General features: G+C 71.8%; 36 protein-coding genes and 1 other RNA gene. 25 read left to right on the top strand and 12 right to left on the bottom strand.

Annotated elements, in window-relative coordinates; translation table 11 throughout:
- Positions 1–344 precede the first annotated feature (344 nt).
- Positions 345–1,817 (top strand): rifampin monooxygenase, encoded by a 1,473-nt coding sequence (rox, locus tag ACFXPL_RS30375; protein ID WP_384925613.1) that lies wholly within the window; start codon positions 345–347, stop codon positions 1,815–1,817.
- A gap of 36 nt (positions 1,818–1,853) precedes the next feature.
- On the opposite strand, the gene ACFXPL_RS30370 is transcribed toward rox, so the two are convergent.
- The 3 genes from ACFXPL_RS30370 to ACFXPL_RS30360 all read right to left on the bottom strand — a co-directional run bounded on the left by ACFXPL_RS30370 (position 1,854) and on the right by ACFXPL_RS30360 (position 4,333).
- Positions 1,854–2,444 (bottom strand): TetR/AcrR family transcriptional regulator, encoded by a 591-nt coding sequence (locus tag ACFXPL_RS30370; protein ID WP_384925617.1) that lies wholly within the window; start codon positions 2,442–2,444, stop codon positions 1,854–1,856.
- A 148-nt stretch (positions 2,445–2,592) separates the two neighbouring features.
- Positions 2,593–3,417 carry an ABC transporter ATP-binding protein gene (locus ACFXPL_RS30365; protein WP_384925611.1) on the bottom strand — a complete coding sequence of 275 codons (825 nt, stop codon included), beginning with the start codon at positions 3,415–3,417 and terminating at the stop codon, positions 2,593–2,595.
- A complete protein-coding gene (locus ACFXPL_RS30360) occupies positions 3,410–4,333 on the bottom strand; it encodes an ABC transporter permease (RefSeq protein WP_384925609.1) in 924 nt (307 codons plus the stop codon). Before ACFXPL_RS30360 ends, ACFXPL_RS30365 begins: the two co-directional genes overlap by 8 nt.
- 211 nt (positions 4,334–4,544) lie before the next feature.
- On the opposite strand from ACFXPL_RS30360, the gene ACFXPL_RS30355 reads away from it, so the two are divergent.
- Positions 4,545–5,183: a TetR/AcrR family transcriptional regulator gene (locus tag ACFXPL_RS30355; RefSeq protein ID WP_384925607.1), complete on the top strand. Its 639-nt coding sequence runs from the start codon at positions 4,545–4,547 to the stop codon at positions 5,181–5,183.
- Here ACFXPL_RS30355 and ACFXPL_RS30350 read toward each other — a convergent pair.
- The 5 genes from ACFXPL_RS30350 to ACFXPL_RS30330 form a co-directional block, all read right to left on the bottom strand.
- A complete protein-coding gene (locus tag ACFXPL_RS30350; protein WP_384925605.1) occupies positions 5,090–7,507 on the bottom strand; it encodes a CDP-glycerol glycerophosphotransferase family protein in 2,418 nt (805 codons plus the stop codon). The genes ACFXPL_RS30355 and ACFXPL_RS30350 overlap by 94 nt on opposite strands.
- Before the next feature lie 187 nt (positions 7,508–7,694).
- Complete coding sequence (locus tag ACFXPL_RS30345) at positions 7,695–8,648, bottom strand: carbohydrate ABC transporter permease (protein WP_384925603.1); 954 nt, start codon at positions 8,646–8,648, stop codon at positions 7,695–7,697.
- On the bottom strand, positions 8,645–10,069 hold the full coding sequence (locus ACFXPL_RS30340; RefSeq protein ID WP_384925601.1) for a carbohydrate ABC transporter permease: 1,425 nt from the start codon (positions 10,067–10,069) through the stop codon (positions 8,645–8,647). Before ACFXPL_RS30340 ends, ACFXPL_RS30345 begins: the two co-directional genes overlap by 4 nt.
- A 4-nt stretch (positions 10,070–10,073) precedes the next feature.
- Complete coding sequence (locus ACFXPL_RS30335; protein ID WP_384925599.1) at positions 10,074–11,498, bottom strand: ABC transporter substrate-binding protein; 1,425 nt, start codon at positions 11,496–11,498, stop codon at positions 10,074–10,076.
- Positions 11,499–11,724: 226 nt separating this feature from the next.
- Complete coding sequence (locus tag ACFXPL_RS30330; RefSeq protein ID WP_384925596.1) at positions 11,725–15,402, bottom strand: FtsK/SpoIIIE domain-containing protein; 3,678 nt, start codon at positions 15,400–15,402, stop codon at positions 11,725–11,727.
- 516 nt (positions 15,403–15,918) lie between these two features.
- On the opposite strand from ACFXPL_RS30330, the gene ACFXPL_RS30325 reads away from it, so the two are divergent.
- The 4 genes from ACFXPL_RS30325 to ACFXPL_RS30310 all read left to right on the top strand — a co-directional run bounded on the left by ACFXPL_RS30325 (position 15,919) and on the right by ACFXPL_RS30310 (position 21,768).
- The gene (locus ACFXPL_RS30325; protein ID WP_384925594.1) at positions 15,919–17,613 is read left to right on the top strand and encodes a protein kinase; all 1,695 of its coding nucleotides are present in this window, start codon (positions 15,919–15,921) and stop codon (positions 17,611–17,613) included.
- A 325-nt stretch (positions 17,614–17,938) separates the two neighbouring features.
- A complete protein-coding gene (locus tag ACFXPL_RS30320) occupies positions 17,939–19,171 on the top strand; it encodes a serine/threonine-protein kinase (RefSeq protein WP_384925592.1) in 1,233 nt (410 codons plus the stop codon).
- A 287-nt stretch (positions 19,172–19,458) separates the two neighbouring features.
- Positions 19,459–20,565: a peptide chain release factor 2 gene (gene prfB, locus ACFXPL_RS30315; protein ID WP_384925590.1), complete on the top strand. Its 1,107-nt coding sequence runs from the start codon at positions 19,459–19,461 to the stop codon at positions 20,563–20,565.
- 270 nt (positions 20,566–20,835) lie between these two features.
- Positions 20,836–21,768, top strand: coding sequence for a hypothetical protein (locus ACFXPL_RS30310; RefSeq protein ID WP_384925588.1), 933 nt, complete (start codon positions 20,836–20,838; stop codon positions 21,766–21,768).
- Positions 21,769–21,937: 169 nt separating this feature from the next.
- Here the strand turns inward: ACFXPL_RS30310 and ACFXPL_RS30305 are convergent, their stop codons facing one another.
- Positions 21,938–22,132, bottom strand: coding sequence for a hypothetical protein (locus ACFXPL_RS30305; protein WP_384925586.1), 195 nt, complete (start codon positions 22,130–22,132; stop codon positions 21,938–21,940).
- 316 nt (positions 22,133–22,448) lie between these two features.
- On the opposite strand from ACFXPL_RS30305, the gene ftsE reads away from it, so the two are divergent.
- The 5 genes from ftsE (at position 22,449) to ssrA (ending at position 26,467) form a co-directional block, all read left to right on the top strand.
- Entirely contained in the window at positions 22,449–23,138 is a 690-nt protein-coding gene (gene ftsE / locus ACFXPL_RS30300) for a cell division ATP-binding protein FtsE (protein WP_384834494.1), read from the top strand.
- A 64-nt stretch (positions 23,139–23,202) separates the two neighbouring features.
- A complete protein-coding gene (gene ftsX / locus ACFXPL_RS30295; RefSeq protein ID WP_384925583.1) occupies positions 23,203–24,123 on the top strand; it encodes a permease-like cell division protein FtsX in 921 nt (306 codons plus the stop codon).
- 67 nt (positions 24,124–24,190) lie between these two features.
- On the top strand, positions 24,191–25,381 hold the full coding sequence (locus ACFXPL_RS30290) for a S41 family peptidase (protein WP_384925581.1): 1,191 nt from the start codon (positions 24,191–24,193) through the stop codon (positions 25,379–25,381).
- Between the two features lie 92 nt (positions 25,382–25,473).
- Complete coding sequence (gene smpB / locus ACFXPL_RS30285) at positions 25,474–25,953, top strand: SsrA-binding protein SmpB (protein ID WP_384925579.1); 480 nt, start codon at positions 25,474–25,476, stop codon at positions 25,951–25,953.
- 127 nt (positions 25,954–26,080) lie between these two features.
- Positions 26,081–26,467: a transfer-messenger RNA gene (ssrA, locus tag ACFXPL_RS30280) on the top strand.
- Between the two features lie 28 nt (positions 26,468–26,495).
- On the opposite strand, the gene ACFXPL_RS30275 is transcribed toward ssrA, so the two are convergent.
- Positions 26,496–27,995 (bottom strand): MFS transporter, encoded by a 1,500-nt coding sequence (locus tag ACFXPL_RS30275; RefSeq protein WP_384925577.1) that lies wholly within the window; start codon positions 27,993–27,995, stop codon positions 26,496–26,498.
- Between the two features lie 102 nt (positions 27,996–28,097).
- On the opposite strand from ACFXPL_RS30275, the gene ACFXPL_RS30270 reads away from it, so the two are divergent.
- The 4 genes from ACFXPL_RS30270 to ACFXPL_RS30255 all read left to right on the top strand — a co-directional run bounded on the left by ACFXPL_RS30270 (position 28,098) and on the right by ACFXPL_RS30255 (position 33,610).
- Positions 28,098–29,045, top strand: coding sequence for a LysR family transcriptional regulator (locus ACFXPL_RS30270; protein ID WP_384925575.1), 948 nt, complete (start codon positions 28,098–28,100; stop codon positions 29,043–29,045).
- A 204-nt stretch (positions 29,046–29,249) separates the two neighbouring features.
- Complete coding sequence (locus ACFXPL_RS30265; RefSeq protein WP_384925573.1) at positions 29,250–30,047, top strand: hypothetical protein; 798 nt, start codon at positions 29,250–29,252, stop codon at positions 30,045–30,047.
- A 162-nt stretch (positions 30,048–30,209) separates the two neighbouring features.
- Complete coding sequence (locus tag ACFXPL_RS30260; RefSeq protein WP_384925615.1) at positions 30,210–32,333, top strand: bifunctional polysaccharide deacetylase/glycosyltransferase family 2 protein; 2,124 nt, start codon at positions 30,210–30,212, stop codon at positions 32,331–32,333.
- The gene (locus ACFXPL_RS30255; protein WP_384925571.1) at positions 32,330–33,610 is read left to right on the top strand and encodes an acyltransferase; all 1,281 of its coding nucleotides are present in this window, start codon (positions 32,330–32,332) and stop codon (positions 33,608–33,610) included. Before ACFXPL_RS30260 ends, ACFXPL_RS30255 begins: the two co-directional genes overlap by 4 nt.
- Before the next feature lie 20 nt (positions 33,611–33,630).
- On the opposite strand, the gene ACFXPL_RS30250 is transcribed toward ACFXPL_RS30255, so the two are convergent.
- Both ACFXPL_RS30250 and ACFXPL_RS30245 read right to left on the bottom strand, forming a co-directional pair.
- On the bottom strand, positions 33,631–34,683 hold the full coding sequence (locus ACFXPL_RS30250) for a LacI family DNA-binding transcriptional regulator (RefSeq protein WP_384925569.1): 1,053 nt from the start codon (positions 34,681–34,683) through the stop codon (positions 33,631–33,633).
- 143 nt (positions 34,684–34,826) lie between these two features.
- Positions 34,827–35,564 (bottom strand): SDR family oxidoreductase, encoded by a 738-nt coding sequence (locus ACFXPL_RS30245; RefSeq protein WP_384925567.1) that lies wholly within the window; start codon positions 35,562–35,564, stop codon positions 34,827–34,829.
- A gap of 145 nt (positions 35,565–35,709) precedes the next feature.
- Between ACFXPL_RS30245 and ACFXPL_RS30240 the strand changes: the two genes are divergently transcribed.
- The 10 genes from ACFXPL_RS30240 to ACFXPL_RS30195 all read left to right on the top strand — a co-directional run bounded on the left by ACFXPL_RS30240 (position 35,710) and on the right by ACFXPL_RS30195 (position 48,002).
- The gene (locus ACFXPL_RS30240) at positions 35,710–36,282 is read left to right on the top strand and encodes a TetR/AcrR family transcriptional regulator (protein ID WP_384925565.1); all 573 of its coding nucleotides are present in this window, start codon (positions 35,710–35,712) and stop codon (positions 36,280–36,282) included.
- 455 nt (positions 36,283–36,737) lie between these two features.
- The gene (locus ACFXPL_RS30235) at positions 36,738–38,114 is read left to right on the top strand and encodes a nitrate/nitrite transporter (protein WP_384925563.1); all 1,377 of its coding nucleotides are present in this window, start codon (positions 36,738–36,740) and stop codon (positions 38,112–38,114) included.
- 202 nt (positions 38,115–38,316) lie between these two features.
- Entirely contained in the window at positions 38,317–39,456 is a 1,140-nt protein-coding gene (locus tag ACFXPL_RS30230) for a uroporphyrinogen-III synthase (RefSeq protein WP_384925561.1), read from the top strand.
- A gap of 215 nt (positions 39,457–39,671) precedes the next feature.
- Positions 39,672–40,202, top strand: coding sequence for a GNAT family N-acetyltransferase (locus ACFXPL_RS30225; RefSeq protein ID WP_384925559.1), 531 nt, complete (start codon positions 39,672–39,674; stop codon positions 40,200–40,202).
- A gap of 116 nt (positions 40,203–40,318) precedes the next feature.
- Positions 40,319–40,945: a CGNR zinc finger domain-containing protein gene (locus ACFXPL_RS30220; protein ID WP_384925557.1), complete on the top strand. Its 627-nt coding sequence runs from the start codon at positions 40,319–40,321 to the stop codon at positions 40,943–40,945.
- A 459-nt stretch (positions 40,946–41,404) separates the two neighbouring features.
- Entirely contained in the window at positions 41,405–41,992 is a 588-nt protein-coding gene (locus ACFXPL_RS30215; protein WP_114624088.1) for a sigma-70 family RNA polymerase sigma factor, read from the top strand.
- Positions 41,989–42,843 (top strand): anti-sigma factor family protein, encoded by an 855-nt coding sequence (locus ACFXPL_RS30210; protein WP_384925555.1) that lies wholly within the window; start codon positions 41,989–41,991, stop codon positions 42,841–42,843. The genes ACFXPL_RS30215 and ACFXPL_RS30210 overlap by 4 nt, the downstream gene beginning before the upstream one ends.
- 62 nt (positions 42,844–42,905) lie before the next feature.
- On the top strand, positions 42,906–45,359 hold the full coding sequence (locus ACFXPL_RS30205) for a HelD family protein (RefSeq protein ID WP_384925553.1): 2,454 nt from the start codon (positions 42,906–42,908) through the stop codon (positions 45,357–45,359).
- 522 nt (positions 45,360–45,881) lie between these two features.
- Positions 45,882–47,312 (top strand): NAD-dependent malic enzyme, encoded by a 1,431-nt coding sequence (locus tag ACFXPL_RS30200; RefSeq protein WP_384925549.1) that lies wholly within the window; start codon positions 45,882–45,884, stop codon positions 47,310–47,312.
- A gap of 408 nt (positions 47,313–47,720) precedes the next feature.
- Positions 47,721–48,002, top strand: a complete 282-nt coding sequence (locus ACFXPL_RS30195; protein ID WP_004571953.1) for an HU family DNA-binding protein — start codon at positions 47,721–47,723, stop codon at positions 48,000–48,002.
- The last annotated feature ends 166 nt before the right edge of the window (positions 48,003–48,168 follow it).

The raw sequence follows: 48,168 nt of genomic DNA, 5'->3' as shown, positions 1-48,168 counted from the left end.
CCTGGGCTCGGACATGTATATAATAGACAGGCTCATCGCGAGCCGGGCGCCCCTGGCGTTTGCGCGTGTGGACGGAAGGCGGCGGCCGGCGGGCGGCGGAGCCAAGGGAACCAGGGGAGCCGACGGAGCCAAGGGCAACGGAACCAGGGCTTCGGGGAGGGAGAGACGGGTGCACGCGCCGGTACCGGCAGAGGGTGCACCGCGGGGGAGTCGACGTCAGACCGGTGACGGACTCCTTTCCACTCTCAACGTATAGCGCACCGGGGGGCTTGCGGCAAGACCCCGGTCATGCCGCAGAATCACCAGCCGAAGCAACAGCGTGTGGAAGTAAATGGGGGTTTTTCGTGATCGACGTGATCATCGCCGGCGGTGGGCCGACCGGACTGATGCTGGCCGGCGAGTTGCGGCTGCACGGGGTGCGCGTGCTCGTGCTGGAGAAGGAGACGGAGCCGACCGGGCAGTCCCGCGCGCTCGGGATACACGTGCGCAGCATCGAGATGATGGACCAGCGCGGTCTGCTGGAGCGGTTCCTCCCCCTCGGCGAGCAGTTCGCGGTCGGCGGTTTCTTCGCCGGCCTCGGTACGACGTGGCCCGAGCGGCTGGACACCGCGCACTCGTACGTCCTCGCCATACCGCAGACCACCACCGAGCGCCTGCTGACCGAGCACGCCACCGGACTCGGCGCCGAGATCCGGCGCGGCTGCGAGCTGGTGGGGCTGAGCCAGGACGAGGACGGGGTGACCGCCGAACTGGCCGACGGTACGCGGGTACGGGCCCGTTACCTGGTCGGCTGCGACGGTGGCCGCAGCGCGGTGCGCAAGCTGCTCGGCGTCGGCTTCCCCGGTGAACCCAGCAGGGTCGAGACGCTGCTGGGCGAGATGGAGTTGACCGCGGAACCGGAGGAGATGGCCGCCGTGACGGCGGAAGTCCGCAAGACCCATTTCCGGTTCGGCGTCATGCCCCTCGGGGGCGGGACGTACCGCGTCATCGTGCCCGCCGAGGGGGTGGCCGAGGACCGTACGGTCGCGCCGACCCTTGAGGAGTTCAAGCAGCGGCTGCGGCACTTCGGTTCCACCGACTTCGGTGTGCACTCACCGCGCTGGCTGTCGCGGTTCGGTGACGCCACCCGGCTGGCCGAGCGCTACCGGACGGGCCGGGTGCTGCTGGCCGGCGACGCGGCGCACATCCACCCGCCGACCGGCGGACAGGGGCTCAACCTGGGGATCCAGGACGCGTACAACCTCGGCTGGAAACTGGCCGCCGAGGTCAACGGCTGGGCGCCGGAGGGGCTGCTGGACAGCTACCACACCGAACGGCACCCGGTGGCCGCCGCCGTACTGGACAACACCCGCGCGCAGATGCTGCTGCTGTCCCACGAGGCGGGTCCGCAGTCGGTGCGCCGGCTGGTGGCGGAGCTGATGAGGTTCGAGAACGTGAACGAGTACCTGATCGAGAAGATCACCGCGATCGGGGTCCGCTACGACCTCGGCGAGGGGCATGAACTGCTCGGCCGGCGGCTGCGGGACGTGGAGCTGAAGCGGGGGCGCCTCTACGGGCTGATGCACGGCGGCCGGGGGCTGCTGCTCGACCAGACCGGCCGGCTCTCGGCGGCGGGCTGGGGGGACCGGGTCGACCACGTCGTCGATGTCAGCGAGGAGCTGGACGCGCCCGCGGTGCTGCTGCGGCCGGACGGACATGTGGCGTGGGTCGGTGACGACCAGGCGGAGCTGCTCGGGAGCCTGTCACGGTGGTTCGGCGCCGCCACCGGAGACGCCGCCATTGGGGACGTCTCCACCGCAGGCGCCGTCGCCGGGTGAGTACGCGGCCGGCGCCCGGCCGGGCGAGAGCCGCGGTCAGCGGGGGAGGCGCAGCCCCGCGATGAGGAGTTCGACCAGGCGGCGGGCGTCGTAGCGGGGGTCGCTGTCCGCGCCGATGCAGAGGTTCCCGACGCCGCGCATCAGCTCCAGGGCCGTCAGGTCGGACCGGATCTCGCCGGAGGCGGCCGCGGCGTCGAGCAGCTGGGTGCACACGGGCACGAGGCGGTCGAGGAAGTAGGCGTGCAGCGCGTCGAAGCCGGTGTTGTCGGACCGCAGTACGGCGGCGAGTCCGTGTTTGGTGACCAGGAAATCGACGAAGAGGTTGATCCACTGTCCCAGTGCGGCGTGCGGGGTGGCGCCGGTCGACAGCAGGGCCGGGCCGGCCTCGGCGCAGGCCTCGACCTGGTGCCGGTAGACGGCGATGATGAGGTCGGCGCGGGTCGGGAAGTGGCGGTAGATCGTGCCCACGCCCACGCCGGCCTCGGCCGCGATGTCACGTACGGGCGCTTCCACGCCCGAGGTGACGAAGACCGCGGCGGCGGCGTCGAGCAGCGTCTCCTTGTTGCGCCGGGCGTCCGCCCGCTTGGAGGGGACCGCGTGCCCCGCGCCCTTGTCGCCGTCGCTCACCATGCCGCTCCCTCCGCCGCCGGTCCCGTCGAACGGAACAATGTCCCAAAAGGCACTTCCGGAACAAAGTTCCGTTTGTCCATCATGTCAGAGTGGGGCCCGGCGGCCAAGCCTCGCACCGCCGCCCGGTTGCTTCGGGGCGGGGCCTCTACTTCTTCTTGTTCCCGCCGGTGCTCGTGAACTCCTCGTACGCCGCCACGACCTCCTCGGCCGTGCCGTCCATCCGCAGCGTGCCCGACTCCAGCCACAGCGCCCGGTCGCAGGTCTCCAGGATGGACTTGTTGCTGTGGCTGACGAGGAAGACCGTGCCGGCCTCCTCGCGCAGCGCGGCGATCCGCTCCTGGCTGCGGCGCTGGAACCGCGCGTCGCCGGTGGAGAGCGCCTCGTCGATCAGCAGGACGTCATGGCTCTTGGCAGCGGCGATCGAGAAGCGGAGCCGGGCGCCCATGCCCGAGGAGTACGTCCGCATCGGCAGCGAGATGAAGTCGCCCTTCTCGTTGATCCCGGAGAAGTCCACGATGTCCTCGTAGCGCTCCCGCACCTGCTCGCGCGTCATGCCCATGGCCAGCCCGCCGAGGATGACGTTGCGCTCGCCGGTCAGGTCGTTCATCAGTGCCGCGTTGACGCCGAGCAGCGAGGGCTGGCCACGGGTGAAGACCCGGCCCCGGCTGGGCGGCAGCAGCCCCGCGACTGCCTTGAGCAGCGTCGACTTCCCGGAGCCGTTGGAGCCGATGAGGCCGATCGCCTCGCCCTTGTACGCGGCGAAGCTGACGCCCTTGACCGCGTGCACCTCGCGCGCCCCGGGGGTGGACCCGCGGGAGAGGATCCGGCTCAGCGCGGAGGTGGCGCTGCCCTTGCCGCCCTTGGTGCCGTGGACGGTGTAGGTGATGTGCACGCCGTCGACGACGACGGTGGGGACGGGCTCGGGGGCGGCGCCCGGCTCCGGGGTGCGTTCCGTGTACGTATCAGCCACGTCCGTACTCCTCCTCGGCCTTCCAGAAGAACAGGAAACCGCCGACACCGGCGACCAGCGCCCAGCCGACGGCGACGGCCCAGACGTGGGCGGGCAGTTGGGCGGCGGTGAAGCTGTCGACGAGCGCGAAGCGCATCAGGTCGATGTAGACGGCGGCGGGGTTGCACTGGAGCGCCACCGTGACGAGGTGCGGTACGTTCTCGCCCTTCGTCACCCGGTCCACGCTCCACATCACGCCGGAGACGTACATCCAGGTGCGCAGCAGGAACGGCATGAGCTGCGAGATGTCCGGGGTCCTGGCGGCCAGCCGTGCCAGCGCCATCGAGACGCCGGTGTTGAACACCGCCTGGAGCGCGAGGGCGGGCAGTGCCAGCAGCCAGCCGGGGTCCGGGAACTCGCCGAAGCAGGCCAGGATCACCACCAGCGCGCCCAGCGAGAACAGCAGTTGCTGGAGCTGCTGGAGGGCGAGTGCGATCGGCAGGGCGGCGCGCGGGAAGTGCAGGGCCCGTACGAGACCGAGGTTGCCGGAGATCGCGCGGGTGCCCGCCATGATCGAGTTCGAGGTGAAGGTCCAGATGAAGACGCCCGTCACCAGGAACGGGATGAAGTCAGGGATGTCGCGCTTGGTGTCGAGCAGCACCCCGAAGATGAAGTAGTAGACCGTCGCGTTGAGCAGCGGGGTCATGACCTGCCAGATCTGGCCGAGCTTGGCCTGGCTGTACTGGGCGGTCAGCCGCGCCGTCGCGAAGGCGGTGATGAAGTGGCGCCGCGACCAGAGCTGCCGCAGGTAGTCGGGGAGCGAGGGGCGGGCGCCGCTCACGGTCAGGCCGTGCCGGCGGGCGAGGGCCCCGAGGTCGGTCTCCCGTACGGAAGCCGCGGAGGTGACCGATGGTGGCGATGGGGTCGATGAGTCCAATGGGTCTGTTGGGTCCGGTGGTGTCGCTGTGATCGTCTGGCTCTGGCTCACAGGTGTCGCTTTCGACGCTGGCGGGGATGGTCGACTCCACCCCCGACGACGGAACGGGGCCGTATCGTCGCAACGCCAAAGGTAGGCCCGGTCACGTCGCAACGCAACCGTATCGTCGTTACGTGGTAGTAGCGCCGGGCCGCCGCTATGCTCGGTGGTGATGACTACGGACCCGCGCACGCGTCCCGGCACCACCACGGACCCCCGCGCCACCCGCCGTGTCCCGGCCGGCGCCGCCGTGCTCCGGGAGGACGTGACCGACGCCATCCGCGCCGCCGTCTTCGAGGAGCTGGCCGCGGTCGGGTTCGCCCGGATGTCCATCGAGGGCATCGCACGGCGCGCGGGCGTCGGCAAGACCGCCGTCTACCGCCGCTGGAAGTCCAAGCTGGAGCTGGTCCTCGACCTGGTCTCGGCCTTCGCCGCGCAGGGGCTGCCCGCTCCCTCGACCGGTTCGCTGTACGGAGATGTGCGCGCCCTGCTCGAAGTGGCCTCGCACGCCCTGCGTCACCCGGTCGCCTCGCAGGTCATCCCCGACCTGCTGGTGGAGGCGGCCCGTCACCCCGAGATCTCCGACGCGATCAGGACGGCACTGCTGGACGGCCAGCGGGGCATCGCCGCCGTGATCGTCCGCGAGGCCGTCGGGCGCGGCGAGCTGCCCGAGGGCGCGGACGCCGACCGGGCGCTGGACCTGATCGTCGGACCGCTCTACTGGCGGCTGGTCGTCGTCCGCTCCACCCTGCCCAAGGGGTATCTGGACGATCTGGCCGCCTCGGCGGTCGCCGCGCTCAGCCGGGCCTGACCCGCTTTTACGGCGGCACCGGCCGGGGCGGCACCGGCCGGGCCCGCGTCCCGCCGCGGGCCCGCGGTCTCCGGGGCGCGCCCGAGGAACACATGGCGTACGACCCGCTCCGCCGCCCGCCCGTCGTCGTACGGACAGAACCGCGCCCGGAACGCCGCCCGCAGCTCGGCGGAGCGCGAGCCGCGCCAGTGGCCCGAGGTGAAGATGTCGGTCAGCTCGTCCTGGGTGTGGGCGATCGCGCCCGGCGGGCAGGCCCGCAGGTCGAGACAGGTCCCCCTGGCCGCCTCGTACGCCTCAGGGTCGCCGTGATGGAGGACGACCGGCCGGTCGAGGCCCGCGTAGTCGACCATCAGCGACGAGTAGTCCGTGAGCAGCGCGTCGGAGGCGAGACACAGGGTCTCGACCGACGGATGGGCGGACACGTCGACGATCCGGGGGTGCGGCGGCCACGGCACCGGCGCACCGTACGCGGGGTGCGCGCGCACCAGCAGCACGAAGCTCGGGCCCAGCGACCGCACCAGCCGCTCCAGGTCGAAGGGGAGGCGCTGGGTGCGGCGGTAGTCGCGGTACGCGGGGGCGTACAGGACGGCCGTGCGCCCCTCGGGGACGGAGAGGGTCTCCCGCAGCCGTGCGACGTCGGCCGCCGTGGCCCGCCGGAAGGCGTCGGCGCGCGGGCTGCCGTACTCCAGCGTGGCGGCGGGCGAGGGGCAGGCCCGCTCCCGTACCAGCGTGGAGTGGCGGTTGGCGGAGAGCGAGTAGTCCCAGCGGGCCGCGTCGGCGAGCAGCCGGGCGATGTCCGTGCCGCGCGCGGCGGCCGGCCGGTCCAGCAGATCGATTCCGGTGGAGCCGACCGGTGTCCCGTCGTGGGTCTGGAGCAGGATCTGCCCCCGCCGCTTGACGAGCCGGGTCTCGAAACCGGCGTCGCTGACCAGGTAGCGCGAGCGGGCGAGCGCGGTCCAGTGCGCGAAGGAGCCGGCGCGCACCCGGCGTGCGCCCGTCGGGACCCGGTGCGCGTGTGCGGGGTCGGTGATCCAGGAGGTGCGCAGGCCCGGGACGAGTTCGCGGACGGTCTCCTCGATGGCCGCGGGGTCGCCGCCGTACCCGTACACCGGCTCCCGGTCCGTGGAGCGCCCCGCTCCGTGGGAGGCGAAGACCGCGCGGTCGGCGCGGACCGGCAGCCGCCGCTGGATCCCGTAGTGCAGCCGTAGTGCGACCGCGCGGGCGGTCCGGCGCGCCGCCCTCGCGCCCCGGGCGACGCGCCCGCGCACCGCCCGCGCGGCGCGCACCACGGCGTACGTACGGTGCGCGCCGAGCCGGAGCAGCAGGGTGTGGCGGGGCGGGGCGTACGCCTCGGCGCCTTTCGGCGCGGGTGAGGTGCGCGGGGCGCGGTAGCGGCGGTGGTGGGCGCGCGCCGCGCGGAAGAACGCGGCGCGGGCCCGGCGCGGCAGCACCCCGTCCGGCGACGAGAGCGCCGAGAGCGGTACGTGCGGTGTGTGTGGTGCGTGCGGTGCGTGCCGTACGTGCGGTACGAGTCCGGCGAGCGCCGCCAGGTGGTCGAGCATCCGCCGGTGCATCACCGGACGCCAGCGCGCCAGCGCGGGCCGCGCGTCGACGAAGGCGAAGACCCGCTCGTACGCGGCGAAGACGTCCAGCGGGCCGGCCGGCTCCGCCGCCTCGTACCGGTGGCGCAGCCGTACGCACACCCGGTCCAGCGTGGCGATCGTCCCGGCCGTCATCAGCGCCGGGTAGGTCCAGGCGAGGTCCGCGTGGTGGCCGGCGGGGAAGGTGAGCCCTTCGCGTTGGACGAACTCCCTGCGGTACGCCTTGTTCGCCGCGGTCATCAGATACGTCAACAGCCCCGGCCGGTCCGCCAGCCGGAACGCGGCGGGGCCCTCCGCGCGCCGGGCGAGCGGCGCGGCGAAGGCGTTCCGTACCGCCTCGCCCGTCCGGTCGTACGTACGGACGTAGTCGTGGACGAGGACGTCGGGACCCTCCGTCTCCCTGAGCCGCTCCCCGATCCAGCCGAGCGCGCCCGGTACGAGGGTGTCGGCGCCGTCGAGGAAGAGCACGTAGTCGCCGGTGGCGCGGGCGAGCCCGGCGTTACGGGCCGGTCCCGGGCCCGCCCGCACGGGGAGCCGGACGGCGGTGACCCGGGGGTCGCGGGCGGCGAACTCCTCGATGATCGCGCCGCAGGCGTCCGTCGATCCGTCGTCCACCGCGATGAGTTCGAGGTCGTCGTGGGCCTGGGACAGCACGGACTCCAGGCACTGCGTCAGATACGCCTGGACCTGGTGCGCGGGGACGATGACGCTGAACCGGGGCATGGCCCGGGAACGGCCGGTACGGCCAACTGGTTACGCGGGGCGTGGCATTCGGGGGACAGGCAGCACATCTGTCCTGTGGGGGGCGGGTGTTGGGCAGTGGAGCGAGCGCTGGAAGGGAGAGGGCCGGGGCGCCGTCCTCATGGACGTCGACCCGGCCCCTCCTCTGCCAACCACACCGATTCCGCGCCTACTTGACGGCTCCGGCCATCACGCCCTGCACGAACTGCCGCTGGAAGGCGAAGAACACCGCCAGCGGGATCACCATCGAGACGAACGCTCCGGGCGCCAGGACGTCGATGTTGTTCCCGAACTGCCGCACCTGCTGCTGGAGCGCGACCGTGATCGGCGGGTTCTTCGAGTCCGCGAAGATCAGCGCCACCAGCATGTCGTTCCAGACCCAGAGGAACTGGAAGATGCCGAGCGAGGCGATCGCCGGTCCGCCGAGCGGCATCACGACCCGGGTGAACAGCCGTACCTCACCCGCCCCGTCGAGCCGCGCCGCCTCCAGCAGCTCCCTCGGGATCTCCGCGAAGAAGTTGCGCAGCAGGAAGATCGCGAAGGGCAGACCGAAGGCGACATGGAAGATGATCACGCCGAAGGTCGTCTCGAAGATGCCGATGGCGCCGAACAGCTTGGCGACCGGTACGAGCGCGACCTGCACCGGGACCACCAGCAGCCCCACGACCAGCAGGAACCACCAGTCGCGGCCGGGGAAGTCCATCCAGGCGAAGGCGTATCCGGCGAGCGAGCCGATCACCACGACCAGGAGCGTCGAGGGGACGGTGATCATGATCGTGGAGAACAGCGAGTTGGTGATGATGTCGTTGTCGAGCAGCCGCGTGTAGTTGTCGGCGGTGAGCTGCGCGGGCGCGGTGAACACCTTCCACCAGCCACTCGCGTTGATGTCAGCCGAGTCCCGCAGCGACGAGATGAACAGGCCGATCGTCGGCATCAGCCAGAACAGGGCGACCAGGACCAGGAAGACCCGGGCGGCCCCGCCGCCCGCGCGCGCCGCCATGCGGCTGCCCAGGGACTCCTTCGCCGTGTCCGTCGTCGCCGCCTTCGCCTTCGCCGGACCGGAGCCGGAGCCGGGACCGGGTTCAGGACCGGGGTCCGCGTCCAACGCCGTCGTCGTGGTCATCGTCGCGTCTCCCTTCGCATGCGCCGTACGTTGAAGAGCATCACCGGGATCACCAGCAGGAGCAGCAGTACGGCGATGGCGCTGCCGATGCCGAGATCCGCGTCCGTGCCGAACGACGAGCGGTAGAGCTGGAGCGCCAGCACGTTCGCGTCGGCCTGGGACGACCCCGGCGGGATGATGAAGACCAGGTCGAAGATCTTCAGCACGTTGATCATCAGCGTCACCATGACGACCGCGAGGACCGGGGCGAGCAGCGGCACGGTGATCCGGCGGAAGACCTGCCATTCGGTCGCGCCGTCCACCCGGGCCGCTTCCATGAGCTCACGCGGCACGCTCGCCAGCCCTGCCGCGATCAGCACCATCGCGAACCCGGCCCACATCCACAGATAGCTGCCGATGATCGCCGGGGTGACCAGGGTGGGGCCGAGCCATTCCACCCCGTTGTACGGCTCCTTGAAGTTGGCCGCTGGCAGTTGGAGGCGGGCCCCGTCGGCCGCGGCAGGCAGGCTGAACGTACCGTCGGCGCCGGCGGTCGTGGAGGCCACGACCTTGCCGTCCTTGACCGCCTCCACTTTGAGGCTCCTGAGCCCGAGCTCCTTCGGGTCGATGACGTTCGGTTTCCCGCCGCCGCCCGGGGTGAAGTCCAGCCAGGCAGTGCCGGTGACCCGGCCGTCCTGCGGCTGCGCGGCCTTGGCGGGCCGCGCGTCGGAGGGCATCTTCGCCGGGGCGACGCCGACCAGCGGGAGCAGCACCTCCGTACCGGCCGCGACGGGATCCTTGGTCACGAACGATCCGCCGCCGCCCGCCTCCAGTGGATGCACGGGCAGCGGATGCGCCTTCGGATACCCCGCCGACTCGCTGAACGTGTCGTGCACCCCGACCCAGACCGCGTTGGCGACCCCGCGGGCCGGGTCCTGCTCGTACACCAGCCGGAAGATGATGCCCGCCGCGAGCATCGAGATCGCCATCGGCATGAAGACGATCAGCTTGAACGCCGTTCCCCAGCGCACCCGTTCGGTGAGTACGGCGAAGATCAGGCCCAGCGCGGTGGCGACGGTCGGGGCGACCACCACCCAGATCGCGTTGTTCTTGACGGCGGTCAGGATGGTGTCGTCGGTGAACAGCTCCACATAGTTGTCGAATCCGGCGAAGTTCGCTCCGGACTTGTCGAAGAAGGACCGGTAGACGGAGAAAACGATCGGATACACCACGAGCGCGCCCAGCAGCACCAGCGCGGGCAGCAGGAAGCCCGCCGCGACGAGCTTGCGCGTGCCGGTGACGCTCCTGGGGCCGCGCCCCTTGGGGGACGCGGGGGACGCGGGGGACGTGGAGGACGTGGAGGACTTACGGGACGGATCCGCCGGGGCGGACGTGGAGGCGGGCGGCGGCGTGGCGCCGCCCTCCGGGGTCGCCGTCGTCACCGCGTCAGCTCTTGTACGCCTTGGCCGCGGCGGCTTCCAGCTCCTGCTGGACCCCGGCCACGTCCTTCGGGTTCTTCAGGAAGTCCTGGAGGGACTTCCACTCGCCCTTGCCGGGCGTGCCGCCGAACGACTGCGGCATCTGGTCGGACATGTCGAAGCGGAAGTCGTCGCCCGCCGCGATCAGCGCCTTGGCGATGTCGCGCTGCACGTCGTTCGGGTACGAGGCGACGTCCAGCGACTTGTTCGGCGAGACGAAGCCGCCCGCCTCCGCCCAGATCTTCGCGGCGTCCGTGGAGGCCAGGAAGGTCAGCAGCGCCTGCGCGCCCTTGGTGTCCTTCAGCGCCACGGCCGCGTCGCCGCCCGTCACCACCGGCGAGTCGGCGCCGACCGCCGGGAACGGGAAGACCTTCGCGTCCGTACCGATCTTCGCGTCCGTCTCCCCGATGTTGACGCTGACGAAGTCCCCCTCGAAGACCATCGCGCCCTTGGGCTGGTCACCGCCGGTGAACGTCTGCGTGACGGAGGCGGGGAACTCCGTCTGGAGCGCGCCGTCCGTGCCGCCCGCGATCAGGGCCGGCTTGCCGAAGAGCTCGCCGAGCGTGGTGAGCGCGTCCTTCACGGACGGATCGGTCCACTTGATCTCGTGCTGCGCGAGCTGGTCGTACTTCTCCGGGCCCGCCTGGGAGAGGTAGATGTTCTCGAACCAGTCGGTGAGGGTCCAGCCGTCCGCGCCGCCGACCGAGACGGGCGTGACACCGGACGCGGAGATCGTCTCGGCCGTGGAGAGGAATTCCTTCCAGGTCTTCGGGACGGAGGCGCCCGCGTTCTCGAACGCGGCGTTGTTGTACCAGACCAGCGACTTGTTGGCGGCCTTGAAGTACACGCCGTACTGCGTGCCGTCCACCGCGCCGAGGTCCTGCCAGCCCTTGCCGTAGTTCTTGGCGAGCTGTGCCTTGACCTCGGGGCCGGCGGGCTTGGCCCACTTCTTCTCCACGGCCTGCTGGATGGCGCCGACCTGCGGGAGCATCGCGATATCGGGCGGGCTGCCGCCCGCGATCTTCGTGCCGAGGAAGTTGACGATCGGGTCCTGGGCGGGGACGAAGGTGACCGTCGCCCCGGTCCGCTTCTCGAACTCGGCGAGAACCTTGGTGAAGTTGGCTTGTTCCGCACCGGTCCACACGGCGGCGACCTGGATCTTCTCGCCGTCCAGCTTGGGGAGTTCGACCGTCACCGCGGCCGGCTTGCTCGCGCTGTCGCCCGAGCCCTTGCCGTCGTCGTCGCCGGAGTCGCCACCGCAGCCGCTGAGGGCCAGGGCGCCGACGGCGGCGAGGGCGACGGCGGCCCGGCGGGTCCCGTGGGCCGTCCTGCCGTCGCCACCGATGCCTGTGCTCTTGCCAAGCGCCTTGGATGCTCTGCGAGTTGTGCGCATCACTGCCCCGTCTCTCTCCCGTATGCGTACGGATCTACGCGCGTGGGACCGGCATCGCGGCATGACGTGGCGGCGCTGCTCTCGTCCCGTGGGCACAGTCCTACGCCGGGTGACGAGGGGCCGCAATACCGGGTTGGGTATGAACGATCCAATCGTGATGGGCTCGTGACGTGGTCAGGAAGGCGAAAGCGGGCGGTCTGATGATCTTTCGGTCGGTCCCCGCGTCTCAGGGGTGAGCGGGGGTCAGTGGTGCCAGCGGTACGGCGTCCACGGAGCGGGCGGCCCGCTCCAGCGCACTCGCGAGAAGCGCCAGGTCCGTGGGCCCGTTGCCCAGCTCACGGACCGGCCGGCGGGCCGGCGGATCGCCCATCCGCTCCCACTCCACCACCGTGACCGTCGGCCGCAGCGTCGCCGTGCGCGGGATGCGGCCGGTGACCCGGCCGCCCTGGAACGGCGTGACCCGGCCGTCCGGATGGCCGAGGCGGCCCCGGCCGGGCGCGGGGTCGTCGGGCGCGGGCGCGACCAGAGGCGTGTCGAGCACGACGCGCAGCCGCGCCCGCTGGGCCAGCTCCGTGTCGACCGTGCGCTCGGGGCAGGCCGAGGCCGCCACGAGGTGGACGCCGAGGCGCTCACCGTCCCGCGCGACGGCCTCCAGGGCCCGTACGACGGAACCGGCGGAGGGCCGGCCGGGGCTGCCCAGCGAGGGCGCGACCAGCGCGTCGTAGTCGTCGACCAGCACGACGAGGCGGGGGAGGGGCGCGGACTCCGCGCCCCTGGCCCGGGGGTGGGGCCGGCCCTGGCTCCGGGACTGCTCCCGTGTCTGGTCCCGCGTCTGTTCCCTGGTCTGTTCCCGGCCCAGGCCCAGGCCCAGGCTCTGGCTGCGGCCCTCGGCCGGGCCCTGTGCCTGGCCCGTGCGGGCGGTCTGGTGGCGGAGCCTGAGCGTGCCGCCGCCCAGCGTCTCGCCCGCGCGCTGGTCGCCCGTCCGCTGCTCGGCCGCGCTCGGCGTCCGCGGACTGATCATCCGCTCGGCGACCTGCTGCGCCTCCCGGGAATCCCGTACGTCCCGCGGGTCCCGAAGGCCCCGGGAATCTCTTACATCCCGCGCGTCCCGTACATCCCGCGCGTCCCGTTGATCCTGCGTCTCCCGGCGCTCCCGTGGCTCGTCCCGCGCGCCGTTGTGCCACTCCGTGAAGTCCAGCCGCCCCAGCAGCTCCGCCCGGCGCTTCAGCTCGCCGCCCAGCGCCTGCGCGAACTGCCGCATCCTGACCGGGTCCGACGCCACCAGATGCTCGGTCACATGCGGCAGTTCCGTACAGACCGAGAGCCCTTCGCCACGCTCGCCCCCCGCGCCGTCGACCAGCAGCAGCCCCAGCCGGTCGGGGCGGTCCGCGGCGGCCAGGGACGCGGCGATGGAGCGCAGCAGCTCCGTACGGCCGCTGCCCGAGGGGCCCTCGATCAGCAGGTGCGGGCCCTCCTCCGTCAGATCGACGCTCACCGGACCGTGGGGTCCCGCGCCCAGGACCGCCGTGCACTGCCGGGTGCCGTCGGCGGCCGACGCCCAACGGGCCATCAGGGACGCCGGGGTGGCGCGGGCGAGCCCCAGCTCGTCCAGCAGCCTGGCCGAGCGCGGCAGTGCGGTGGCGGGCCTGCTCCGGCCGCTCCCGGCGAAGCGCAGCGGCGCCAGCGCACGGCCGAACCGCTCGGCCCAGGCGGGCGAGACCGCGTCCACCACGGCGAGCGTGCCGTGGCCCGCGGGCTGTCCCACCGCCGTACGCAGCAGCCGCAGCGTGGTGGCCACGTCGCCGCTCAGCAGGGCGACGGCCCCGCAGTCACGGAAGGGCAGCGAGGCCGCGCACGCCGTCTCGTAGGTCGCGGCGATCGGTGACAGCGGCGAGGCCGACTCCGTCTCGGCGAGACAGAGCAGGTGGATCCCCGCGGCGGCGCCACCGCCGGCGAGCCGCGCCGTCGTCTCGCGCAGCGCGGCGGAACCGGGGTCGCCGTCCACGATCACCAGCGTGTACGGACCGTCGTGGCGGGCGGCGGCCTCCGTGACCGTCCAGGGGTCGGCGGAGGCCCAGCCAGGACCCAGCGGGCCGTCGTCGAGCCGGCGCGTCAGCTCGGCCGTCCTGGCGCTCGCCTGCTCCCCGTCGTACGCGAGGAGCAGCCGGCAGTCCTGGCCGTGGCCCGGCCGGACGTGCGGGAGCCAGCCGAGCCAGCTCCAGTCCTGTCGGCGCTCCGCCAGGCTCCGCGCCCGGTCCGCGCTGATCAGCACGATCTCCAGATCGGCGGGCGCGTGCAGCGCGGCGAGCTGGGCCACCGTCCAGCGGGCCATACCCGTCAGCCGTTCCCTGGGGCCCGCCAGTCCGAGCGACCCGGCCTCGCGCAGCCCGACCGTGACCGGGACGAGCGGCAACTGCCGGGTGCCGTCCGAGGACGGGCGGTCCGCCGTGCCCAGCCGGACGGCGAGCGCCTCGGCGTGACGGCTGCCCCGCTCCCACAGCCGGGGGCCGGGGCCGAGCGCGGTCAGCAGCACCGTGGCCGGATCGGGCCAGGTCTCGGGGGAGGGGCCGCGTCCGGTGGCGGTGGCGGGACCGTCGGGGCCGGGGGCGGTCTCCGGCAGTTCCTCGCCGCGGCTGCCCGCGAGCCGCCGCGCCCAGGCGCCTATGCCGCCGCGTCGGCGGGTGGTCAGGTCGGGCGGTTCGGTGGAGCGCGGGGGCGTCTCCTGGCGGCGTGAGCCGGGGGTCCCGCTGTGCGACTGGGGTTCCTCGTACGCCGCCGGGTCCGCGTCCCGGCCGGCCGCCGTCGGTCTGCTGTGCCCGCCGTCCTGTGTGCCGTACGGGGTCCGCGAGGGACCCCCGGCCGACGGGGCGCGGCCGCCGTGGTGCGTGTCGGCGCCGCGCGGGTCGGGCACGCGCGGGGCGCCGGGCGGATTGCCGTACTGCGAGCCGCCGTACTCGGGCCGGGAGCCGCTGTGGGTGTCGTACGCCCCCGCGTCGTAGACCGCCCGGTCGTACTGCGGGCCGGGGATCCTGGTCGACGCGCCGGCCGGGGCCGCCCCCGGGGCGTGCGTACGCGCCCGGCCGGAGGGAGGCCGGCCGGTGCTGCCGCTGGGCGTGGTGCCCGGCACCGTACCGCCGTGATCGTCCGGGTCCGTGCCGTACGGGAGCGCTCCCGGGGCGGAGCCCGCGACCGGGCCCCCGGCCGTCATCGGGGCCTGCCGCCCGGCCCCGTCGGCGCCGTCCGCGCCGTCCGTACGGTCCTTGCCGGGGCGGGTGATCCGCAGATGGCCCTCGCCGTCCGACGCCGTGGCCAGCGCGGGCGTGCGCTCCCCGCCCGTGAGGCGGAGCGCCGACTCGCCGAGCCGCAGCAGCGCGCCGGGGGCCAGCCGGACCGGGCGGTCGCCCACCAGGGCGCCCTCCAGCGTCGTCCCGTTCGTGGAGTTCAGGTCCGCGACCGTGACCCCGCCGTCCTCCGCGACCGTCACCGCGCAGTGCAGCCGTGAGACGTCCGGGTCGTTCAGCGGCACGTCGGCCCCGCCGGAGCGGCCGATCCTGATCTGTCCGCCGTGCAGCAGATGCACCCCGCCCGCGTCCGGGCCCGCGACCACATGGAGCTGCGCGGGCGCGTCCTCCGTGGGGACGTCCGCCTCGCCCGGGACCTGGAGCGAGAGGACCGCGCCGTCGATCAGCGGCGGCTCGCCCAGGGCGCAGCGCTGCGGGTCGAGCCGTTCGCGGCCGGAGTAGAGGGTGACGGTGCCGGGCGCGTCGGGGCCCGAGACGGCCGTGGCGAGGCCGGAGACGACGGCGGCGAGCGCCGTGCCCGCCGGGGCCGTGACGAGCACGTCACAGGAGCGCCCGGCGGCATGGCCGCCACGCGGCGCGAGGACGGTCAGCCGGATCTGCATCGCCGTCAGCGGTCCCTTCTGCGCGGGGTGCCCGGCACGGGGGAAGCCTGGTGATCTCCCCCCACGCCACGCACGGACGCGTCGTCCGGTACAGGTCGGCACGGGGCGGCGAGATTCCCCCACTCCACACGTCACGTGCTTGAGGGCATCTTCGCACCTGCCGCTGACAACACGCCCGGGTACCGGCAACAAGTGATCTTGAATGGTCGGCTGTTGGCGGAAAAGTGCCTGCTTGGGCGCTTCTTCGCGACGGGTCGGGACCGGGTGTGATGTCCTCGGCCGCGCCGCCCGGCAACCAGCCGTACGATGCCTGCGTCTTCCTATCGAACACGAACCGACCCGATCGGAATCCGATCAGAAGCGGAAACCGGGACGGAGGGCCGCGCCGGAGGACGGTTGTCCACACCCAGGCCGGTGACCCGACCGGCCGGTTTAAGGTGGGTCGGAAGCGCGGCCCTGCCGGGCGATGATGATCACGACCAGCGAGACGACCACGATCAGCTAGGAGCGCATGACGTGCGGCCCGTAGGCAGCAAGTACCTGCTCGATGAGCCGATCGGACGCGGCGCCACGGGCACCGTCTGGCGAGCCCGTCAGCGGGAGACCGCGGGAGCCGAGGCGTCCGTCGCGGGCCAGCCCGGTGAGACCGTCGCGATCAAGGTCCTCAAGGAGGAGCTGGCGAACGACGCGGACGTGGTGATGCGCTTCCTGCGCGAGCGCTCCGTCCTGCTCCGCCTGACCCACCCCAACATCGTGCGCACCCGTGACCTGGTGGTCGAGGGCGATCTCCTCGCCCTCGTCATGGACCTGGTCGAAGGCCCCGACCTGCACCGGTATCTGCGCGAGAACGGCCCGTTCAGCCCGGTCGCCGCGGCGCTGCTGACCGCCCAGATCGCGGACGCGCTCGCCGCCAGCCATGCGGACGGCGTCGTCCACCGCGACCTCAAGCCCGCCAACGTCCTGCTGAAGAACGACGGCGAGCGGCTGCACCCGATGCTCACCGACTTCGGCATCGCGCGCCTCGCGGACTCCCCGGGGCTGACCCGCACCCACGAGTTCGTCGGCACGCCCGCGTACGTCGCCCCGGAGTCCGCCGAGGGCCGCCCGCAGACCTCCGCCGTGGACATCTACGGCGCGGGCATCCTGCTGTACGAGCTGGTCACGGGGCAGCCGCCGTTCGCCGGCGCGACCGCCCTCGAAGTGCTCCACCGCCATCTCAGCGAGGAGCCCCGCCGCCCCAGCACCCTGCCCGAGCCGCTGTGGACGGTCATCGAGCGCTGCCTGCGCAAGGACCCGGACCAGCGGCCCAGCGCCCAGAACCTGGCCCGCGCCCTGCGGACCGTGGCCGCCGGGGTCGGCGTGCACTCCACGCCCGCCCAGGTCGACGCCGCGCTGGGCGTCGCCGCACTCCTCGCGCCCGACCCGTCGCCCGCGTCGGTCCCCGGCCTGCCGGGCGGCGACGCGGACCCGACGCAGGTCCTGCCGAGCAACGCCGCCTCGTACGACCCGTCCGCGGCCACCAGCGTCCTGCCGTCCACCGGGCCGGGCGGCCCCGGCTTCGACCCGGCCGCGGCCACCAGCGTCATGCCCTCCGGCGGACCGGGTGCGGGGCGCGGTCCCGGCGGCGCGGATCCGACCGCGATGATGCCGCCCGTACCGCAGGAGCCCGAGGGCCCGCACCCCTGGCAGGGCCAGTTGCAGGCCGCGCGCGACCGTAACGAGCAGACCCAGGTCCAGTACCTCGACCCCAGCCAGGACCCGCTGCGCCGGCGCCCCCAGCGCCCGCAGGGCCCCCGGCAGCAGCAGCCCACGCCGCCCCAGCAGCAGCGCCCACCGCAGCAGCCGCAGCACCAGCAGCACCAGCAGCACCAGCAGCGGTACGCCCCGCCGCCCCCGCAGCAACAGCAGCCCCAGCAGCAGCGGTACGCACCGCCTCAGCCGCCGCCCCAGCAGGAGCCCCAGCGGCCCGCGCCCCGGCAGCCGCGCGAGCCGCGCCCGCCCCGGCAGCGCAGCGCGAACCCCATGCACATCCCGGGCCTCGGCTGCCTCAAGGGCTGTCTCTTCACGATCGTCCTGCTCGTCGTCGCAGGCTGGCTCGTCTGGGAGCTGACCCCGCTCCAGGGCTGGATCGCCGAGGGGCAGAGCTACTGGTCGGCGATCGGCGACGGGATCGCCAAGGTGACGGACTGGTTCTCCCGGATCAGCGGCTAGGGTCCTTCGTCTGGATCTGGCCGGATCAGGGAGCGCCCGCCGCGTCAGCGGCTGATGTCACCGCGGGCGCGCGAACCCGGCAAGATCCGAACGAGAGGCCCTGGTGCCGCGACCGGCAAAGCGTGCCGGGAGGGGCACCAGCGCGCCGGACCTCGGCTCCGGCCCTGGCCCGGGCCGATGTGCGGCACGGGTGATCCGAGGGGATGTATCCGCGCGGATCACCGCATTTTCTCCCTTGAGTACGGGAGTTGATGCCGACCGGCGCACGGAACGCCTCGACTTCCGCGTACTTTGATGGGCAACGCCAGCCGCTGAGGGAGCAGTCTTGGCACGGAATATCGGCAGCCGGTACACCGCCCATCAGATCCTGGGGCGGGGCAGCGCCGGCACGGTGTGGCTCGGCGAGGGGCCCGACGGCCCGGTCGCCATCAAGCTGCTGCGCGAGGACCTCGCGTCGGACCAGGAGCTGGTCGGACGCTTCGTCCAGGAGCGCACCGCCCTGCTCGGGCTCGACCACCCCCGGGTGGTCGGCGTCCACGATCTCGTCGTGGACGGCAACGACCTGGCGCTCGTGATGGATCTCATCCGGGGCACGGATCTGCGCACCCGCCTCGACCGCGAGCGCAGGCTCGCCCCCGAGGCGGCGGTCGCGATCGTCGCGGACGTCGCGGACGGGCTCGCCGCCGCGCACGCCGCCGGGGTGGTCCACCGCGACGTCAAGCCGGAGAACATCCTGCTCGACATGGAGGGCCCGCTCGGTCCTGGCGGCGCGCACCCCGCGCTGCTCACCGACTTCGGCGTCGCCAAACTGATCGACACCCCCCGGCGCACCAAGGCCAGCAAGATCATCGGAACGCCCGACTACCTGGCGCCCGAGATCGTCGAGGGCCTGCCGCCGCGCGCGGCCGTGGACATCTACGCCCTGGCCACGGTCCTGTACGAGCTGCTCGCCGGGTTCACCCCGTTCGGCGGCGGCCACCCCGGCGCCGTACTGCGCCGCCATGTCACCGAGACCGTCGTCCCGCTGCCCGGCATCCCCGAGGAGCTGTGGCAGCTCCTGCTCCAGTGCCTGGCGAAGGCCCCGGCGTCCCGGCTGCGCGCCTCGGAACTGGCCGCACGGCTGCGCGAGCAGCTTCCGCTCCTCGCGGGCATCCCGCCGCTGGACGTGGACGAGCCGGACGCGGAACCCACGGAGCAGCCGTACGAGGAGCCGGGCCCCGCCGCCGAGGAGCCGCGCCGCAGGGGCGCGGTCCCGCTGGTGCCGGGCGCGGCCCCGGACTCCAACCGGGACACCCATACGAGCATGCGCGTCCCGGCCCCCGACGAACTGGCGGGCGGCGCCCGCGGTACGGCCCGCGCCCCCCGTTCCCCGGGCCAGCGCCGCCCGGGAAGCGCCCGGCACAAGGCGGAGGCGGTCCGTAAGCGCCGCATCACGCTGGGCGCGGCGGCGGTCCTGCTGGTCGCCGGGCTGGGCGTGGGCGGCTGGCTCGCCACCAGCGGCGACGGCGCGGGCGACCCCCCGCAGGACTCGAAACAGACGACTTCCCCGGTCCCGTAGTCCCGGGGCCCGGAGCGACCGGGCCCACGTCCCAGGAGCCGGGGGCGACCGGGCCCACCGGTGCCCGTACCGTCCTCAACTCCCGGACAGGCATGAAAACCGACCAGGCCGGCGAGTGAGCCGGAGGGGCGCGACGCTGTCGAAGGGGAGAGCGCGCGGGCCCCGGGGGACGAGGGGCCGAGTACGGTCGACCGTCGGCGCCGCCCGCGGCCGGAGGCCGCTGACGCATACGGCAAGCGCCCCGACGGCGAACCGAGCCCTCAAAAATTAGGGGTTAGGCTGGTGCCGTGGCAGTCGTCGATGTATCCGAAGAGCTGAAGTCCCTCTCCTCGACCATGGGGTCGATCGAGGCCGTCCTGGACCTCGACAGGCTGAGGGCCGACATCGCCGTGCTGGAGGAGCAGGCCGCGGTCCCGTCCCTCTGGGACGACCCCGAGGCGGCGCAGAAGATCACCAGCAAGCTGTCGCACCTCCAGGCCGAGGTCCGTAAGACGGAGGCGCTGCGCGGGCGCATCGACGACCTGGAAGTGATGTTCGAGCTGGCCGAGTCCGAGGACGACGCGGAGGCGCGCGCCGAGGCCGAGACCGAGCTGGAGTCGGTGCGCAAGGCGCTGGACGAGATGGAGGTCCGTACTCTCCTGTCCGGCGAGTACGACGAGCGCGAGGCGCTGGTCAACATCCGCGCCGAGGCGGGTGGCGTGGACGCCGCCGACTTCGCCGAGCAGCTTCAGCGCATGTATCTGCGGTGGGCGGAGCGGCACGGTTACGGCACGGAGGTCTACGAGACGTCGTACGCGGAGGAGGCCGGCATCAAGTCGACCACCTTCGTCGTGAAGACGCCGTACGCGTACGGCACCCTCTCCGTGGAGCAGGGCACGCACCGTCTGGTCCGTATCTCGCCGTTCGACAACCAGGGCCGCCGCCAGACGTCCTTCGCGGGCGTCGAGGTGCTGCCGGTCGTGGAGTCCAGCGACCATGTCGAGATCGACGAGTCCGAGCTGCGCGTGGACGTGTACCGCGCTTCGGGCCCGGGTGGTCAGGGCGTCAACACCACGGACTCCGCGGTCCGCATCACACACATCCCGACCGGCATCGTGGTCTCCTGCCAGAACGAGCGCTCGCAGATCCAGAACAAGGCGAGCGCGATGAACGTCCTCCAGGCGAAGCTGCTGGAACGCCGCCGCCAGGAGGAGCAGGCCAGGATGGACGCGCTGAAGGGCGACGGCGGCAACTCCTGGGGCAACCAGATGCGTTCGTACGTTCTTCACCCGTACCAGATGGTCAAGGACCTGCGGACGGAGTTCGAGGTCGGTAATCCGCAGGGTGTGCTGGACGGGGAGATCGACGGATTCCTGGAGGCGGGAATTCGCTGGCGCAAGCAGCAGGAGAAGTAAATTCGCGCTTTGTCGACAAGGGAACTGCCGCCCGATGGGCGGCAGTTCCCTTTTACGTCACAGTTGCATCCCCGCACGCCGGACAACCCCCGTGATTTCGGGCATCGCACGCGCAACGACCTTGACGCGTATATGAAAACCGGGAACTCTGACGCGTGGCACGCGTATATCCGGGGTGCGTGAGACCGGGGGCGGCGATCTCGAACCCCCAGCGGCCGCGGCCCCGGACGGTGCACCACTGACGTATGAGCTACTGGGGGTAGCAAGCAGATGACCAAAAAGACGCGGATCCGCGTGGCGCGTGTGGCGGCCGGCGCGGTAATCGCCGCGGGCGCCTCGCTGACCATCGCGGGCGCCGCTCAGGCCGCCGGTATCGGCGTGGCCGTCGAGACGGGCGTGCTCGATGTCGGTCTCGGCATCAACGACACGTCGGGCGGTACGACCGACGGTGGCGACCCGGGCGGCGTCGACAGCGGCGGCACCACGGACGGCGGGACCACCGATGGTGGCGCGACCGATGGTGGCGCGACGGACGGCGGGACCACCGACGGTGGCGCGACCGATGGTGGCGCGACGGACGGCGGGACCACCGACGGTGGCACGACCGATGGTGGCGCGACGGACGGCGGGACCACCGACGGTGGCGCGACGGACGGCGGCGCGACGGACGGCGGGACCACCGACGGTGGCGCGACGGACGGCGGCGCGACCGACGGCGGGACCACCGATGGTGGCACCACGGACGGTGGCGCGACGGACGGCGGCGCGACCGATGGTGGCGCGACCGACGGCGGGACCACTGACGGTGGCGCGACCGATGGTGGCACCACTGACGGTGGCGCGACGGACGGCGGGACCACCGATGGTGGCACCACGGACGGCGGGACCACCGCCGGTGGCACCACCGGCGGCTCGGCCACCGGCGGTTCCAGCGAGGGCGCGACCGGCGGCTCCACCGCCACCGGTGGCAACGGCGCAGGCACCTGCACCGTCGACCTCGACGGTGCCGCGTGCGCCGACAACACCGACACCGACAACGCCGGCTCCAAGCCGGTGCAGCAGGGCGAGGCCAAGGAGGAGCTGGCGGAGACCGGCGCCGCCGAGACCTCGTTCCTGCTGATCGGCGCCGCGACCATGATCGCGGGTGGCATCGGTTTCCGGATGCTGCCGCGTCTGGTCAGCGGTGGCCGTACCGCCGCCTGATCACCACACGGTCGCACCGTCGTGGCGCAGCGTGACCGCCTGACGGCGTGAGCGCTCCGCCACGGTGGAGATCGGCGCGGGGATCAGCGCGGAGATCGGCGCAGGGATCACGGCAGAAGGGCCCGGGCGTGAAGCCCGGGCCCTTCGTCCTGCACACGTGTGCGCGATGTCACGCCGGCTGATACGTCGCGACCAGCGCCATCGCCGCGAGCAGCAGTACCACCAGGGTCAGCAGCGCCACGGGGCTCAGTCCTCCGAGGGGGCCCTGCTGCTCCAGGCGCTCCCTGTGGGCACGGCACACCCGGCATCTGCCTTCGGTGACCGGTCCCGCGCAGTTGGCGCACACCAGTCGGTCGTAGGTCATGCGCATTCCTCCTCACCGCGCTGCGGAGCCGCATACAGCGTCTTCCGCTCAACGCTCGGGGGAACACGACCGTTCCCCACCCCCACTGTGCCAGTTTCCGGCCGGTTCGGCGCGGCCGGTCGGTTTCCGTCCGGGCCCTCACCGGTGGCGCCGGCTCCGTATCCGTGATAAATCGCCCAAGCCGGTCCCTGGTCGCTCCTGGACGGGCCGTGCGAGGCCCCCCGTGACGGTCCGACTTCGGATGCGGACTGCGCGTGCCAGTCGGGTTCGCGTAAGGTCTCGCTCACCTACTCCCGGCCGACCGTGGTGTGCACCCGTGATCCGATTCGACAACGTCACCAAGACCTATCCGAAGCAGAACAGCCCTGCCCTTCGCGATGTCTCCCTCGAAATCGAGAAGGGCGAGTTCGTCTTCCTCGTCGGCTCCTCCGGCTCCGGAAAGTCGACCTTTCTCCGCCTGCTCCTGCGTGAGGAGCGCACCAGCCACGGCATGGTGCACGTCCTCGGCAAGGACCTCGCGCGCCTGTCCAACTGGAAAGTGCCGCAGATGCGCCGTCAACTCGGCACGGTCTTCCAGGACTTCCGGCTGCTGCCGAACAAGACCGTCGCCCAGAACGTGGCGTTCGCGCAGGAGGTCATCGGCAAGCCGCGCGGTGAGATCCGCAAGGCGGTGCCCCAGGTCCTCGACCTCGTCGGTCTCGGCGGCAAGGAGGACCGGATGCCCGGCGAGCTGTCCGGTGGTGAGCAGCAGCGCGTGGCGATCGCGCGTGCCTTCGTCAACCGCCCCATGCTGCTGATCGCGGACGAGCCCACCGGCAACCTCGACCCGCAGACGTCCGTCGGCATCATGAAGCTGCTGGACCGTATCAACCGCACCGGTACGACTGTCGTGATGGCGACCCACGACCAGAACATCGTCGACCAGATGCGCAAGCGCGTGATCGAGCTGGAGAAGGGCCGTCTCGTGCGTGACCAGGCACGCGGCGTCTACGGATACCAGCACTGACCACGTACTCGCCACCGCGCCACCGAGTCACCGAGCATTGAGTATCGAAAGCTGAAAGGACGCCATGCGCGCCCAGTTCGTCCTGTCGGAGATCGGCGTCGGTCTCCGTCGCAATCTCACGATGACCTTCGCGGTCATCGTCTCCGTAGCCCTCTCGCTCGCCCTGTTCGGCGGCGCGCTGCTCATGCGCGAGCAGGTCAGCGTGATGAAGGACTACTGGTACGACAAGGTCAACGTCTCCATCTTCCTCTGCAACAAGAACGACGCGGCGACCGCGCCCAAGTGCGCCAAGGGCGCGGCCACGGGTCAGCAGAAGGACCAGATCAAGGCCGATCTGGCCAAGATGGACACCATCGTCGAGAACGTCCACTACGAGACGTCGGACGAGGCGTACAAGCACTACAAGGAGCGGTACGGCGACACGCCCATCGCCGCGACCATCACACCGGACCAGATGCCGGAATCCTTCCGGGTGAAGCTGAAGGACCCGGAGAAGTACCAGGTGGTCGCCACCGCGTTCGCCGGCCGGGACGGGGTGGAGTCCGTCCAGGACCAGCGGAACATCCTGCAGAATCTCTTCGACCTGATGAACGGCATGAATATCGCCGCACTCTGTGTGATGGCGTTGATGCTGGTCATCGCGTTGATGCTGATCGTGAACACCGTGCGTGTGTCGGCGTTCAGCCGGCGCCGGGAGACCGGGATCATGCGGCTCGTCGGCGCCTCCAGTTTCTACATCCAGATGCCGTTCATCATGGAGGCCGCGTTCGCGGGGCTGATCGGTGGCGGGGTCGCCTGCGTGATGCTGCTCCTCGGCAGGTACTTCCTGATCGATCACGGTCTCGCCCTCGCCGACAAGATGCAGTTGGTCAACTTCATCGGCTGGGACGCGGTGCTCGCCAAGCTTCCGCTGGTGGTCGCGATCGGTCTGCTGATGCCCGCCGTGGCCGCTTTCATCGCGCTGCGCAAGTACCTCAGGGTGTGACAAGCGCCCTTGGCGTGGTGGCGACAAGCACCGTCCGGCCGGGTCGCGTTGTCCTAGACTCAACGCCATGTCGGGTTCCGAGTCGCTTCAGAAGCCCCGCGGTTTACGCCGCGGGGCGGCCCTGACATTGGTTTTCGCGACCGTGCTCGCCACGGCCGCGGCCACGAACTCCCTGCCGCGCACCAGCGGTGAGGCCCCCCCCGACCCGGCCCGGCCCGTCTCCTCGACGGCCGACCGGGACGAGGTCGCACGGGCCGCCGCCGACGCCATGGCCAACGGCACCTCGGCGACCGACGCCGCCGAGGAGGTCGTCAGCCGCAGCGGCGACCGCTGGGGCGCCGTCTACGACAAGCGGGAGTACGAGGAGTTCCGGCAGTCCCTCGACGGTACGTACACGGGCGTGGGGCTCTGGGCGAGACGTACGGCGGGCGGTCTGGTCGAGGTCACCCGCGTCCAGCCCGGCGGACCCGCCGGGGCCGCCGGGATCGGCGCCGGGGACATCATCCGGGAGATCGACGGCCGCAGCGTCGCGAAGCGCCCGGTCACGGAGGTCATGGCGCTGCTCCGCGGTGACGAGTCCGCCAGGAAGGGAAGCTCCGGCGAGAGCGCCGTGGGTACCGGTGTGGCGCTCGGCCTGGAGCGCGAGGGCCGCCGCTGGACCGAGAGCCTGCGCCGCGCCCGGCTCACCACCGAGTCCGTCACGGTCGACACGATCGAGGGCGGCGCGCTGCGGATCAAGGTCGGCGCGTTCACGAAGGGCGCGGGCGAGCGGGTACGGGACGCGGTCCTGGACGCGCCGAGGGGCGCCGGTGTCCTGCTCGACCTCCGGGGCAACGCGGGCGGGCTGGTCAGCGAGGCCGTACGGGCCACCTCCGCCTTCCTCGACGGCGGCCTGGTCGCCACGTACGACATACGGGGCGAGCAGCGCGCGCTGTACGCGGACCCCGGCGGCGACACCGAGCGGCCCGTGGTCGTGGTGGTCGACGGCGGCACGATGAGCGCGGCCGAGCTGGTCACCGGCGCCCTCCAGGACCGCGGCCGGTCCGTCACGGTCGGCTCCCGCACCTTCGGCAAGGGCTCCGTCCAGATGCCGAGCAAGCTTCCCGACGGCTCCGTGGCCGAGCTGACCGTGGGCCACTACCGCACTCCGGCCGGGCACGGCGTGGACGGCCAGGGCGTCACCCCGGACCTCCAGGTCAGTGAGGGGGCCCAGGAGCGGGCCAGGACGGTGCTCAGCGGGCTCGGCGGTACGGAGTAGGAGCCCCCGCGGGACCTGGAACGGCGGCTTCGCCGGGTACGGGGCCCACGCCGCGTAAAGGAGTTGCGCGGGGGTGCGAAAATGGGGAGACCATGGCTAAGGAAAAAGGGCGCAAAATCATTGCGCAGAACAAGAAGGCGCGGCACGACTACCTCATTCTCGACACCTATGAGTGCGGTCTCGTGCTCACCGGCACCGAGGTGAAGTCCCTGCGCCAGGGGCGTGCCTCCCTGGTGGACGGCTTCGTGCAGATCGACGGGCACGAGGCATGGCTGCACCATGTGCACGTCCCCGAGTACACCCAGGGGACCTGGACCAATCACAGCGCCCGCCGCAAGCGGAAGCTGCTGATGCACCGGGCCGAGATCGACAAGCTGGAGTCGAAGTCGCAGGAGACGGGGCACACGATCGTGCCGCTCGCCCTGTACTTCAAGGACGGCCGGGCCAAGGTCGAGATCGCGCTCGCGAAGGGCAAGAAGGAGTACGACAAGCGCCAGACGCTCCGCGAGAAGCAGGACCGGCGCGAGACGGACCGGGCGATCTCGGCGGTCAAGCGGCGCCAGCAGGCCTGACCTGGCGGCCGGGTGCCCCCGGCCGGGCGGCCGGGCCCCGCCGGGGAATGGACTGGCCCCCGGACGCGTTGGTCACGTACGATGGGCCGTGCACCCCACAGAGGGCGCACGCTTGAAAAATAAACATGGGGATGATCGGTTTCGACAGCGGATGTCGAAGCAGGGGAAGCGAGTCGAGGAAGCGGCAATGATCTCGTAAACCATATGTCGCAAACAATAATCGCCACTTCTAAGCGCGATTCCTCCGCCTTCGCCCTCGCTGCCTAATTAGCAGCTAGCGAAGACTCTGCGGAGTGTCAGCCCGGGGCTGTTCCCGACCCGGATCCTGGCATCAACTAGGGAACTAAACTTCTCAGCCCGGTCACGGGGCCGAGAAGGAAATCAAACAGTGGCTGAGCCCGTCGGAGACTTGTCCGTGTGATCTCCGGGGCCGAGAAAATCACAGCGGACTGCACTCGGAGAAGCCCTGGTTCCGCACCGTTGGACGCGGGTTCGATTCCCGCCATCTCCACAATTCCCATGTGAGGCGAAGGCCCCACTGCTCAGGCGGTGGGGCCTTCGTCGTGTTCCGGCGCACGCGGAGTCCGGGCGGCGGTCCGGCCCTCGACGACGGGCAGCCCGCGGCGGGCCCGGCCTCGGACCGCGCGGCGGCTCCGAGGGCGGTGCGTGCAGCAGGCCGCGATGACCAGCGCCAGCAGCGCCGCCGCCGGCGGTACGGCGAAGGCCTGGGCCGGAGTGGTGTGTTCCGCCGCCCAGCCGCCCAGAGCCGCGCCCGCCGCGATCCCGGCGAGCAGCGCGGTCACCGCCAGGGTCATGGACTCGTTCAGCCGGGCCTCGGGCGTGAGGCGCTGGACGAGGGTCATGCCCGTCACCATCGTCGGCGCGGTCGCCGCGCCCGCCAGCAGCAGTGCCCCGGCCAGCAGCGGCAGCGAGCCCGTACGCGCCGCGAGCAGCGGCAGGGTCAGCAGCGCCGCCATCGCGGCGACACAGCCGAGCAGCCGCACACGCGGGCGGCGGGCCGGGGCCAGGGAGCCCAGCAGCAGGCCGGAGACGCCCGATCCGGCCGCCTGGAGCGCGAGCACCGCGCCCGCCCACGCACCGTGTCCCCGGTCGTCGGCGAAGGCGAGGGTGGTGACCTCCATGGCGCCGAAGACCGCGCCCGTGGCGAGGAAGACGGCGAGGAGCGCGGTCAGCGCGGGGGAGTGCAGCGGGGCCAGGGAGGCGGCCGTGCGGCCGGCGGCGGGCGGTTCCGTGGCGCGCTGGGCCGCGAAGACCAGGACGCCGGTCAGCAGCAGGACCGCGCCGGTCAGGGTGCCCGCCTCCGGGAAGAGCGCGGTGCACAGGAAGGCGGCCAGCACCGGGCCCAGCATGAAGCACAGCTCGTCGGCGGCCTGTTCGAAGGCGGTGGCGGTGTGCAGGGCCGCCGCGTCACCGCGGTGCAGATGCGCCCAGCGCGCCCGGGACATGCCGCCCGTGTTGGGGGTGGTGGCGGTCGCCGCGTAGGCGGCGAAGAGCGTCCAGTCGGGGGCTCCGTACCGCACACAGAGCAGCAGGGCCAGTGAGCCGAGTACGGCGATCGCGGTGGCGGGGACGGCGACACGGGCCTGCCCGTACCGGTCGACGAGGCGCGCCGTCCAGGGGCCGGCCAGGGCCGTGGCCGCGAGACCGGTGGCGGTGACGGCGCCGGCCAGGGCGTACGAACCGCGCGACCCGGCGATCATGATCACGGCGGCCACGCTGAACATCCCCATCGGGAGGCGCGCGAGGAGGTTCCCGGCGGTGAACGCGCGGGCGCCCGGGGGCGCGAAGAGACGGGCGTACGGATGCACGCGCTGCCGCGCGCTCCGGCGTGCGGCGCCCTGGCGCACACCGTGGTGTGTGCTCCCGTACGCCTCGTCCCGCGCGGCCAGGACCAGCGTGGAGCCGGTCACCGACATCAGCGGTGTGTTCCGTCCGGTGGTGCCGGGACGCGGTGCGGTGTGCGGGCGGGGCCGGGAGTGAGGGCGTGGGGATCGGGAGTGCGGGGATCGGGGATGCGGCATGGCTTCACCCTCGCGGCCCGCTCCCTGCCCGGTCCAACACCTGATGAGCGGCTGTTCACGCAATCCTGTTGTCAATGGCGTGCGGGGGCTGTTCAATGCCGTGTGCCCCAGGACATCGACCCCCGGCTGCTGCGCGCCTTCACCGTCACCGCGGAAGAGCTGCACTTCACCCGCGCCGCCGCCCGCCTCTACCTCGCCCAGCAGGCCCTCAGCCGTGATGTGCGGCGGCTGGAGCGGGAGTTGGGCGTGGAGCTGTTCGTCAGGACGACCCGCCGGGTGACCCTGACGGCCGACGGCGAGCGGCTGCTCCCGTACGCCCGGCGGGTGCTCGCGGCCCAGGACGAGCTGCTGGCCGCGTCCGCGGGCGAGGTGCCGCCGCTGCTCGTGGACCTCAACACCGAGGGCATGGTCGCCGGCCGGATTCTGGCGCGCGCCCGGGAACTCGTCCCGCACCACGAGCTGATGGCCCGCTTCCGGAGCGGACTCACCGGCGCCGCCGCCGACATCCTCGCGGGGCGGCTCGACGCCTCCTTCGGCTACGCGGGAGGGCTCGCGCCCGTCCTGCGCGACGCGCTCTCCCACCAGCTCGTACGGTACGAGCCGCTGGCCGTGCTCCTGCCGTACGGCCACCCGCTGGCCCGGCTCCCCGAGGTGCCGCTCGACGCGCTCGCGGGCGAGACCGTGTACGCGGGGGCCGGCAATCCGGGGACCGCGGAGTGGACCGAGCTGGCGCGGCGGCTCTTCGCGGGCCGCTCCATCGAGGTCGCCCCGCCCGCGCCGATGGCTGTCGGCGCGGAGGAATTCCGCCGAGTCATGGCCAAGCATCGCCAACCGGTCCTGGCCGTCGTAGATTTCCCGGTGATGCCTGACACAGTGCTGCGTCCGCTGGTCGATCCCGTCCCTCTGTCGCCGCTCTCGCTGGTGTGGCGCAAAGGGCTGCGTCATCCGGGGCTGGAGGCGCTCCGAACTGCCGCTGCCGGGCTCGCGGCCGAAGAAGGATGGCTCGATCCGGACCCTGCCGATCTCCTCTTACCACTGTCATTGCATTGATACGTCACAACTTGTGAACCGGATCCACACACTCTCCCGGTGCGCTACATTCATTGCCCGGGTGCGGTGTGGTAGGGGCGCGCGGTGCGAGTGGGGTCTCGGCCGACAAAATCAGCCAGCGTATGTATGCACCTAAATCAGTCAGCGGTGGGGGATGTGCGTACTTCAGTGGAACAGTGGCGTGAAGATGCCCGGACCGGGCACATGTATGAGCCGAACGATGTGACCGTGGAGCTGGACGGTCTGGGGCGTCAGCTCTCCGAACTGCCCGCCGGGACCCGTCCGGAGACGAAGCCCGGCACCGGCATAGGCGCCGGCATAGGCACGAGCGCGGGCACGGGCGCCGGCTTCGGATCCGGTACGGACGCGGCCAGCGGTACGCGGCTCGACGTGGACGGTACCGACGACGGGACCGACTCCCCCGAAGGCCCCGTCTTCGTGGACGAGAGCGGCCGGCGGAGCAAGAAGCTCCGCCGGGCCGGCTGGGTCGTCGCGATCGCCTGCGCCTGCTACGCCACCACCGTGGTGGCCGCGCTCCTCGGCGGCGACTCCTCCGCCCCCTGGCTCCAGATACCGGGCCTCGCGGACAAGAAGAAGCCGGACACCGTGCAGATACAGCCGGCCCCCACGACCTCCCCGACCGCCGTGGCCGGCAGCGCCGATCCGGCCGCCTCGCCCACGGCGACGAACATCGGCGGCGCCACCGCCCCCCGTACCTCCGGGACCGTGACCACCGGCGACTCGGGCGTCCCCGTCCCGGGAGCGTCCAACTCCGTCCCGCCGCCCGTGGTTTCCGACCCGTCCGGTGACACCGACCCAGCTCCGGGCAAGAGCGACTCCACCGGCACCGGCACCAGCGGCGGCGCGGGCTCCGCCGGCGCCGGGGGCCCGACCCCGACGGCCACCGCCAGCGACGTCGTCTCGCCGTCCGCCGATCCCAGTCCGCCCGTCGAATCACCGCCGGTGGAAGACGCCGGCCAACTGGCGGAAGGCGCACAGTAGATGACTTCCTCCGGCAGGCGGGCCCAGCCGCGCAGGGCGGCCCGGCCCAGCAACACCACGCCCGACAACACCACACACCACAGCACCACACACCACAGCGCCAACCACCACAGCGCGAAGCCCCGCAAGAAAACGCGGACCGTCCGGCGGCGCCGGCTGCCCATGCGCTATCTGCTGCCCTCGCTCGTCCTCGTCGCCCTGGCCGCCATGCTCATGCTCCGCGGCTACGTCCACAGCGAGATCCTCGCCGACCACCGTGTCCGCCCCCCGGCCGCCACCGACCAGGTCCCCCGCCACATCCTCGAAGGCGGCCCCGTCATCGACGCGCGCGGCACCGAGGCCCCCCGGTCGATCGACATCCCCGACCGGAAGCTCGTCCTCACCTTCGACGACGGCCCGGACCCCGAGTGGACCCCCAAGGTCCTCGACGAACTCAAGAAGTACGACGCCCACGGCGTCTTCTTCATCACCGGCACCATGGCCTCCCGCTACCCCGCGCTCGTCAAGCGCATGGTCGACGAGGGCCACGAGATCGGGCTGCACACCTTCAACCACCCCGACCTCTCCTACCAGTCCAAGTCCCGCATCGACTGGGAGCTGACCCAGAACCAGCTCGCGCTCGCGGGCGCCGCCGGGATCCGCTCCTCGCTCTTCAGGCCCCCGTACTCCTCCTTCGCCGACGCCATGGACAACAAGTCGTGGCCGGTCACCCAGTACATCGGCAGCCGCGGCTACATCACCGTCCTCGACAGCCTCGACAGCGAGGACTGGAAGCGCCCCGGAGTCGACGAGATCATCAAGGGCGTCACGCCCAAGGGGCACGAGGGTTCCATCGTCCTGATGCACGACTCCGGCGGCGACCGCTCCCAGACCGTTCAGGCGCTCGGCCGCTACCTGCCCGAGATGCAGAAGCGCGGCTTCGCCTTCGCCAACCTCACCGAGGCGCTCGGCGCGCCCAGCGCCCACACCCCGGTCACCGGCGTCGAGCTGTGGAAGGGCAAGGCGTGGGTCGCCGCCGTGGCCCTCTCGGACAACATCACCGGCGTCCTCGTCGCCGGGCTCGCCGTGATCGGCTTCCTGGTCATCTCCCGGTTCGGGCTGATGCTGGTGCTCTCCTTCGCGCACGCCCGCAAGGTCCGCAGGCGCGACTTCCGCTGGGGCCCGGAGGTCACCGAACCGGTCACCGTCCTCGTTCCCGCGTACAACGAACGCGAGTGCATCGCCAATACGGTGAACTCCCTGATGGCCAGTGACCATCCGGTCGAGGTGATCGTCGTCGACGACGGCTCGACCGACGGGACCGCCGACATCGTCGAGGCGCTCTGGCTCCCCAACGTCCATGTCGTACGCCAGGAGAACGGTGGCAAACCGGCCGCCCTCAACAACGGCATCGCGCACGCCAGTCACGACATCGTCGTGATGATGGACGGCGACACCGTCTTCGAACCGGCCACCGTACGGGAGTTGGTGCAGCCCTTCGGCGACCCGCGCGTCGGCGCCGTCGCGGGCAACGCCAAGGTCGGCAACCGCGACACCCTGATCGGGGCCTGGCAGCACATCGAGTACGTGATGGGCTTCAACCTCGACCGCCGCATGTACGACGTCCTCGGCTGCATGCCCACCATCCCCGGCGCGATCGGCGCCTTCCGCCGCCAGGCGCTGGAGCGCGTCGGCGGCATGAGCGACGACACGCTCGCCGAGGACACCGACATCACCATGGCGATGCACCGCGACGGCTGGCGCGTCGTCTACGCCGAGCGCGCCCGCGCCTGGACCGAGGCCCCGGAGTCCGTGCAGCAGCTCTGGTCCCAGCGCTACCGCTGGAGCTACGGCACGATGCAGGCGATCTGGAAGCACCGCCGCGCCCTCGTCGAACGCGGCCCCTCCGGCCGCTTCGGCCGCGTCGGTCTCCCGCTGGTCTCCCTCTTCATGGTGCTGGCGCCGCTGCTGGCGCCGCTGATCGACGTCTTCCTCGTGTACGGCCTGGTCTTCGGCCCCACGCAGAAGACCGTCGGCGCGTGGCTGGGCGTCCTGCTCGTCCAGGCCGTGTGCGCCGCCTACGCCTTCCGGCTCGACGGGGAACGTATGACACACCTCATCTCACTGCCCCTCCAGCAGATCCTGTACCGGCAGCTCATGTACGTGGTGCTGCTCCAGTCCTGGATCACCGCCCTCACCGGCGGCCGGCTGCGCTGGCAGAAGCTGCGCCGCACCGGCGTGGTGGAGGCGCCGGGCTCGATCCCGGGCCGGAGCGGAAAAGACGCGGAGCGGAGGCCGGTCGCGTGAGCCACCACTCCGTGGACGCGGGTACGGGCGGTCTGGACGCGACTCCCGCGTACGGCCACCCGACCCTGACCCCGAACCCGCCCCCGGTCCCGGCGGCCGGTTCGGCCGGGCCGGCCGATCCGGCGCCCCGTCCGCCCGGCCGGGACCGCTACCTCGACCTGCTGCGCGCGGTGGCCCTGGTCCGTGTCGTGGTCTTCCACATCTTCGGCTGGGCCTGGCTGACGATCCTCTTCCCGTCCATGGGCGTGATGTTCGCGCTGGCCGGGTCACTGATGGCCAGGTCGCTCTCGAAGCGCTCCCCGTGGAGCGTGCTGCGGGGCAGGCTGCGCAGGCTGCTGCCGCCGATGTGGGCGCTGGCGCTGATCATCGTGCCGGTGATGTTCCTGATGGGCTGGAAGCCGGCGCGCGAGGAGGGGCTGTGGGGCATCGTCAAGCTGCTCAACTACCTCGTGCCGATCGGCGCCCCGCCGTACCCCTTCGAGAGCGGCGACGGCAGCGGCGTACTGGACACGACGTGGGCACAGGACTCGGCGGGCCCGCTCTGGTACATCCGCGCCTACCTGTGGTTCGTCCTGCTCTCGCCCCTGCTGGTACGGGCGTTCCGCCGGGCGCCCTGGGTGACGCTGCTCTTCCCCGTCGCGCTGACGGCGGTCATCGGTACGGGACTGGTCGAGGTCCCCGGCGAGTTCGGCATGGCGCTCACGGACTTCGCGGTGTACGGCGCCTGCTGGGTGCTCGGCTTCGCGCACAACGACGGCATGTTCCAGAAGGTGCCGCGCTATCTGACGGTCTCCCTGGCGGCCATGACGATGGCGTTCGGCCTGTGGTGGGCCTCGGGCCACCTCACGGCCGAGGGCTGGAACCTGGACGAGATCCCGCTCGCCCAGGCGACCTGGTCGCTGGGGTTCGTGATGATCCTGCTCCAGTACTCGCCGTCCTGGCAGGAACTGCCGGGGAAGCTCAAGCAGTTCGACTCGACGATCACCCTGGCCAACAACCGTGCCGTGACGATCTACCTCTGGCACAACCTGCTGATCATGATGACGTACCCGCTCATCGACCAGCTCTGGAACATCCCGGGGTCCGAATCCTTCGCCACGGAGCTGGACTCGCTGTACAACGTGCTGCCGCTGGTCATGGTGTGGCCGATGATCGGGCTGATGATCCTGGCCATCGGGTGGGTCGAGGACCTGGCGGCACAGCGCAGACCGAGGCTGTGGCCGAACGGGGAGAAACGCGCCAGGGGCGGCCGCAGGTCACCCACCCGTAAACGCTGACCTCGCGCACGTGCCGCGCCTCAGCCCGCGTACGCCGAACTCTCCCGGACGACCAGCGCGGGCGCCAGCAGCACCTGCTCCGGCGCGCCCTGCGGCTCCTTGATCCGGGCGAGCAGCAGCCGGGTACAGGCGCGGCCCACCTCCGGCAGCGGCTGGCGCAGGCTGGTCAGTCCTGGGGTGAGCAGCGCTGCGGCGGAGGAGTCGTCGAAGCCGACGACGGCGATGTCGCGCCCCGGCGTACGGCCGCTCTCCAGCAGCGCCCGGTAGCAGCCGAGGGCGAGGGTGTCGCTGGCCGCCACCACGGCCGTCGTACCGGCGGAGAGGAGCGGGGCCACCGCGTCCCGCGCGGCGTCGACCTCGTTCACCGCGGACGCCCGCAGACCGCGCGCGGAGAGCCCGTGGCGGCGCATCGCCTCTCGCCACCCCTCGGCCCGGTCGTCGCCCACGCCGGAGCCCTTCGGCCAGCCGAGGAAGGCGATCCTGCGGTGGCCGAGCCCGACGAGGTGGTCGACGGCCGCCGACGTACCGTGGGCGCCGTCCACGTCCACCCAGTCCCCGGCGGGCCGCGCCGACCAGGGGCGGCCGAAGGCCACGAAGGGGATACCGCGCTTGCGCAGCCAGTCGGGGCGCCGGTCGCCCCGGAAGGTGTGCGTGAGGACGAAGCCGTCGACCGGCTGCTCCCGCAGCAACTCGGCGTAGCAGTCGGGCTTGTGCTCGGCCCCGGCGGGCGCGGTGAAGAGCAGCACCCGGTACCCGGCCTCGTTGGCCGCACGCGAGAACGCGTGCAGGAAGTGGTCCATCACCGGCCCCGACTCCTCCTGGGTCATGGGATGGACCCCGTAACCGATCAGCTTGCTGGACCGCGTCCGCAGGGCACGCGCGGCCTGGTGCGGCCGGTAGTCCAGCTCGGCTATCGCCTGGCGGACCCGCTCCAGGGTCAACGGTGCCAGCAGCTCCGGGGCGTTGAGCGCGTTGGACACGGTCTGCGGCGACACCCCCACCCGCTGAGCCACCTGCGCCAGGGTGGCCGGCCGGTCGCCCTGGCCGCTGGATCTCGTCGTCGTACGCGCCATGCGGTCTCCTCCGCGTCCGGGCGCGCGTCGGCTGTTCCAACGCGTTCTGATTCGCCTTGAGTTGGAAGATTAATCGGCGCGTGGAGGAGAGGGGGCCCGGTCCGTGGCCGGGGACCGTCCGGTCCCGTCGTCCCCGTCGGCCGTCAGGCCTGCGCGGTGGGCCGGACGACGACCTCGCTGATGTCGACGCCGGTGGGCTGCTCGATCGCGAAACCGATCGCGGAGGCGATGGCGGAGGGCGGGATCGCGATCTCGTCGCGCTGCCGGATCAAAGCCGCAGCCACCTCGGGGCCCGCTCCCTTGCCGACCCCCTCGGTGTGGGTGAATCCGGGGGAGACGAGGGTGACGCGCAGGTCGGGACCGGACTCCTGGCGCAGCCCCTCGGTCAGTACTTTGACCGCCGTCTTGGTGGCCGCGTACACGCCCTGCGGTGATTTCACGACGTACGCCGCAGTGGAGGCGACGTTGACGAACTGGCCGGAACGCTGCCGCCGGAAGACGGGCAGTGCCGCGCCGATGCCGTTCAGCAGACCGGTGACGTGGGTCGCGACCATCGCGTCCCAGTCGTCCTGACGCAGCTCGTCGAAGGGTGACACCACCATCGTGCCGGCGTTGGAGACGAGGACGTCGAGCCGGCCGAACCGGTTGACCGCCGTGTCCGTGAGGAGCTTCAGGTCGTCCCTGCGCGTCACGTCGATGACGGTTCCGACGGCCGAGCCGCCCTGTGCCGTGATCCGGTCCACCACCGCGGTCAGCCGGTCCTCCCGTCGGGCTCCCAGGACGAGCAGGGCTCCTTTCGAGGCGAGGTACGTCGCCGTCGCCTCTCCGATGCCGCTGCTGGCACCCGTGATCGCTACTACCTTGCCTTCGATTCCTGACATGAGCAACCGTCCTTACAGGGTGAATGCGCGCAGGTCAGACCATGACCTACAGTGAAAGTGGGGTCTCCACCACTTGTTCGAGAGTAAGTGGGCGGTCCCCCACTTAGCAAGCGCGGAGAATCTGGAGAGGGGACGGCAGCCACCGATGAACACCGACGCACCACGCCCGTTGCGTGCCGACGCGCGACGCAACCGGGACAAGATCCTCACCGCCGCGGTGAGGGTGTTCACCGAGGAGGGACTGGACGCGCATCTGGAGCGCATCGCCAAGGTGGCGGGCGTGGGCAGCGCGACCCTCTACCGCAACTTCCCCACCCGTGACGCTCTGATCGAGGCGGCCTACCGCAACGAAGTGGCCCAGCTGTGCGACGCGGTCCCCGGCCTTCTGGCGGCGAAGCCGCCGTTCGAAGCCCTGCGCGCCTGGACACGCCTCTTCCTCGACTACGTCACCGCCAAACTCGGCATGGCCGAGGCCCTGCGCGCCATCGCCGCCACGGGAGAGAACCCCTACGGCCACAGCCGGGAGATGATCGAGGCCGCCACGACCGCCCTGATGGACGCGTGCGCGGCCGCCGGGACGATCCGCACCGACATCAGCCCGTCCGACCTGTTCGCAGCCCTCGCGGGCATCGCCCTGACCTCGGCGCGGCCCGCGCAACGGGAGCAGGCCGAACGCCTCCTCGACCTCACCCTGGACGGACTGGCCGCCCGGTCGTGACGCCGTGCTCGGAGCGCGGTTCGTGAGTCGTCGCCCGCCCGCGACCGGCCGCGGGCGAACCGCGCGACGGGCGTGAGTTCTTCGCGCCGGCCCTGAGCGCGACGGCCGTCACCGAGGTGATCCAGAGCGTGAGCAGGCCGGCGCGCCCAGGACCATGCCGAGCGGCAACGCCGGCGACCGGCTTCTTCCCCGTGGGCGGGAGGCTGGAGCGGTCGAAGAGCGTGGTGCGGCCGGCCCCACGTGGACGCGGTCCCGGACGACGCTGAAGCCCCGGAACCGGACAATCCGCCTCCACGTGTGACGAGAGCCGCCGGACTCTCGCGGAACGCCCGCTCACAGTGACGCCGCGCCCCGGGTGAGAGCAAGGTTGCGCGGCGGTCATTTTGAGGCACGGGGGTGAAACGCGACGTATCTACGGTCGGGGATCACCTACCGAACCCGTCCGTGGAGGCGTGATGACTGCCCCGATCACCACCGTCGCAGCACGTAAAGGGGGCCGCTGGATCGAGCACTGGGATCCGGAGGACGACACCTTCTGGCGCGGGACGGGGGAGCGGGTCGCCCGGCGCAATCTGCTCTTCTCCGTGCTGTCCGAGCACATCGGCTTCTCCATCTGGACCCTGTGGTCCGTGATGGTGCTCTTCATGGGGCCGGAGTACGGCGTCGACCCGGCCGGGAAGTTCTTCCTGATCGGGACCGCCACCCTGGTCGGCGCGATCGTGCGGGTCCCCTACACCTTCGCCGTCGCGCGCTTCGGCGGGCGGAACTGGACGATCTTCAGCGCGCTGATGCTGCTCCTGCCGACGGTCGCCGCGTTCGTCGTCATGGAGCCCGGGACCTCGTACACCACCTTCATGGTCGTCTCGGCGCTCACCGGCGTCGGCGGCGGGAACTTCGCCTCCTCCATGACGAACATCAACTCCTTCTTCCCGCTGCGGAAGAAGGGCTGGGCCCTCGGCCTCAACGCGGGCGGCGGAAACATCGGCGTACCCGTCGTACAGCTCATCGGGCTGCTGGTGATCGGGACGGCGGGCGCCGCCCATCCCCGGATCGTGCTCGGTGTCTACATCCCCCTGATCATCGGCGCCGCCGTCTGCGCCGCGCTGTTCATGGACAACCTCGCCCCCGTCAAGAACGACACCGGCGCGGCCAGGGAAGCCGTACGCGACCGGCACACCTGGATCATGTCCGTCCTCTACATCGGGACGTTCGGGTCGTTCATCGGGTACAGCTTCGCGTTCGGGCTCGTCCTCCAGACCCAGTTCGGCCGCACCCCCCTCCAGGCCGCCTCGATCACCTTCATCGGGCCGCTGCTCGGCTCGCTGGTCCGGCCCGTCGGCGGGATGCTCGCCGACCGGCACGGCGGCGCCCGCATCACCCTGTGGAACTTCGCCGCGATGGCCGCGGCGACCGGTGTCGTGGTCTTCGCCTCCGTGATCGAGTCGCTGACCGTCTTCCTCGTCGGGTTCGTCGCGCTGTTCCTGCTCACCGGGCTCGGCAACGGCTCCACGTACAAGATGATCCCCGGCATCTTCCAGGCCAAGGCGCTGGACCAGGGCATGTCCGGCGAAGCCGCCGCCGCGTACGGCCGCCGGCTCTCCGGGGCCTCCATGGGGCTGATCGGAGCAGTCGGCGCGCTCGGCGGGCTCGCGATCAACCTCGCCTTCCGGCAGTCCTTCCAGACGGCGGGGACCGGCACCGCGGCGTTCGTCGCGTTCCTTCTCTTCTACGCCTGCTGCTTCGCCCTCACCTGGGCGGTATACCTTCGCAAGGTGCCCGTCGGCTCCGTACGGGCCGAGAGCGAGCCCCAGCCCAGCTACGCGCGGGTGTAGACCGGAGCGGGACGTAACGCCGGTGAAATGGTGGCGTACCGGGCCTGTCATGCACGGTTGACAGGCTCGGTCGCCTTGGCGCGCTCGTGTACGACAAGTGCGAGTGTGGGTCCGGCAAGCGTGAGTGCGACAAACGTGAGTGCGACAAACGTGAAGGCGAGTGCGAGGGTGGCGCGAGCGGGAGAACAGCGGAAGGAGACGCGTGGACGACCAGCAGCACGGCCCGCTCGCGGGATTCACCATCGGGGTCACCGCGGCCCGGCGCGCCGATGAACTGGGGGCGCTGCTCCAGCGCCGCGGCGGTTCCGTCGTGCACGCGCCCGCCCTGCGCATCGTGCAGCTCGCCGACGACGCGGAGCTGCTGACCGCGACGAAGGAGCTGATCGACCGCGCGCCCGACGTGGTCGTCGCCACGACCGCGATCGGTTTCCGCGGCTGGGTCGGCGCGGCCGACGGCTGGGGCCTCGGCGAGGAGCTGCTGGCCTGCCTGCGCGGTGTCGAGCTGCTGGCCCGCGGACCCAAGGTGAAGGGCGCCATCCGGGCCGCCGGGCTCACCGAGGCGTGGTCACCCACCTCCGAATCCATGGCCGAGGTCCTGGACCGGCTCCTCGGTGAGGGTGTCGAGGGGCGCCGTATCGCCCTCCAGCTCCACGGCGAACCCCTGCCGGGCTTCGTGGAGGCGCTGCGGGCGGGCGGCGCCGATGTCGTGGTCGTCCCCGTCTACCGCTGGATGCCGCCGGAGGACCTCGGCCCGGTCGACCGGCTGATCGACGCGACCGTGGCCCGCTCCGTGGACGCCGTCACCTTCACCAGCGCGCCGGCCGCCGCCTCGCTGCTCTCCCGCGCCGAGGAACGCGGCCGGCTCACCGAACTCCTCGACGCCCTCCACCACGACGTGCTGGCGGCGTGCGTCGGGCCGGTCACCGCCCTGCCGCTCCAGGCGCGGGGGATCGACACCGTCCAGCCGGAGCGCTTCCGCCTCGGCCCGCTCGTCCAGGTGCTCTGTACGGAGCTGCCGGGACGCGCCCGTACGCTGCCGGTCGCGGGCCACCGCGTGGAGATCCGCGGCCACGCGGTTCTCGTGGACGGCGAGCTGCGGCCGGTGCCGCCCGCCGGCATGGCGCTGCTGAAGGCGCTGACGCGGCGGCCCGGCTGGGTGGTCTCGCGGGCGGAGCTGCTGCGCGCGCTGCCCGGCGCGGGCCGCGACGAGCACGCCGTCGAGACGGCGATGGCCCGCCTCAGGACCGCGCTGGGTGCCCCGAAGCTGATCCACACCGTGGTCAAGCGCGGCTACCGGCTGGCGCTGGACCCGTCGGCCGACTCCAAGTACGCGGACGTCTGAACGTCGGCCGTGTGCGCATCGGCCGTGTGCGCACCGGATGTGCGCGCACCGGATGTGCGCGCGACGGACCTCGGACGCGTACCGGATGTGCGCGTACTGGATGTGCGCGCGACGGATGTGCGCGCATTGGACATCCGACGCGCATCGGATGTGCGCGCGAGGGACCTCCGAGCAGCGGGCCGTGAGGTCCGAACGTGTCTGGGTACGTTACGGAGATGGCCCATGACTCCCCGATCCTCATCAGTCCCGCCACCCCGGCCGACGCCGAGCGTGTCGTGGAGGCGCTGCTGCGCAACCGCGACCACATGCGGCCCTGGGGGCCCATACGTCCCGCCGACTTCTTCACCGCGCAGGCCCAGGCCAACCGGATCGCCGACCCGTCCCTCCGGCTCTGGCACCTCAGGGACGGTGACCGGGTCGTCGGCCAGGCGACCCTCTCCACCATCGTGCTCGGGCCCTTCCGCAGTGCGAGCCTCGGCTACTGGGTCGACGCCGGGTACACCGGGCGCGGCCTGGCGACGCGCCTGGTCGAGGAGGTCTGCCGGTCGTCCCGGGACCATCTGGGGCTGCACCGCGTCGAGGCGGCGACCGTCCTCGCCAACGCCGCGTCCCAGCGCGTGCTGCGCAAATGCGGCTTCGAACTGATCGGCACCGCGCCCGACTACCTGCACATCGACGGCGCGTGGCGCGACCACCAGCTCTTCCAGCGCATCCTGCACAACGGCCCGCCGAACACCGCTCCCTGACGCCTCCTCGGAACGGCGGCGGTAGCGGGGGTTCCGGCGGCGCCGCCTTGCGGGCACTCTGGGGAGGGCGGCACCCGGGGCGGCACCCACGGTGAATCCGAGGCGGTGGCAGGCGCATGGCGGCGGGCAGGACAGCGGGCAGGGCAGCAGGCACGGCGGGCACGGGCGCGTACGGCTGGCGGTTCGACTCCGGGCGGGTCTGCCTGGACCTGGTGGCCACCGCGGAACCGCCTCAGGGAGGGCGGGGGCGGCTCGACGGCGCCGTACCGCTCGGCCGGTGGCTGCTCGGCGCCGGACTGCTGCCGCCCGGCACCCCGCTCGCCGGGATCGACGCCCGCTGGGTCCGCTCCTTCACCGAACTCCGCGACGGAATAGGGCGGTTGGTGCGCGCCGAGATCGACGGCCGGCCGGCGCCCGCCGCCCTGGAGCGGGTCAACGCGGCAGCGGCCGGTTCGCCGCCGGGGATCAGGGCCGTACGGAACGAGGCGGGCGTCCTCGTGCGGGCGGCGATCGCCGAGCCGGAGTGCGCCGCGCTGCTCGCCGTCGTGGCCAGGGACGCCGTGGAACTCCTCACCGACCAGGACGCGCGGGCCCGGCTGCGGCGGTGCGAGGGCGACCGCTGCCGGCGCGTCTATCTCGACACCTCGCGCGGTCGGCGCCGCCGTTGGTGCTCCAGCGAGGTCTGCGGGAACCGCGAACGGGTCGCCCGGCACCGGCGCAGGGCGGCCCTGACCGAGGCGTGAGCGCGCCCCGGGCCGCCTCGGGGGCCGCCCCCGGGCCACCTCGGGGGCCTTCCCGAGGCCACCATCGGGGCCACTTCCGGAGCAGCCCCGGGGGCCGCCCCGGGGCCGCCCCCTCTCGGTCGCCTCCCAGTAGCCCCGTAACGCGGCAAAAGCCACACAGGAGGCCCTTCGGCACACTCCGGGTGGCTGGACAAGGGTGCCTCTCCGGCCGATTCCGCAGGGTTCCTGTGCTATTTCAAGCCAACTCTGCGTGCCGCCTTTGCGAGTCGCGGACATGTCCTCCACGAGTTCTGCACGAATCCTGGTGTGGTGCGCGGATCGGCGTGCGAGCCGCCCAGGGGGCCTGGGAGCGCGCCCAAAAGATCTTGGAAGATTTTCCGGAACGGTTGAGCACCGCCGGCCGGGCTTCCGTAGTGATGAGGGAGAAGCAGCCATGAAGGTATCGACCGGGAGGTTTAGGTGCGCAAAGATGCGGCCGTGGCCGATGACCGCCCTCACCGGGCCCGACACCGGAGCGCGACACCGCGCACCAACACTCCCGCACCAGACGAGGAGTTGATGCGAGCCCTCTACCGGGAACATGCCGGACCGCTGCTCGCCTACGTCATGCGTCTCGTGGCGGGCGACCGCCAGCGAGCCGAGGACGTCGTGCAAGAGACGCTCATCCGTGCCTGGAAGAACGCCGGTCAGCTCAACAGGGCGACCGGCTCTGTCCGACCTTGGCTGGTGACGGTCGCCCGGCGCATCGTCATCGACGGACACCGCAGCCGGCAGGCCCGGCCGCAGGAAGTCGATCCGTCGCCGCTGGAGGTCATGCCCGCGGAGGACGAGATCGACAAGGCGTTGTGGCTTATGACGCTCTCAGATGCCCTTGAGGATTTGACCCCTGCCCACCGGGAAGTACTCGTGGAGACGTACTTCAAGGGGCGTACGGTCAATGAGGCGGCCGAAACACTCGGCATACCCAGCGGGACGGTGCGTTCCCGTGTGTTCTACGCACTGCGTTCGATGAAGCTCGCGTTGGAGGAGAGGGGGGTCTCGGCATGACCACGCACGAGCAGTACGGACTGGGCGACGAAAGTACTGTGCATGAAACCGTCGGCGCGTATGTTCTCGGCATTCTTGACGATGTCGACGCCTCCATCTTCGAAGCGCATCTGGCCGGGTGCCGGATCTGCGCGGTCCATCTGGAGGAGTTCTCCGGGATGGAACCGATGCTGGCGATGCTGGCCGACAATCCGAACCCGTTCGGCTCCATAGGACCACCGGGCTCGTTGGCCTCCGTCACCTCGATCAGTCCGCAGGCCCCGCCTCCGGTCCCGCTCGCTCAGCTCCCGACACCGTCCGTCTCCGTACGCCCCAGCCCCCAGCTTCTCGACAAGCTGGTCGACGAGGTGGCGGCGAAACGCGCCAAGCGCAAGCGCCGCGGGCTCTACCTCGTCGCCGCCGCGGCCGCGCTGATCGTCGGCGGTCCCGTCGCGGTCGGGGTCGCCACCCAGGGCGGTGGCAACGAGAGCAGCAACATCGCGTCACGCTCCACCCCGGCGAAGGAATTCGGCCACATGACCAACAAGGTCGGTGCCACGGATCCCACCACGAAGATCAGCGGCACCGTGGCCATGGAGGAGAAGCTCTACGGCACGCTGATGACCCTGGAGCTGAAGAACATCAAGGGTCCGCTGAAGTGCAGCCTGATCGCCGTCTCCAAGACGGGCGAGCAGGAGGTCGTGACGTCCTGGTCCGTTCCCAAGTGGGGGTACGGCATCCCCGACAGCCAGAACGAGGACGCCAGGAAGCCGCTCTACATCCAGGGCAGTACGTCGATGGCCGACAGCGAGTTCGATCACTTCGAGGTACGGACCTTCGACGGCAAGCGACTGCTGGAGATCGACGCCTGACATATGTGCCCCCTTCGCGTACGGTTGACGGCTGCCCGACGCACGTCATGAAGGGGGCCTCGGTGGCCGCGCAGGATGCCGCTGTTGAATCCGCTGGACCCGCCGTCGATCCCGGACGCGACACGGGGCACGACTCCGTACGCGCCCGTGAGATCGGCGTCGAACAGCACCATCTCGACCAGGTGTACCGCCGCCTGGAGGAGAAGATCCACGAGGCGGAGTTCCTGATGAACGACGCCGCCAAACGGGGGCAGGTCGGTACGCCGGGAGCCCTCGCGGAGCGGGACGCCCAGGTCTTCCGGGCCGGGATCCACCTCAACCGGCTCAACAACGAGTTCGAGGACTTCCTCTTCGGCCGGATCGACCTCCTCCGGGGCAAGGACGGCCGGAAGGGCCCGGACGGCGCCCACACCTCGGTCGAGCCCGCCGACGACGCCGTCGGGCCCGACCGCACGGCGGCGATCGCGGAGACGCTGCACATCGGCCGGATCGGAGTGCTCGACTCCGACTACTCGCCGCTGGTCATCGACTGGCGCGCGCCCGCCGCCGCGCCCTTCTACCGCGCCACGCCGGTCGATCCCGGCCGGGTGGTGCGGCGCCGGGTCATCCGCTCCAAGGGCCGCCAGGTCCTCGGGGTCGAGGACGACCTGATGCGTCCCGAACTGACCGCCTCGCTCGACGGCGAGGCGCTGGCCGTGATCGGCGACGGTGCGCTGATGGCCGCCCTCGGGCAGGCCCGCAGCCACACCATGCGGGACATCGTCTCGTCCATCCAGGCCGAGCAGGACCTGGTGATCCGGGCGCCCGCCGCCTCCGTCACCGAGGTCTCCGGCGGCCCGGGCACCGGCAAGACCGCCGTGGCGCTGCACCGTGCCGCCTACCTGCTCTACCAGGACCGGCGGCGGTACGCGGGCGGCATCCTGATCGTCTCGCCGACACCGCTGCTCGTCGCGTACACCGAGGGCGTGCTGCCGTCGCTGGGCGAGGAGGGGCAGGTCGCGATCCGCGCGGTCGGCTCACTGGTGGACGGCGCGGAGGCCACGGCGTACGACGAACCGGCCGTCGCCCGCGTCAAGGGCTCGGCGCGGATGCTGACGGTGCTGCGCAAGGCCGCCAGAGGGGCGCTGGAGGGCGGTACGGGGCCCGCCCCGTCACCCAGGGCCCCGGCGGGGCCCGCGGGCCAGCTCGCGTTCGGTGACCCCGACGGGGGCGACGCCGACGACGAGGACGACTCGCCCGGCGTCGCGGTACGGACCGACCTGCTGCGGGTCGTCGCCTTCGGCCGCCGCCTCGAACTGGAGGCGGACGAGCTGCGGCGCATCCGGCACTCCGTGCTCGGCGGCACCGCGCCCGTCAACCTGCTCAGACCCAGGGCCCGAAGACTCCTGCTGGACGCCCTCTGGTCGAGATCCGGCTCCGCCGGCCGCCACACCGACCCCGAACTGGCGGCCGAACTCCGTTCGTCCTTCGACGAGGACATCACCTCGGAGGACTCCTTCACCTCCTTCCTGGACGCCTGGTGGCCCGAGCTGACCCCGCGCGGGGTGCTGGCCGCGATGGCCGAGGAGCGCCGGCTCGGCCGCTGGTCGCGCCGCGTCCTCAACCCGGGCGAGACGCGTCGCCTGGCCCGCTCCTTCAAGCGGCTGGGCCCGGACGGCACAGGCCCGCTCTCCGTGCACGACGTGGCCCTCCTGGACGAGCTGGAGACCCTGCTCGGCGCCCCGCCGCGCAAGCGCAGGCGCCGCGATCTCGACCCGCTGGACCAGCTCACCGGTCTGGAGGAGCTGATGCCGCAGCGCGAGGAGTCGCAGCGGGAGCGCGCGGAGCGGCTGGCGGCGGAGCGTACGGAGTACGCGCACGTCATCGTCGACGAGGCGCAGGACCTGACGCCCATGCAGTGGCGGATGGTCGGCCGCCGCGGCCGGCACGCCACCTGGACGGTCGTCGGTGACGCCGCGCAGTCGTCCTGGTCGGACCCGGACGAGGCGGCGGAGGCCAGGGACGAGGCGCTCGGCACCCGGCCGCGCCGCCGCTTCACCCTGACGGTCAACTACCGCAACCCGGCCGAGATCGCCGACCTGGCCACGAAGGTCCTGGCGCTGGCCATGCCCGGGATGGAGGCGCCGCGCGCGGTGCGCTCCACGGGCGTACGGCCGCGCTTCGCGGTCGTCCAGGACGGGGACCTCGCCCGCGTCGTACGGGCGGAGGCCCAGGAGCTGCTGGACCGGGTCGACGGCACGGTGGGCGTCGTCGTCGCGATGCACCGGCGCGAGCAGGCGGCGCGCTGGCTGGCCGGATTCGGGGACCGGGTGGTCGCGCTGGGCAGCCTGGAGGCCAAGGGGCTGGAGTACGACGCGACGGTCGTGGTCTCGCCCGCGGAGATCGCCGACGAGTCGCCGGCGGGCCTGAGGGTCCTGTACGTGGCGCTGACCCGGGCGACGCAGCAGCTCACGGTGGTCTCGGCGGCCCGCGACGAGCCGGACGCGGAGGGCGTTCCCGACCTGCTCAGGGAGTGACGGGGGCCGGGCCCCGGGCCAGGTTCGGGACCGGCCTCAGGACCGGCCCGGGGCCGCCCCAGGGACCGCTCGCGCGTTGACCGCCGACATTGACTTCCGGTCAACTCGTACGGAAGGAATCACTTACCGGAGTGGTTTGTTAGCCTGGGTGTGACACCGGCCCGATCCAAGCCCCCGGGCCCAACCTTCGTCGCTTCGAGCGACCACTTGCCGCGAGGCGAGCATGGCGGGCCGGTGTCACTTCCTCCATCGGGTTTCACACTCGCTTCAGCAGGCCTTCACCGGTGAACGGTGGGGGCCTGCTTCTGTTGAGTGCGCCACTGTTAAGGTCTTTCGCGCCGCCGTGCGACGGACTCGGCTCCACGATGTACCGGGACGATGTCACGGGACAGGGGACGCGGGTTCCGTGCATAAAGGTCTTTACCCGTTACCTACGGGTAGGTGCGACCATCTGAAGGTCGCGTCGGAACGTGCGTTCCCGCGGGGCGGCAATGCGGCTAAGGAAAGAAGAGGAACTCGGTCATGGCAACGGCGCCCAGCGTCTCGTACTCGATGACGGTCCGGCTTGAGGTGCCCGCGAGCGGTACCGCGGTCTCCCAGCTCACCACGGCCGTGGAGTCCTCCGGTGGCTCGGTGACCGGCCTGGACGTGACCGCCTCCGGCCACGAGAAGCTGCGGATCGATGTCACCATCGCAGCGACCTCCACGGGCCACGCGGACCAGATCGTGGAGGAACTGCGGGGGATCGAGGGGGTGACCCTCGGCAAGGTCTCGGACCGTACGTTCCTGATGCACCTCGGCGGCAAGATCGAGATGCAGTCGAAGCATCCCATCCGTAACCGTGACGATCTCTCGATGATCTACACGCCGGGTGTGGCCCGGGTCTGCATGGCGATCGCGGAGAACCCCGAGGACGCGCGCAGGCTCACCATCAAGCGCAACTCCGTGGCGGTCGTCACGGACGGCTCCGCCGTGCTCGGCCTCGGCAACATCGGCCCCAAGGCCGCGCTGCCCGTCATGGAGGGCAAGGCGGCCCTGTTCAAGCGGTTCGCCGGCATCGACGCCTGGCCGCTCTGCCTGGACACCCAGGACACCGACGAGATCGTCGCGATCGTCAAGGCGATCGCCCCCGGCTTCGCGGGCATCAACCTGGAGGACATCTCCGCCCCCCGCTGCTTCGAGATCGAGGCGCGGCTGCGCGAGGCCCTGGACATCCCGGTCTTCCACGACGACCAGCACGGCACCGCGATCGTGGTCCTCGCGGCCCTGACCAACGCGCTGCGCGTGGTCGGCAAGTCCGTCGGTGACGTACGGGTCGTCATGTCCGGCGCCGGCGCCGCCGGTACGGCCATCCTCAAGCTGCTGATCGCCGCCGGCGTCAAGCACGCCGTCGTCGCCGACATCCACGGTGTGGTGCACGCGGGCCGCGAGGACCTGGTCGAGGCGGCCCCCGAGTCGCCCCTGCGCTGGATCGCGGACAACACCAACCCCGAGGCCGTCACGGGCACCCTCAAAGAGGCCGTGGTCGGCGCCGACGTCTTCATCGGCGTCTCCGCCCCGAACGTCCTGGACGGCGCCGACGTCGCCGCCATGGCGGACGACGCGGTCGTCTTCGCGCTGGCAAACCCGGACCCCGAGGTCGACCCCACGATCGCCCGCGAGACCGCCGCCGTGGTCGCCACGGGCCGCTCCGACTTCCCCAACCAGATCAACAACGTGCTGGTCTTCCCGGGCGTCTTCCGCGGCCTCCTGGACGCCCAGTCCCGCACGGTCAACACGGAGATGATGCTCGCCGCGGCGACCGCGCTCGCGAACGTCGTCACCGAGGACGAGCTGAACCCGAACTACATCGTGCCGTCCGTCTTCAACGACAAGGTCGCCGGAGCGGTCGCGGGCGCGGTGCGGGACGCCGCGGCGAAGACCGCCGAGGCCGGCGCGACCCCGTCGGTGTGACCATGCCCACCCCTGGCCGGTCACGGTAGCGGCCACTGCGGTACATCTCACGTCCGTCCGGTGCCCGGCGCGTCGCGATTCGCCGGGCCACGCGGGCCCCTCTAGGGTGGCGGACCATGAGCCCCGCAGCTCCAGGGAGGTTTCAGAGCCTCCGGCGGGGTCACGGGGCCCCCAAGGCTCCAAGGAGTCCCCACAGAGTCGACGGAACGTCACGACGACGAGGCAGTGGCGCTCTTCGTACGGCTCCGGAGGGTGCCGGATTGGCTTTCCCGCCGCTGGTGGGGGCAGGATGCGTATTCGGGCGCGAGGGTCTGTCAGCAGACCCGGGTCCGGGGACTGTCCGAGGGCCCTGGCAGCATCGGCTTCGATCTCACGCCTCACAGGCAAGAAGAACACGGGAGTACAAACATGAACCGCAGTGAGCTGGTGGCCGCCCTGGCCGACCGCGCCGAGGTGACCCGCAAGGACGCCGACGCCGTGCTGGCCGCTCTCGCCGAGACGGTCGGCGAAGTCGTCGCCAAGGGCGACGAGAAGGTCACCATCCCCGGCTTCCTGACCTTCGAGCGCACCCACCGTGCCGCTCGCACCGCTCGTAACCCGCAGACCGGCGACCCGATCCAGATCCCGGCCGGCTACAGCGTGAAGGTCTCCGCGGGCTCCAAGCTCAAGGAAGCCGCCAAGGGCAAGTAAGCGCCACGGGGCGCGTGACCGCACCCCACCCAGGCGACGCACGGAGGCGGGGGCCCGGCCCGGGCGGGGCCCCCGCCGGGGTGGGGGGGGGGGGGGGCGCCCCCGGGGGCCCCCCGGCCCTTGTCCCCGGAACCGCCGGCGCCCTCGCCCTTCGCGCCCTTCGGCG

Source organism: Streptomyces sp. NPDC059092 (genome assembly GCF_042756365.1).
Classification (GTDB): Bacteria; Actinomycetota; Actinomycetes; order Streptomycetales; family Streptomycetaceae; genus Streptomyces.
The sequence above is the reverse complement of the archived record's forward strand: the minus strand, read 5'-3'. Positions and strand labels throughout refer to the sequence as shown.

What these genes read in the sequence shown, in the direction of transcription:
- ACFXPL_RS30355 (WP_384925607.1), top strand. Translation starts at nt 4,545, where the DNA reads ATGACTACGGACCCGCGCACGCGTCCCGGCACCACCACGGACCCCCGC.
- ACFXPL_RS30350 (WP_384925605.1), bottom strand. Translation starts at nt 7,507, where the DNA reads ATGCCCCGGTTCAGCGTCATCGTCCCCGCGCACCAGGTCCAGGCGTAT.
- ACFXPL_RS30345 (WP_384925603.1), bottom strand. Translation starts at nt 8,648, where the DNA reads ATGACCACGACGACGGCGTTGGACGCGGACCCCGGTCCTGAACCCGGT.
- ACFXPL_RS30335 (WP_384925599.1), bottom strand. Translation starts at nt 11,498, where the DNA reads ATGCGCACAACTCGCAGAGCATCCAAGGCGCTTGGCAAGAGCACAGGC.
- ACFXPL_RS30330 (WP_384925596.1), bottom strand. Translation starts at nt 15,402, where the DNA reads ATGCAGATCCGGCTGACCGTCCTCGCGCCGCGTGGCGGCCATGCCGCC.
- ACFXPL_RS30310 (WP_384925588.1), top strand. Translation starts at nt 20,836, where the DNA reads ATGACCAAAAAGACGCGGATCCGCGTGGCGCGTGTGGCGGCCGGCGCG.
- ACFXPL_RS30305 (WP_384925586.1), bottom strand. Translation starts at nt 22,132, where the DNA reads ATGACCTACGACCGACTGGTGTGCGCCAACTGCGCGGGACCGGTCACC.
- ftsX (WP_384925583.1), top strand. Translation starts at nt 23,203, where the DNA reads ATGCGCGCCCAGTTCGTCCTGTCGGAGATCGGCGTCGGTCTCCGTCGC.
- ACFXPL_RS30290 (WP_384925581.1), top strand. Translation starts at nt 24,191, where the DNA reads ATGTCGGGTTCCGAGTCGCTTCAGAAGCCCCGCGGTTTACGCCGCGGG.
- smpB (WP_384925579.1), top strand. Translation starts at nt 25,474, where the DNA reads ATGGCTAAGGAAAAAGGGCGCAAAATCATTGCGCAGAACAAGAAGGCG.
- ACFXPL_RS30275 (WP_384925577.1), bottom strand. Translation starts at nt 27,995, where the DNA reads ATGCCGCATCCCCGATCCCCGCACTCCCGATCCCCACGCCCTCACTCC.
- ACFXPL_RS30265 (WP_384925573.1), top strand. Translation starts at nt 29,250, where the DNA reads ATGTATGAGCCGAACGATGTGACCGTGGAGCTGGACGGTCTGGGGCGT.
- ACFXPL_RS30260 (WP_384925615.1), top strand. Translation starts at nt 30,210, where the DNA reads ATGCGCTATCTGCTGCCCTCGCTCGTCCTCGTCGCCCTGGCCGCCATG.
- ACFXPL_RS30250 (WP_384925569.1), bottom strand. Translation starts at nt 34,683, where the DNA reads ATGGCGCGTACGACGACGAGATCCAGCGGCCAGGGCGACCGGCCGGCC.
- ACFXPL_RS30245 (WP_384925567.1), bottom strand. Translation starts at nt 35,564, where the DNA reads ATGTCAGGAATCGAAGGCAAGGTAGTAGCGATCACGGGTGCCAGCAGC.
- ACFXPL_RS30240 (WP_384925565.1), top strand. Translation starts at nt 35,710, where the DNA reads ATGAACACCGACGCACCACGCCCGTTGCGTGCCGACGCGCGACGCAAC.
- ACFXPL_RS30235 (WP_384925563.1), top strand. Translation starts at nt 36,738, where the DNA reads ATGACTGCCCCGATCACCACCGTCGCAGCACGTAAAGGGGGCCGCTGG.
- ACFXPL_RS30225 (WP_384925559.1), top strand. Translation starts at nt 39,672, where the DNA reads ATGGCCCATGACTCCCCGATCCTCATCAGTCCCGCCACCCCGGCCGAC.
- ACFXPL_RS30220 (WP_384925557.1), top strand. Translation starts at nt 40,319, where the DNA reads ATGGCGGCGGGCAGGACAGCGGGCAGGGCAGCAGGCACGGCGGGCACG.
- ACFXPL_RS30210 (WP_384925555.1), top strand. Translation starts at nt 41,989, where the DNA reads ATGACCACGCACGAGCAGTACGGACTGGGCGACGAAAGTACTGTGCAT.
- ACFXPL_RS30200 (WP_384925549.1), top strand. Translation starts at nt 45,882, where the DNA reads ATGGCAACGGCGCCCAGCGTCTCGTACTCGATGACGGTCCGGCTTGAG.
- ACFXPL_RS30195 (WP_004571953.1), top strand. Translation starts at nt 47,721, where the DNA reads ATGAACCGCAGTGAGCTGGTGGCCGCCCTGGCCGACCGCGCCGAGGTG.